General features: G+C 69.1%; 57 protein-coding genes (1 of these 57 cut by a window edge). 32 read left to right on the top strand and 25 right to left on the bottom strand.

Annotated elements, in window-relative coordinates; all coding sequences use genetic code 11:
• Positions 1-1,439 carry the 3' portion of an NAD(P)/FAD-dependent oxidoreductase gene (locus JF781_RS00285; protein WP_225326514.1) on the top strand. 115 nt of this gene lie to the left of the window's left edge, so the window shows 1,439 of its 1,554 coding nt (coding positions 116-1,554); its start codon lies beyond the left edge, outside the window; it ends in the stop codon at positions 1,437-1,439.
• A 52-nt stretch (positions 1,440-1,491) separates the two neighbouring features.
• On the top strand, positions 1,492-1,950 hold the full coding sequence (locus tag JF781_RS00280) for a universal stress protein (protein ID WP_225326515.1): 459 nt from the start codon (positions 1,492-1,494) through the stop codon (positions 1,948-1,950).
• A 12-nt stretch (positions 1,951-1,962) separates the two neighbouring features.
• Here JF781_RS00280 and JF781_RS00275 read toward each other — a convergent pair whose 3' ends face one another.
• Together JF781_RS00275 and JF781_RS00270 are read right to left on the bottom strand one after the other, a co-directional pair.
• The gene (locus JF781_RS00275) at positions 1,963-2,502 is read right to left on the bottom strand and encodes a TetR/AcrR family transcriptional regulator (RefSeq protein WP_225326516.1); all 540 of its coding nucleotides are present in this window, start codon (positions 2,500-2,502) and stop codon (positions 1,963-1,965) included.
• Positions 2,486-2,932, bottom strand: a complete 447-nt coding sequence (locus tag JF781_RS00270; protein ID WP_225326517.1) for an SRPBCC family protein — start codon at positions 2,930-2,932, stop codon at positions 2,486-2,488. The genes JF781_RS00275 and JF781_RS00270 overlap by 17 nt, the downstream gene beginning before the upstream one ends.
• 209 nt (positions 2,933-3,141) lie before the next feature.
• Between JF781_RS00270 and nrdF the strand changes: the two genes are divergently transcribed.
• Positions 3,142-4,116 carry a class 1b ribonucleoside-diphosphate reductase subunit beta gene (nrdF, locus tag JF781_RS00265; protein ID WP_225326518.1) on the top strand — a complete coding sequence of 325 codons (975 nt, stop codon included), beginning with the start codon at positions 3,142-3,144 and terminating at the stop codon, positions 4,114-4,116.
• Positions 4,117-4,248: 132 nt separating this feature from the next.
• On the top strand, positions 4,249-4,599 hold the full coding sequence (locus tag JF781_RS00260; RefSeq protein ID WP_225326589.1) for a DUF3349 domain-containing protein: 351 nt from the start codon (positions 4,249-4,251) through the stop codon (positions 4,597-4,599).
• Positions 4,600-4,603: 4 nt separating this feature from the next.
• On the opposite strand, the gene JF781_RS00255 is transcribed toward JF781_RS00260, so the two are convergent.
• Together JF781_RS00255 and JF781_RS00250 are read right to left on the bottom strand one after the other, a co-directional pair.
• Positions 4,604-5,644: an NAD(P)-dependent alcohol dehydrogenase gene (locus JF781_RS00255; protein ID WP_225326519.1), complete on the bottom strand. Its 1,041-nt coding sequence runs from the start codon at positions 5,642-5,644 to the stop codon at positions 4,604-4,606.
• Between the two features lie 106 nt (positions 5,645-5,750).
• Positions 5,751-6,869: an iron-siderophore ABC transporter substrate-binding protein gene (locus tag JF781_RS00250; protein WP_225326520.1), complete on the bottom strand. Its 1,119-nt coding sequence runs from the start codon at positions 6,867-6,869 to the stop codon at positions 5,751-5,753.
• A 230-nt stretch (positions 6,870-7,099) separates the two neighbouring features.
• Here JF781_RS00250 and ctaD point away from each other — a divergent pair, with 230 nt between their 5' ends.
• The 8 genes from ctaD to JF781_RS00210 all read left to right on the top strand — a co-directional run bounded on the left by ctaD (position 7,100) and on the right by JF781_RS00210 (position 15,535).
• Complete coding sequence (gene ctaD / locus JF781_RS00245; RefSeq protein WP_225326521.1) at positions 7,100-8,845, top strand: cytochrome c oxidase subunit I; 1,746 nt, start codon at positions 7,100-7,102, stop codon at positions 8,843-8,845.
• Between the two features lie 24 nt (positions 8,846-8,869).
• The gene (gene serB, locus JF781_RS00240; protein ID WP_225326522.1) at positions 8,870-10,108 is read left to right on the top strand and encodes a phosphoserine phosphatase SerB; all 1,239 of its coding nucleotides are present in this window, start codon (positions 8,870-8,872) and stop codon (positions 10,106-10,108) included.
• Positions 10,109-10,169: 61 nt separating this feature from the next.
• Positions 10,170-11,012: an ABC transporter ATP-binding protein gene (locus JF781_RS00235; protein ID WP_225326523.1), complete on the top strand. Its 843-nt coding sequence runs from the start codon at positions 10,170-10,172 to the stop codon at positions 11,010-11,012.
• Positions 11,009-11,839: an NUDIX hydrolase gene (locus JF781_RS00230; RefSeq protein ID WP_225326524.1), complete on the top strand. Its 831-nt coding sequence runs from the start codon at positions 11,009-11,011 to the stop codon at positions 11,837-11,839. The genes JF781_RS00235 and JF781_RS00230 overlap by 4 nt, the downstream gene beginning before the upstream one ends.
• Positions 11,836-12,600 carry an enoyl-CoA hydratase gene (locus tag JF781_RS00225; protein WP_225326525.1) on the top strand — a complete coding sequence of 255 codons (765 nt, stop codon included), beginning with the start codon at positions 11,836-11,838 and terminating at the stop codon, positions 12,598-12,600. The genes JF781_RS00230 and JF781_RS00225 overlap by 4 nt, the downstream gene beginning before the upstream one ends.
• Before the next feature lie 10 nt (positions 12,601-12,610).
• A complete protein-coding gene (locus JF781_RS00220) occupies positions 12,611-13,582 on the top strand; it encodes a class I SAM-dependent methyltransferase (RefSeq protein ID WP_225326526.1) in 972 nt (323 codons plus the stop codon).
• The gene (locus JF781_RS00215; RefSeq protein ID WP_225326590.1) at positions 13,540-14,778 is read left to right on the top strand and encodes a class I SAM-dependent methyltransferase; all 1,239 of its coding nucleotides are present in this window, start codon (positions 13,540-13,542) and stop codon (positions 14,776-14,778) included. Before JF781_RS00220 ends, JF781_RS00215 begins: the two co-directional genes overlap by 43 nt.
• A 73-nt stretch (positions 14,779-14,851) precedes the next feature.
• Positions 14,852-15,535, top strand: coding sequence for an esterase (locus JF781_RS00210; RefSeq protein ID WP_225326527.1), 684 nt, complete (start codon positions 14,852-14,854; stop codon positions 15,533-15,535).
• A 4-nt stretch (positions 15,536-15,539) separates the two neighbouring features.
• Here JF781_RS00210 and JF781_RS00205 read toward each other — a convergent pair whose 3' ends face one another.
• Together JF781_RS00205 and JF781_RS00200 are read right to left on the bottom strand one after the other, a co-directional pair.
• The gene (locus JF781_RS00205; protein ID WP_374109650.1) at positions 15,540-15,926 is read right to left on the bottom strand and encodes a hypothetical protein; all 387 of its coding nucleotides are present in this window, start codon (positions 15,924-15,926) and stop codon (positions 15,540-15,542) included.
• 18 nt (positions 15,927-15,944) lie between these two features.
• Entirely contained in the window at positions 15,945-17,279 is a 1,335-nt protein-coding gene (locus JF781_RS00200; protein WP_225326528.1) for a PQQ-binding-like beta-propeller repeat protein, read from the bottom strand.
• Between the two features lie 81 nt (positions 17,280-17,360).
• Between JF781_RS00200 and JF781_RS00195 the strand changes: the two genes are divergently transcribed.
• On the top strand, positions 17,361-18,098 hold the full coding sequence (locus JF781_RS00195) for an acyltransferase (protein WP_225326529.1): 738 nt from the start codon (positions 17,361-17,363) through the stop codon (positions 18,096-18,098).
• Here JF781_RS00195 and JF781_RS00190 read toward each other — a convergent pair.
• The 4 genes from JF781_RS00190 to JF781_RS00175 form a co-directional block, all read right to left on the bottom strand.
• Positions 18,095-18,643 (bottom strand): DUF4333 domain-containing protein, encoded by a 549-nt coding sequence (locus tag JF781_RS00190; protein ID WP_225326530.1) that lies wholly within the window; start codon positions 18,641-18,643, stop codon positions 18,095-18,097. The genes JF781_RS00195 and JF781_RS00190 overlap by 4 nt on opposite strands.
• 87 nt (positions 18,644-18,730) lie before the next feature.
• Complete coding sequence (locus JF781_RS00185) at positions 18,731-20,059, bottom strand: deoxyribodipyrimidine photo-lyase (protein WP_225326531.1); 1,329 nt, start codon at positions 20,057-20,059, stop codon at positions 18,731-18,733.
• An 11-nt stretch (positions 20,060-20,070) separates the two neighbouring features.
• Entirely contained in the window at positions 20,071-20,550 is a 480-nt protein-coding gene (locus JF781_RS00180) for a TspO/MBR family protein (RefSeq protein ID WP_225326532.1), read from the bottom strand.
• Positions 20,547-22,655 carry an MMPL family transporter gene (locus JF781_RS00175; RefSeq protein WP_225326533.1) on the bottom strand — a complete coding sequence of 703 codons (2,109 nt, stop codon included), beginning with the start codon at positions 22,653-22,655 and terminating at the stop codon, positions 20,547-20,549. The genes JF781_RS00180 and JF781_RS00175 overlap by 4 nt, the downstream gene beginning before the upstream one ends.
• Positions 22,656-22,777: 122 nt before the next feature.
• On the opposite strand from JF781_RS00175, the gene fni reads away from it, so the two are divergent.
• The gene (gene fni / locus JF781_RS00170; RefSeq protein ID WP_225326534.1) at positions 22,778-23,824 is read left to right on the top strand and encodes a type 2 isopentenyl-diphosphate Delta-isomerase; all 1,047 of its coding nucleotides are present in this window, start codon (positions 22,778-22,780) and stop codon (positions 23,822-23,824) included.
• A gap of 18 nt (positions 23,825-23,842) precedes the next feature.
• Here fni and JF781_RS00165 read toward each other — a convergent pair whose 3' ends face one another.
• Positions 23,843-24,427, bottom strand: a complete 585-nt coding sequence (locus JF781_RS00165; protein ID WP_225326535.1) for a MarR family winged helix-turn-helix transcriptional regulator — start codon at positions 24,425-24,427, stop codon at positions 23,843-23,845.
• A gap of 138 nt (positions 24,428-24,565) precedes the next feature.
• On the opposite strand from JF781_RS00165, the gene JF781_RS00160 reads away from it, so the two are divergent.
• Entirely contained in the window at positions 24,566-24,796 is a 231-nt protein-coding gene (locus JF781_RS00160; RefSeq protein ID WP_225326536.1) for a hypothetical protein, read from the top strand.
• Here JF781_RS00160 and JF781_RS00155 read toward each other — a convergent pair.
• The 9 genes from JF781_RS00155 to JF781_RS00115 form a co-directional block, all read right to left on the bottom strand.
• Positions 24,772-25,776: a DUF5914 domain-containing protein gene (locus JF781_RS00155; protein WP_225326537.1), complete on the bottom strand. Its 1,005-nt coding sequence runs from the start codon at positions 25,774-25,776 to the stop codon at positions 24,772-24,774. The genes JF781_RS00160 and JF781_RS00155 overlap by 25 nt on opposite strands.
• Positions 25,773-27,308 (bottom strand): FAD-dependent oxidoreductase, encoded by a 1,536-nt coding sequence (locus JF781_RS00150; RefSeq protein ID WP_225326538.1) that lies wholly within the window; start codon positions 27,306-27,308, stop codon positions 25,773-25,775. Before JF781_RS00150 ends, JF781_RS00155 begins: the two co-directional genes overlap by 4 nt.
• Positions 27,305-28,030 (bottom strand): class I SAM-dependent methyltransferase, encoded by a 726-nt coding sequence (locus JF781_RS00145; protein WP_225326539.1) that lies wholly within the window; start codon positions 28,028-28,030, stop codon positions 27,305-27,307. The genes JF781_RS00150 and JF781_RS00145 overlap by 4 nt, the downstream gene beginning before the upstream one ends.
• A complete protein-coding gene (locus JF781_RS00140; protein ID WP_225326540.1) occupies positions 28,017-28,328 on the bottom strand; it encodes a lycopene cyclase domain-containing protein in 312 nt (103 codons plus the stop codon). Before JF781_RS00140 ends, JF781_RS00145 begins: the two co-directional genes overlap by 14 nt.
• A complete protein-coding gene (locus JF781_RS00135; RefSeq protein ID WP_225326541.1) occupies positions 28,325-28,648 on the bottom strand; it encodes a lycopene cyclase domain-containing protein in 324 nt (107 codons plus the stop codon). Before JF781_RS00135 ends, JF781_RS00140 begins: the two co-directional genes overlap by 4 nt.
• Positions 28,645-29,598, bottom strand: coding sequence for a phytoene/squalene synthase family protein (locus JF781_RS00130; protein WP_225326542.1), 954 nt, complete (start codon positions 29,596-29,598; stop codon positions 28,645-28,647). The genes JF781_RS00135 and JF781_RS00130 overlap by 4 nt, the downstream gene beginning before the upstream one ends.
• Positions 29,595-31,115 carry a phytoene desaturase family protein gene (gene crtI, locus JF781_RS00125; protein ID WP_225326543.1) on the bottom strand — a complete coding sequence of 507 codons (1,521 nt, stop codon included), beginning with the start codon at positions 31,113-31,115 and terminating at the stop codon, positions 29,595-29,597. The genes JF781_RS00130 and crtI overlap by 4 nt, the downstream gene beginning before the upstream one ends.
• Before the next feature lie 28 nt (positions 31,116-31,143).
• Positions 31,144-32,268: a polyprenyl synthetase family protein gene (locus JF781_RS00120; RefSeq protein ID WP_225326544.1), complete on the bottom strand. Its 1,125-nt coding sequence runs from the start codon at positions 32,266-32,268 to the stop codon at positions 31,144-31,146.
• A gap of 297 nt (positions 32,269-32,565) precedes the next feature.
• Positions 32,566-32,997 (bottom strand): STAS domain-containing protein, encoded by a 432-nt coding sequence (locus JF781_RS00115; protein ID WP_225326545.1) that lies wholly within the window; start codon positions 32,995-32,997, stop codon positions 32,566-32,568.
• A 335-nt stretch (positions 32,998-33,332) separates the two neighbouring features.
• Here JF781_RS00115 and JF781_RS00110 point away from each other — a divergent pair, with 335 nt between their 5' ends.
• The 3 genes from JF781_RS00110 to JF781_RS00100 all read left to right on the top strand — a co-directional run bounded on the left by JF781_RS00110 (position 33,333) and on the right by JF781_RS00100 (position 35,943).
• Positions 33,333-34,073: a hypothetical protein gene (locus JF781_RS00110; RefSeq protein ID WP_225326546.1), complete on the top strand. Its 741-nt coding sequence runs from the start codon at positions 33,333-33,335 to the stop codon at positions 34,071-34,073.
• Positions 34,074-34,143: 70 nt separating this feature from the next.
• Positions 34,144-34,827 carry a phosphodiesterase gene (locus JF781_RS00105; RefSeq protein ID WP_225326547.1) on the top strand — a complete coding sequence of 228 codons (684 nt, stop codon included), beginning with the start codon at positions 34,144-34,146 and terminating at the stop codon, positions 34,825-34,827.
• 36 nt (positions 34,828-34,863) lie between these two features.
• Positions 34,864-35,943, top strand: coding sequence for an NAD-dependent epimerase/dehydratase family protein (locus tag JF781_RS00100; protein ID WP_225326548.1), 1,080 nt, complete (start codon positions 34,864-34,866; stop codon positions 35,941-35,943).
• Positions 35,944-35,963: 20 nt separating this feature from the next.
• On the opposite strand, the gene JF781_RS00095 is transcribed toward JF781_RS00100, so the two are convergent.
• Genes JF781_RS00095 through JF781_RS00085 form a run of 3 tightly spaced genes read right to left on the bottom strand, consistent with a single transcriptional unit; the run spans position 35,964 to position 39,623 of the window.
• Complete coding sequence (locus JF781_RS00095) at positions 35,964-37,208, bottom strand: glycosyltransferase family 4 protein (RefSeq protein ID WP_225326549.1); 1,245 nt, start codon at positions 37,206-37,208, stop codon at positions 35,964-35,966.
• A 13-nt stretch (positions 37,209-37,221) separates the two neighbouring features.
• Positions 37,222-38,802 (bottom strand): glycoside hydrolase family 57 protein, encoded by a 1,581-nt coding sequence (locus JF781_RS00090; RefSeq protein WP_225326550.1) that lies wholly within the window; start codon positions 38,800-38,802, stop codon positions 37,222-37,224.
• Entirely contained in the window at positions 38,799-39,623 is an 825-nt protein-coding gene (locus tag JF781_RS00085; protein ID WP_225326551.1) for a bifunctional 2-polyprenyl-6-hydroxyphenol methylase/3-demethylubiquinol 3-O-methyltransferase UbiG, read from the bottom strand. Before JF781_RS00085 ends, JF781_RS00090 begins: the two co-directional genes overlap by 4 nt.
• A gap of 286 nt (positions 39,624-39,909) precedes the next feature.
• Between JF781_RS00085 and JF781_RS00080 the strand changes: the two genes are divergently transcribed.
• The 6 genes from JF781_RS00080 (at position 39,910) to mnmA (ending at position 45,982) form a co-directional block, all read left to right on the top strand.
• The gene (locus JF781_RS00080) at positions 39,910-40,710 is read left to right on the top strand and encodes an electron transfer flavoprotein subunit beta/FixA family protein (protein ID WP_225326552.1); all 801 of its coding nucleotides are present in this window, start codon (positions 39,910-39,912) and stop codon (positions 40,708-40,710) included.
• Between the two features lie 50 nt (positions 40,711-40,760).
• Positions 40,761-41,717, top strand: a complete 957-nt coding sequence (locus JF781_RS00075) for an electron transfer flavoprotein subunit alpha/FixB family protein (protein ID WP_225326553.1) — start codon at positions 40,761-40,763, stop codon at positions 41,715-41,717.
• 234 nt (positions 41,718-41,951) lie between these two features.
• Complete coding sequence (locus JF781_RS00070; protein ID WP_225326554.1) at positions 41,952-42,812, top strand: GNAT family N-acetyltransferase; 861 nt, start codon at positions 41,952-41,954, stop codon at positions 42,810-42,812.
• Positions 42,809-43,693 carry a 1-acyl-sn-glycerol-3-phosphate acyltransferase gene (locus JF781_RS00065; protein ID WP_225326555.1) on the top strand — a complete coding sequence of 295 codons (885 nt, stop codon included), beginning with the start codon at positions 42,809-42,811 and terminating at the stop codon, positions 43,691-43,693. The genes JF781_RS00070 and JF781_RS00065 overlap by 4 nt, the downstream gene beginning before the upstream one ends.
• 33 nt (positions 43,694-43,726) lie before the next feature.
• A complete protein-coding gene (locus JF781_RS00060) occupies positions 43,727-44,905 on the top strand; it encodes a cysteine desulfurase family protein (protein WP_225326556.1) in 1,179 nt (392 codons plus the stop codon).
• Positions 44,906-45,982, top strand: a complete 1,077-nt coding sequence (mnmA, locus tag JF781_RS00055; RefSeq protein WP_225326557.1) for a tRNA 2-thiouridine(34) synthase MnmA — start codon at positions 44,906-44,908, stop codon at positions 45,980-45,982. It abuts the gene before it with no gap.
• 7 nt (positions 45,983-45,989) lie between these two features.
• Here the strand turns inward: mnmA and JF781_RS00050 are convergent, their stop codons facing one another.
• Positions 45,990-46,634, bottom strand: coding sequence for a sensor domain-containing protein (locus JF781_RS00050; RefSeq protein WP_225326558.1), 645 nt, complete (start codon positions 46,632-46,634; stop codon positions 45,990-45,992).
• 99 nt (positions 46,635-46,733) lie between these two features.
• On the opposite strand from JF781_RS00050, the gene JF781_RS00045 reads away from it, so the two are divergent.
• From JF781_RS00045 to JF781_RS00020, 6 genes are all read left to right on the top strand, one after another.
• Positions 46,734-47,750 (top strand): methionine synthase, encoded by a 1,017-nt coding sequence (locus JF781_RS00045; RefSeq protein WP_225326559.1) that lies wholly within the window; start codon positions 46,734-46,736, stop codon positions 47,748-47,750.
• Positions 47,751-47,814: 64 nt separating this feature from the next.
• The gene (locus JF781_RS00040) at positions 47,815-48,297 is read left to right on the top strand and encodes an SRPBCC family protein (RefSeq protein WP_225326560.1); all 483 of its coding nucleotides are present in this window, start codon (positions 47,815-47,817) and stop codon (positions 48,295-48,297) included.
• Positions 48,294-48,629: a helix-turn-helix transcriptional regulator gene (locus tag JF781_RS00035; RefSeq protein ID WP_225326561.1), complete on the top strand. Its 336-nt coding sequence runs from the start codon at positions 48,294-48,296 to the stop codon at positions 48,627-48,629. Before JF781_RS00040 ends, JF781_RS00035 begins: the two co-directional genes overlap by 4 nt.
• Before the next feature lie 48 nt (positions 48,630-48,677).
• The gene (gene ligA / locus JF781_RS00030) at positions 48,678-50,759 is read left to right on the top strand and encodes an NAD-dependent DNA ligase LigA (RefSeq protein WP_225326562.1); all 2,082 of its coding nucleotides are present in this window, start codon (positions 48,678-48,680) and stop codon (positions 50,757-50,759) included.
• 4 nt (positions 50,760-50,763) lie between these two features.
• A complete protein-coding gene (locus JF781_RS00025) occupies positions 50,764-51,870 on the top strand; it encodes a cystathionine gamma-lyase (RefSeq protein ID WP_225326563.1) in 1,107 nt (368 codons plus the stop codon).
• A 35-nt stretch (positions 51,871-51,905) separates the two neighbouring features.
• Positions 51,906-52,517, top strand: a complete 612-nt coding sequence (locus JF781_RS00020) for a TetR/AcrR family transcriptional regulator (RefSeq protein ID WP_225326592.1) — start codon at positions 51,906-51,908, stop codon at positions 52,515-52,517.
• On the opposite strand, the gene JF781_RS00015 is transcribed toward JF781_RS00020, so the two are convergent.
• Entirely contained in the window at positions 52,514-53,032 is a 519-nt protein-coding gene (locus JF781_RS00015; protein WP_225326564.1) for a pyridoxamine 5'-phosphate oxidase family protein, read from the bottom strand. The genes JF781_RS00020 and JF781_RS00015 overlap by 4 nt on opposite strands.
• 222 nt (positions 53,033-53,254) lie before the next feature.
• Here JF781_RS00015 and JF781_RS00010 point away from each other — a divergent pair, with 222 nt between their 5' ends.
• Together JF781_RS00010 and JF781_RS00005 are read left to right on the top strand one after the other, a co-directional pair.
• A complete protein-coding gene (locus JF781_RS00010; protein ID WP_225326565.1) occupies positions 53,255-53,686 on the top strand; it encodes an MmpS family protein in 432 nt (143 codons plus the stop codon).
• Positions 53,683-56,586, top strand: a complete 2,904-nt coding sequence (locus JF781_RS00005; protein WP_225326566.1) for an RND family transporter — start codon at positions 53,683-53,685, stop codon at positions 56,584-56,586. The genes JF781_RS00010 and JF781_RS00005 overlap by 4 nt, the downstream gene beginning before the upstream one ends.
• Positions 56,587-56,695: the final 109 nt, after the last annotated feature.

The raw sequence follows: 56,695 nt of genomic DNA, 5'->3' as shown, positions 1-56,695 counted from the left end.
CCATCGCGCTGCAGAAGCAGGGGGTGGGCTTCGTCATCCTGGAAAAGGCCGACGACATCGGCGGCACCTGGCGTGACAACAGCTATCCCGGGTGCGCCTGCGACATCCCGTCGCACCTGTATTCGTTTTCGTTCGAGCCCAAGCCGGACTGGAAGAACCCGTTCTCCTATCAGCCCGAGATCTGGGACTACCTCAAGGGGGTCACGGAGAAGTACGGGCTGCGCCGCTACATGGAGTTCAACTCGTTGGTGGACCGGGCGCACTGGGACGATGAGGAGCACCGCTGGCACGTGTTCACCGCCGACGGGCGTGAATACGTCGCGCAGTTCCTGATTTCGGGTGCCGGCGCGCTGCACATCCCGTCCATGCCCGACATCGAGGGTCGCGACCAATTCGCCGGTGCTGCTTTCCATTCCGCGGAGTGGGACCACAGCGTCGACCTGACCGGCAAGCGGGTGGCGGTGATCGGGACCGGCGCCAGCGCGATCCAGATCGTGCCGGAGATCGTCGGGCAGGTCGCCGAACTTCAGCTCTACCAACGCACCCCGCCGTGGGTGGTGCCGCGCTCCAACCCCGAGATCCCGCCGGCGGTGCGCCGCGCCATGGAGAACGTGCCCGGCCTGCGGGCGCTGGTGCGACTGGCCATCTACTGGGGCCAGGAGGCGCTGGCCTTCGGAATGACCAAGCGGCCCAACCTACTCAAGTTCATCGAGGCGTACTGCAAGTACAACATTCGTCGATCGGTCAAGGATCGGGAGTTGCGCCGCAAGCTGATTCCCAACTACCGCGTCGGGTGCAAGCGAATCCTGAACTCCTCCACCTATTACGGGGCGATGGCCGACCCGAAGACCGAACTGGTCACCGACCACATTTCGCGGATCACGTCCGACGGCATCGTCACCACTGACGGCACGCACCGGAAAGCCGATGTCATCGTGTACGCCACCGGTTTTCACGTCACCGACTCCTACACCTACGTCCAGATCAAGGGCCTGCACGGCGAGGATCTGGTGGACCGCTGGAATCGCGAGGGCATCGGCGCCCACCGCGGGATCACCGTCGCCGATGTGCCCAACCTGTTCTTTCTGCTGGGCCCCAACACCGGGCTGGGGCACAACTCGGTGGTGTTCATGATCGAGTCCCAAATCCGTTACGTCGCTGACGCGATCGCCACCTGCGACAAGCTGGGCGCGCAGGCGCTCGCCCCGACCCGGGCCGCCCAGGACGCGTTCAACGACGAGCTGCAGCGCAGGCTGGGCCCGTCGGTGTGGAACAGCGGCGGCTGCAGCAGCTGGTATCTGGACGAGCACGGCAAGAACACCGTGCTGTGGGGCGGCTACACCTGGGAGTACTGGCGGGCGACCCGCTCGGTCAAGCCCGCGGAATACCAGTTCTACGGCGTCAGCACGGGCAGGCACGCGGCCCCCGTGCGAAGTTGAACCACACCGTTTGGGTACTTTGGCCGCCGCCCGGCGTTACAGTTTCAGGGAAATGAGCGCCTATCAGACGGTCGTGGTCGGCACCGATGGCTCGGACTCGTCGCTGCGCGCGGTGGATCGCGCAGCGGCGATCGCCGCGGATCACGGCGCGAAACTGATCGTTGTGACGGCGCATCTCCCCGTCCCCCAGGAACGCGGCCGCTACGCCATCCCGCCGGGGAGCGACCACGGCCAGGACTATCGGACGGTTGGGGAGGCCCCGTACTACGCGATCCTGCAGAACGCCAAGGAACGGGCGCACCAAGCGGGGGCCAGGAACGTGGAGGAGCGGTCGATCGTGGGTGCCCCGATCAACGTGCTGGTGCAGCTGGCCGAGGAGGTCGGCGCCGACCTGATGGTGGTGGGCAACGTCGGGCTCAACAGCGTCGCCGGGCGGCTGCTGGGATCGGTCCCGTCCGAGGTCTCCCGCAGGGTCAAGACCGATGTCCTGATCGTCCACACCGCCAACTGAATCATCCGAAGGTCAGCGGGTGAGCAGCTCCTTGAAGGCGCGCGCGGCCGCGTCGACGCCGGCGGCGTCGTCGGTGGCCACGAGATCCAGTAGCAGGCCGCGGATTACGGCCAATCCCAACCTGGCCAGGGCGGGGTCGAACGCGGCGCCGGCGACGGTCGCGGCCTCTTCCAGCCACCCGTCGACGGCGCCGGGAACCATTGCGGCAAAAGGCTTTTCGCCCTGGGCGGCGCGGGCGTAACACTCGAAGAAGAGACGCTCGAACTGTCGCAGTTCGGGCCGACGGAGATCTGACCACATGGCGGCGAAGCTCTCGGCCGGGTCGGTGGGCAGTTCGGCCAGCAGCCCCATCTGGCGGCGCTCGACCTCCTCGACGATCGCCACAAGCATGTCTTCACGAGAACCGAAGTGGTGCAACAACATTCGGTGGCTCGTGCCGACCGCGTCGGCCACCGCGCGCAGCGACCGGTCGCCGATGCCACCGGCGCCGAACTCGGTGACGAGGGCATCGAGGAGTTGGCGGCGCCGCTCGGTGTCAGGGGTGCGTGCCATCGGCGCGGCTGAGTTGCTCGGAGCGGGCCTTGAGGCCTTCGGCCTCGAGTTTGAGGTATCGCTGGGTCATCGATCGCATGAGCCGTCCGACGAGGGCGCCGAGCACGCCGTTCTGGTCGATGCGCTGGCGCACCAGGGTGCCCCCGCCCGGCTGGGGGATCACGTCGTGGCGGGCGCTGGCCGTCGCGCCGGGAGCGCGCTGCACCCACGTCCAGGACGTCCCCGGGTCGAGTTCGGTGATCGTCCACACCAGCTTCGACATGCGTGGCTGTTTGATCGCGAACCGCTTGCCGACCGCGAGCCCGGGCCCGTCCACCGCGGCCAGCGACGTCACCGAGGCCGTCCATTCGGGCCAGCGCTCGACGTCGCTGAAGACCTTCCACACCAGGTGCGCCGGCGCGTCGATCTCGACGCTGTCTTCGGTAATCATGTACCAAATGGTACATACTGTGCCCGATTTTGCCCACGCCGCGCCGGCCGACGCGCGCATACTGGAGAAGGAAGTAAATCCGGCGGCCCGCGGGCGTCCGCGACACGCAAAAACACAACTTCTTGTGTTGCGCTCGGTTGTCGTACCCCAGGGGTAGTGTCTGGAGCCTGACGTCCCTCAGGCAAAACGGCGTGTGAAGCGGGGTTCTGGTGACCGAGAACATGAAGCTGATTGACCGCGTTTCGGCGATCAACTGGAACCGGCTGCAGGACGAAAAGGACGCGGAGGTGTGGGACCGGCTCACCGGCAACTTCTGGTTGCCCGAGAAGGTGCCGGTGTCCAACGACCTGCCGTCGTGGGGCACCCTGACCGCCCACGAAAAGCAGATGACCATGCGGGTGTTCACCGGCCTGACGTTGCTGGACACCATCCAGGGCACGGTCGGGGCGGTCAGCCTCATTCCCGACGCGCTGACCCCGCACGAGGAGGCCGTCTACACCAACATCGCCTTCATGGAGTCGGTGCACGCGCGCAGCTACAGCAACATCTTCTCCACGCTGTGCTCGACGGCCGAGATCGACGACGCGTTCCGCTGGTCGGAGGAGAACCCCAACCTGCAGCGCAAGGCCGAGATCGTCATGCAGTACTACAAGGGCGACGAACCGCTCAAGCGCAAGGTCGCCTCCACGCTGCTGGAGAGCTTCCTCTTCTACTCCGGCTTCTACCTGCCGATGTACTGGTCGAGCCGGGCCAAGCTGACCAACACCGCCGACATGATCCGGCTGATCATCCGCGACGAGGCCGTCCACGGCTACTACATCGGCTACAAGTACCAGCGCGGCCTGGCGCTGGTCGACGACGCACGCAAGCAGGAGCTCAAGGACTACACCTACGAATTGCTCTTCGAGCTCTACGACAACGAGGTGGAGTACACCCAGGACCTCTACGACGAGGTCGGGCTCACCGAGGACGTCAAGAAGTTCCTGCGCTACAACGCCAACAAGGCGCTGATGAACCTCGGCTACGAGGCGCTGTTCCCGCGCGACGAGACGGACGTGAACCCGGCGATCCTGTCGGCGCTCTCACCCAACGCCGACGAGAACCACGACTTCTTCTCCGGTTCGGGCTCGTCGTACGTGATCGGCAAGGCCGTCGTCACCGAGGACGAGGACTGGGACTTCTGAGCTGAGCGGTTTGTGAACGCCGCGTGAATTGTGGCCGGGGCGCGGCGGCCCGGTGGCGCCGTCGGCCCGGTAGCCGGGAGACTGGTGGGCGTGGCGATTACCCCATCCTCTACGGCCGCTTTTTTCCGTTCGGTGATCCAGTGGCTGCAATGCGGCTACCCCGACGGCGTTCCCGGACCCGATCGCGTCCCGCTGTTGGAGCTGCTGCGCAGCACGCCCCTGACCGAGGATCAGATCAAGGAAGTCGTCGACGCGATTGACGAGGAAACCAAGCCGGGCGACGAGATCAACCGCGACGTCATCGCCGATTTCATCTCCGACATGACCCACTACGACGCCGGTCCGGAGAACATCGCGCGGGTGGCGGCCCGGCTGGCCGCCGCGGGTTGGCCGCTGGCGGGCATCACGCACCCGACCGACGCGGCCGAGGACCCCGGCGCGGCCAACGGCAAGCCCGAACCGGCCCCCAACACGGTTTCCTGAGCCGCTACAGCTTCGAGATGTCGATGACGAAGCGGTAGCGGACGTCGCTGGCCAGGACGCGCTCGTACGCCTCGTTGATGTAGTCGGGGTCGATGACCTCGATTTCGGGCGTGACGTTGTGTTCGGCGCAGAAGTCCAGCATCTCCTGGGTCTCGGCGATCCCGCCGATGTTCGACCCGGACAGGCTGCGGCGCGCCAGCGCCAGCGGGAACGCCCCCACCTCCATGGGGTGCTCGGGGATGCCCAATTCGACGAGGGTGCCGTCGACGTCGAGCAGGCTCAGGTAGTCGTTGAGATTCAGGTTCGCCGAGACGGTGTTGAGCATCAGGTCGAAGCTGCTGCGCAACTTCTTGAAGGTCTCGCGGTCGGCGGTGGCGTAGTAATGCTTGGCGCCCAACCGCAGCCCGTCTTCCATCTTCTTCAGCGACTGCGACAGCACGGTGACCTCGGCGCCCATCGCCGCGCCCAGCTTGACGCCCATGTGCCCCAGACCGCCCAGGCCGATGATCGCCAGTCGCGTGGCGGGCCCGGCCTTCCAGTGCCGCAGCGGTGAGAACAGCGTGATGCCGGCGCACAGCAGCGGCGCCGCCTTGTCCAGCGGCAGCGAGTCGGGGATGCGCAAGACGAAGTTCTCGTCGACGACGACCGCCTGGCTGTAGCCGCCCTGTGTCGACGTGCCGTCCTTGTCGATCGAGTTGTAGGTGAAGGTCGCGCCGTTCTTGCAGTACTGCTCGAGCCCGGCGTCGCAGCTGCTGCACTGGCCGCAGGAGTTCACCATGCAACCCACGCCGACGTGGTCGCCCACCTTGAACTTGGTGACCTCGGCGCCGACCTCGGTCACGACGCCGGCGATCTCGTGGCCCACGACCACGGGGTAATTCGGTGTGCCCCATTCGCCTTTGGCCGTGTGGATGTCGGAGTGGCAGATGCCGGCGAACTTGATGTCGATGGCCACGTCGCGCGGGCCCGGGTCGCGCCGCTCGATGGTGGTCTTGGTCAGCGGTTCGGTCGCCGACGTGGCGGCGTATGCCGAAACAGTGCGCATGAATTTCCCTCTTCGGTCTGATGGCTTCGACCAAAATTTTAGCTAGGGTAACGTTCTTCCGCCAACTATCGGGGTGAACATCACGTTCCGACGACCGTGCCCGGCGTCAGTTGATGGGGGCGTTCATCAGGCGCAGGTCGTCGACGATGCCGCGGGCCGCGATCAACCCCTCGCCGGTTTGCCAGATCTCGTCGTTGACGACATAGACCCGGTTGTCGCGGTTGGCGGACAGCTTGCGCCACGGGCCGCTGTCGAGGACCGTGGCGGCCCGATCGGCGGCCGCCGGGGAGGCGCACGACAGGTACACCACGTCGGCGTCGGCGATCGACAGATCCTGGTCCTTCGCGAGATCCGCGTCGGTGGCGCCGATCTCGACGTAGGGCTTGTCGGTGAACCGCTGCGCGGCCGGCCGGTCCACGCCGACCGACCCGAGCACGCTGGCCGGGAAGTTGTTGCCGCCGTAGACCCGGATCGTCCCGGTGGTCAGCTGCACGATCGACGCCTGAAAGTGGGAGGCGTCATGCCGCGCGCCCACGTCGGTGGCCCGTTGCGCAAACCCGCTGAGCAACGCGTCCATCGCGGTGCCGCGCGCGGTGGCGGCGCCGACGGCGCGCAGGTTGTCCTCCCAGGCTGCGCCCGGTGCGCCGGTGAACACCGTGGGGGCGATCGCCGCCAGCTGCGGATACAACGTGGGCGTCAACCCCTGGGAGCCCAGGATCAGGTCGGGGTGGGCGGCCTCGATCGCCTTCACGTCCGGGTGCGACCGCGTCCCCGCGCCGGGCACACCGTGCACCGCACCACCCAAATACGGGGGCTGACCCGGCGAACCGTCCGGCAACGCGGCGGCGACCACCCGCGATTGCAGGCCCAGCGCGCACAACGCGTCGAGCTGGTCGCCGGAGAGCACCACGATGCGCCGCGGGTCGGCGGGCACCTGCACCACGTCCGGCTCGACCCCGGCGGCGTTGTGGACGCGCCGCTTCGCGGCGCCCGCGTCGGCCTCGGCGGCGTCGCGGGCGCACGAATCGTCAGGCCGGCGGTCGTTTCCCAGCACGCCGGCCCCCGCGATCTGCGTGGTGGGGGTGATCAGCGAACGGGCCGGCGGCGTGGCGGCGCGCTTGTCGGATCCGCAGCCGGCGCACGCCGCGACGACCGCCGCCGTCACCGCGGTGGCAACAGCTATCCGGGAGGCCAGCCGGGCGGGTCTGATCACGCCGAACAACACGCGTCAGACGCTAACATCCGGCCCGCGTGGCGATCGCGAGCGCGGCGGAGCCGGGCGAAGCGGGTCGCCACCATCGACCCCTGCCGGCGCCGCGCCGAAGGACACGCCGCACCGCCGACGCGTTTACGACAGTTTGTAGGACCAGCCCTGACGTCGCCATGATCGACGGCTAAGATTCCTCTCAATAGTGATGTTGGGCCAGTGTCCGATCCGGATGTTTGGAGAAGCTGTTGACAGCCGAAGCGCCCCCTTTGGGAGAACTCGAGGCCGTTCGTCCGTACCCGGACCGCATGGGCCCCAAAGGGAACCTCGTCTACAAACTGATCACGACCACCGATCACAAGCTGATCGGCGTGATGTACACCGTCACCTGCTTCGCCTTCTTCTTCATCGGCGGGCTGATGGCGTTGCTGATGCGCACCGAGCTGGCCGCTCCCGGGCTGCAGTTCCTGTCCAACGAGCAGTTCAACCAGCTGTTCACCATGCACGGCACGATCATGCTCCTGCTGTACGCCACCCCGGTGGTGTTCGGATTCGCCAACCTGGTGCTGCCGCTGCAGATCGGCGCGCCCGACGTGGCGTTCCCGCGGCTGAACGCCTTCTCGTACTGGTTGTTCCTGTTCGGCGGGCTGATCGCGGCGTCCGGCTTCATCGTCCCGGGCGGGGCCGCCGACTTCGGCTGGACCGCCTACACGCCGCTGTCTGACGCCGTCCACTCGCCCGGCGCCGGGGGAGACCTGTGGATCACCGGGCTGATCCTCGCCGGTCTGGGCACCATCCTGGGTGGGGTAAACATGATCACCACCGTGGTGTGCATGCGCGCGCCCGGCATGACGATGTTCCGGATGCCGATCTTCACCTGGAACATCCTGGTGACCTCGATCCTGATCCTGATCGCGTTCCCGATCCTGACCGCGGCGCTGTTCGGGCTGGCCGCCGACCGTCACCTGGGCGCTCATATCTACGACGCGTCCAACGGCGGAGTCCTGTTGTGGCAACACCTGTTCTGGTTCTTCGGCCATCCCGAGGTGTACATCATCGCCCTACCGTTCTTCGGGATCGTCACCGAGATCTTCCCGGTGTTCTCGCGCAAGCCGGTCTTCGGCTACACCACGCTGGTGTACGCGACCCTGTCGATCGCCGCCCTGTCGGTCGCGGTGTGGGCGCACCACATGTTCGCCACCGGAGCCGTTCTGCTGCCGTTCTTTTCGTTCATGACGTACCTGATCGCGGTGCCCACCGGGATCAAGTTCTTCAACTGGATCGGCACGATGTGGAAGGGGCAGTTGACCTTTGAGACGCCGATGCTGTTTTCGATCGGCTTCCTACTCACCTTCCTGCTCGGTGGCCTGACCGGCGTGCTGCTGGCCAGCCCGCCGCTGGACTTCCACGTCACCGACAGCTACTTCGTCGTCGCCCACTTCCACTACGTGCTGTTCGGCACCATCGTGTTCGCGACGTATGCGGGCATCTATTTCTGGTTCCCGAAGATGACCGGCCGGCTGCTCGACGAGCGGCTGGGCAAGCTGCACTTCTGGTTGACGTTCATCGGGTTCCACACCACGTTCCTGGTGCAGCACTGGCTGGGTGACCTGGGCATGCCCCGCCGCTACGCCGACTACCTGCCCAGCGACGGCTTCCAGCCCTACAACATCGCCTCGACGGTGGGCGCCTTCATCCTGGGCGCCTCGATGTTCCCGTTCGTCTGGAACGTCTTCAAGAGCTGGCGCTACGGCGAGGTCGTCACCGTCGATGACCCATGGGGCTACGGCAACTCCCTGGAATGGGCGACCAGCTGCCCGCCGCCCCGGCACAACTTCACCGAGCTGCCCCGAATCCGTTCGGAGCGCCCGGCATTCGAGTTGCACTACCCGCACATGGTGGAGCGGCTGCGCGCCGAGGCGCATGTGGGCCGGGCGCACGGGCCCGCGGACAAGGACGTCACCAGGCTGGACGACGTCCAGGTTCGCAGCTGATGGCCTGACGGGCGGCTGTTGGGAGTGAACTCACCACCCAAGGTGTCGGTGCTGATCACCGTCACCGGCGTGGACCAACCGGGCGTGACCGCGTCCCTCTTCGAGGCGCTGTCGCGGCACGGGGTCGAGCTGCTCAATGTCGAACAGGTGGTGATCCGGCACCGCCTGACGCTCGGCGTGCTGGTGTGCTGCCCGGCGGCCGTCGCCGACGGCGCCGAACTGCGTCACGATGTCGAGTCGGCCATCCACAAGGTGGGCCTGGACGTCAGCATCGAGCGCAGCGACGACGTGCCGATCATCCGGGACCCCTCGACGCACACCATTTTCGTGCTGGGCCGGCCCATCACGGCCGGGGCGTTCGGCGCGGTGGCCCGCGAGGTGGCCGCGCTGGGCGTCAACATCGACCTGATTCGCGGCGTCTCGGATTATCCGGTGACCGGCTTGGAGTTGCGGGTCTCGGTGCCGCCCGGTGCCGACGGCCGGCTGCGGACCGCGCTGAACCGGGTGTCCAGCGAGGAGCACGTCGACGTCGCCGTCGAGGACTTCACGCTGGAACGGCGGGCCAAGCGGCTCATCGTGTTCGACGTGGACTCGACGCTGGTGCAGGGCGAGGTCATCGAGATGCTGGCGGCGAGGGCGGGTGCCGAGGGCAAGGTCGCCGCGATCACCGACGCCGCGATGCGCGGCGAGCTGGACTTCGCCCAGTCGCTCGAGCAGCGGGTCGCGACGCTGGCGGGCTTGCCCGCGACGGTGATCGACGAGGTCGCCGACCAGCTGGAGCTGATGCCGGGGGCGCGGACCACGCTGCGGACGCTGCGGCGGTTGGGTTACGCGTGCGGCGTGGTGTCCGGGGGTTTCCGCCGGATCATCGAGCCGCTGGCCGAGGAGCTGATGCTGGACTACGTCGCCGCCAACGAGCTGGAGATCGTCGACGGCACCCTCACCGGCCGCGTGATCGGTCCCATCGTCGACCGGGCCGGAAAGGCCACGGCGCTAAGGGAATTCGCGCAGCATGCCGGGGTCCCGATGGCGCAGACCGTCGCCGTGGGCGACGGCGCCAACGACATCGACATGCTGGCCGCCGCCGGGCTGGGGATCGCGTTCAACGCCAAGCCGGCGCTGCGTGAAGTGGCCGACGCGTCGTTGAGCCACCCCTACCTGGACACGGTGCTGTTCCTGCTGGGCATCACCCGGGGCGAAATCGAGGCCGCCGATGCGGTCGACGGCGAGGTGCGCCGGGTGGAAATCCCGCCCGAGTCGTAGCGGCGGCGGGAGCCGGCGACCCGGCAGGGATTCGGGCGTCGCGGTACGGCACGATGGTCGGGTGCCCGAAAACGGAAGCGAGGCAGCCGACCCCGATCTGCTGATCGAGTTGCGCGAGGTGTCGCTCCAGCGCGGCGGCAACGTCCTGGTCGGGCCGCTGGATTGGGCGGTCGAACTCGACGAGCGCTGGGTCATCGTCGGGCCCAACGGGGCGGGCAAGACGTCGCTGCTGCGGATCGCCGCGGCGGCCGAACATCCCTCGTCCGGCGTGGCTTTCGTGCTCGGTGAGCGGCTGGGCCGGGTCGACGTGACGGAGTTGCGTTCCCGCATCGGCCTCAGTTCCTCGGCGCTGGCGCAGCGCGTGCCCGGCGACGAGGTGGTGCGCGATCTCGTCGTCTCCGCCGGCTACGCGGTGCTGGGCAGGTGGCGCGAGCGCTACGAAGACGTCGACTACCGCCGGGCGATCGACATGCTGGAGAGCCTCGGCGCCGAGCATCTGGCGGACCGCACCTACGGCACGCTGTCGGAAGGCGAACGCAAGCGGGTGCTGATCGCCCGCGCGCTGATGACCGACCCCGAACTGCTGCTGCTCGACGAGCCCGCCGCCGGCCTGGACCTGGGCGGGCGCGAGGAGCTGGTGGCGCGCCTGGCCGACCTGGCCGCCGACCCGGACGCGCCCGCGCTGGTGCTGGTCACCCATCACGTCGAGGAGATCCCGCCCGGGTTCAGTCACTGCATGCTGCTCGCCGAAGGCGAGGTGGTGGCCGCGGGACTGCTCACCGACGTGCTGACCGCGGAGAATCTGTCCACCGCTTTCGGCCAAGCGATCGCCCTCGACGTCGTCGACGGGCGCTACTTCGCGCGGCGAGTCCGCACCCGCGCAGCCCACCGGAGGCAGCTATGACGTCACCCGAGGAAACCCCGCTCGTCCCCAGGCCGGCGGCGACCGTGATGCTGGTCCGCGACACGGGCCCCGGACTGGGCGTCTTCCTGATGCGCCGGCACGCCAAGATGGAGTTCGCCGCGGGGACGATGGTGTTCCCCGGCGGCGGCGTCGACGACCGCGACCGCAACGCCGATATCGCATGGGCCGGACCGGCGCCGGAGTGGTGGGCGCAGCGCTTCGGCATCGAACCCGACCTGGCCGAGGCGCTGGTCTGCGCCGCGGCCCGCGAGACCTTCGAGGAATCCGGGGTGCTGTTTGCCGGCCCGGCGGGCCAGGGCCGTGCGGCGCCGGACAGTATCGTCGGTGACGCGTCGGTGTACGGCGACGCCCGCCGGGCCCTGGCCGACGGGACGTTGTCGTTCGCGGACTTCTTGCGGCGCGAGAAGCTGGAGCTGCGCTCGGACCTGTTGCGGCCGTGGGCCAACTGGGTCACCCCGGAGGCCGAGCGCACCCGCCGCTACGACACCTATTTCTTCGTGGGGGCCCTGCCGGAGGGGCAGCTCGCCGACGGTGAGAACACCGAATCCGACCGCGCGGGCTGGACGACGCCGGAGGCGGCCATCGCCGACTTCTCGGCCGGTCGCAGCTTCCTGCTGCCGCCAACGTGGACGCAGCTGGACTCGCTGGCCGGGCGGACCGTCGCCGAGGTGCTGGCCGTGGAACGCCAGATCGTCCCGGTGCAGCCGCACCTCGAGATCCAGGGCGACAACTGGGTTTTCGAGTTCTTCGATTCCGACCGCTACCACCAGGCGCGGGAAGCGGGCGGGCTGGGGTGGCGGCATTGAGCGAGTTCGTCAGCGTCGTGGTCAGCGACGGCTCGCAGGACGCCGGGCTGGCCATGCTGCTGCTGTCGCGGCCCCCGACCAACGCGATGACCCGCCAGGTCTACCGCGAGGTCGTCGCGGCGGCCGAGGAATTGGGGCGGCGCGACGATGTCGCGGCCGTCATCCTGTTCGGCGGCCACGAGATTTTCTCCGCCGGCGACGACATGCCCGAACTGCGCACGCTGCGGGGTGCCGAAGCCGAGACCGCGGCCCGGGTCCGGCAGGAGGCCATCGACGCGGTCGCAGCCATCCCCAAGCCGACCGTGGCGGCCATCACCGGCTACGCGTTGGGCGCCGGGCTCACGCTGGCGCTGGCCGCCGATTGGCGCATCAGCGGTGACAACGTGAAGTTCGGCGCGACCGAAATCCTGGCCGGGCTGGTGCCCGGCGGCGACGCGATGGCCCGCCTGACCCGGGCCGCCGGGGCCAGCAAGGCCAAGGAGCTGGTGTTCAGCGGGCGATTCTTCGACGCCGAAGAGGCCCTGGCGTTGAACCTCATCGACGAAATGGTGGCCCCCGATGACGTGTACGACGCCGCCGCGGGATGGGCGCGCCGTTTCCTCGAGGGTCCGCGGCACGCGCTGGCCGCCGCCAAGGCCGGAATCAACGACGTGTTCGACCTGGGGCGCCCCGAGCGCCTCGCCGCCGAACGCCGCCGCTACGCCGAGGTGTTCTCCGCTGGTCAGGGCGGTGGCGATCGGGCGGATCCCGGCGGCCGTTAGGCTGCCCTGCATGACGAGTTCGACCGACGCCGTGCCGACGCCTCACGCCACCGCCGAACAGGTGGAGGCCGCCCGGCACGACAGCAAGCTGGCCCAGGTCCTCTACCACGACTGGGAGGCCGAAACCTATGACGAGAAGTGGTCGATCTCCTATGACCAGCGCTGCATCGACTACGCGCGCGGCCGTTTCGACGCCATCGTGCCCGACGAGGTGCTCCGTGACCTGCCGTACGACCGGGCCCTCGAATTGGGCTGTGGCACAGGCTTTTTCCTGCTGAACCTGATCCAGTCCGGGGTCGCGCGCCGCGGGTCGGTGACCGACCTGTCGCCGGGCATGGTCAAGGTCGCCACCCGCAACGGGCAGTCCCTGGGCCTGGACATCGACGGCCGGGTCGCCGACGCCGAGGGCATCCCGTATGAAGACAACACCTTCGACCTGGTCGTCGGGCACGCCGTGCTGCACCACATTCCCGACGTCGAGCTGTCGCTGCGCGAGGTGATCCGGGTGCTGCGCCCGGGCGGACGGTTCGTCTTTGCCGGCGAACCGACCAGCGCCGGCGACGTCTACGCCCGCGAGCTGTCCACGCTGACCTGGCGGATCGCCACCAACGTCACCAAGCTGCCCGGCCTGGGCAGCTGGCGGCGCCCGCAGGCCGAGCTCGATGAATCCTCCCGGGCCGCGGCGCTGGAGGCCATCGTCGACCTGCACACCTTCACGCCCGGTGACCTGGAGCGGATGGCCGCCAACGCCGGCGCCACCGAGGTGCGGACCGTCAGCGAGGAGTTCACCGCCGCGATGTTCGGTTGGCCGGTGCGCACCTTCGAGGCGTCGGTGCCGGCCGGGCGGCTGGGGTGGGGCTGGGCGAAATTCGCCTTCAACGGCTGGAAAGCCCTGAGCTGGGCGGACGCCAACGTGTGGCGGCGCGTGGTGCCGAAGGGCTGGTTCTACAACGTGATGGTGACCGGGGTCAAACCCTCCTGAGCGGTGGGCTGCGGTTCAGCGCCGACGATGTCGGCTACCTGCGGTCGCAAGCCGGCGCCGCGGCGCTGGCGACCGTCGCCGAACTCGAGCTGACGGACGCCACCCGGGTCGCCGACGTCGCCGCGGCCCGCGCCCACTTCGGCGACCGGGCGGCGGTGCTGGTGGAGACGGTCCTGTTGCGCCGCCGCGCCGTGGAGAAACTGAGCGGGCCGGGCTTCGCGGTGTCGGACTGGCTGTTCACCGACGAGGCGCTGCAGCAAGCCACCGCCGCGCCGGTGGCGCTGCACCGGGCCGGGCGGCTGGCCGAGGGCGGACCGGACGTCGTGGTGCACGACGCGACCTGTTCGATCGGCACCGAGCTGGCCGCGCTGCGCGGCCGCGGGATCACGGCGGTGGGCAGCGATCTCGACTCCGTGCGGCTGGCCATGGCCCGCCACAACCTGGGGCCGGTGGGGCTCTGCCGCGCCGACGCGCTGCACCCGGTCACCCGCGACGCCGTGCTCGTCGTCGATCCTTCGCGACGTGCGCAGGGGCGGCGGCGCCTGCGCATCGACGACTATCAGCCCGGGCTGGCCGCGTTGCTCGACGCCTACCGTGATCGGGATTTCGCCGTAAAGTGCGCTCCGGGAATCGATTTCGACGAGGTTCGTCGCCTCGGGTTCGACGGAGAGATCGAGGTGACGTCCTATCGCGGCTCGGTGCGGGAAGCGTGTCTGTGGTCGGCGGGGCTGGCGCGGCCCGGCGTCACCCGGCGGGCGAGCGTCCTCGACCGCGACGAGCAGCTCACCGACGCCGACCCCGATGACTGCCCGGTGCGGCCGGTCGGGCGGTGGATCGTCGACCCGGACGGCGCGGTGGTCCGGGCCGGGCTGGTGCGCCACTACGGCGCGCGGCACGGGCTGTGGCAGCTCGATCCCGACATCGCCTATCTCTCGGGCGATCGGCTGCCGGCCGCGGTGCGAGGCTTCGAGGTGATCGAGCAGCTGGTCTTCGACGAACGACGGCTCCGGCAGGCGTTGTCGGCGCTGGACTGCGGGTCGTTGGAGGTATTGGTCCGCGGGGTGCGGGTGGACCCTGACGCGTTGCGCAAACGGATGCGGCTGCGCGGCGACCGACCGCTGTCGGTGGTCATCACCCGCATCGGTGCACGCGCCTCCGGTCGCGCGATGGCGTTCGTTTGCCGGGCGTCCCGGTAGCGCCGGGTACGCTGGCGGCGGTTACTTTTCCGGTCACACCCCGCCCTGGCTAGTTTGCGAGGACAATTCCACGATGCGTTATCTGATAGCCGCTGCGCTGCTCGCGCCGGCGGTCTTGGTGGGCTGGCCGGCCGCCGCCGCGCCGCCGTCCTGCGCGAGCCTGGGCGGCACCGTCGAGGCCGACCAGATGTGTCGTGTGCACGCCACCGGCGCCAACTACATGCTCACCATGACGTTTCCCACCGACTACCCGGACCAACAGGCGCTGACCGACTACATCACCCAAAACCGGGACGGCTTCGTCAACGTCGCGCAGAGTTCCGGGGGTCGTGACCAGCCCTACCAGCTGGAGGCCACCACCGACCAGCGCAGCGCCGGCCAGCCGCCGCACAACACCCGCAGCGTGGTGCTCAAGTTCTTTCAGGACGTCGGGGGAACGCGTTCATCGACCTGGTACAAGGCGTTCAACTACAACCTCGGCACGAAGCAGCCCATCACGTTCGACAACCTGTTTCCCCCGGGCGCGACGCCGCTGGACGCCATCTTCCCGATCGTCCAGCGCGACTTGGAACGTCAAACCCCTTTGGGCGCTGCGATTTTGCCGTCGACGGGGCATGACCCGTCGCACTATCAGAACTTCGCCATCACCGACGATCAGCTGATCTTCTACTTCGCCCCCGGCGAGATGCTGCCGGCGTTCGGCGGGCCCGCCCAGGCCCAGGTGCCCCGCAGCGCCATCCCGCCGCTGGCCATCTGAGCGCTCAAACGGGTCCGGCCCGCAATTCCATCGCCACGGCCAGGGCCGCCAATGCCACCTGCGCGACGCAACCGATGATCGGCACGAAGAACGCCCTTCTCCGGCACACCAGCAGGTACACGGCGACCACGACGTCGGCGATCAAGAGGGCGGCCCCGCCCCAGGTGCCCAGGTTCATGGCCCGGTCGATCCAGGCGGGATCGCCGCACTTCTGATAGCCGCACGGGTCCGTGCTCATCACCAGCAGGCCCAGCACCACAAAGCTCGCTCCGTAGAGGGCCCCATGGATGACCAGCAAGACGAGCGTCGCCACGATATCCGGCGTGCTGACCTGCCGGCCCTCCGCTGTGGTGGTCGCGGCGTCCGCTGCTGTGGGGTCGTCGATCGGCACTCCAGGAGTATGTCCCGGTCAGGCCGGCGCGAAACCGTAGACCTGACCGTCGCTGGTGGCGGCCACCACCCGCCGGTCGGTGCCGACGGCAACCCCCAGCGGATACCCGGTGGCCGCCGGCAGCGGATAGCTGTTCAGCGTGTGGCCGTCACCCGGATCGAAGACCAACACCGACATCCCGGGCGCGCCGTTGGCGGGCGGCCCGCTGACCACCGTGTAGCCGACCCCGGCCCCCGCCAGGCTCGACGACGACAGGGGGACGGCGTCGTCGCGGCGCCACACCTGATCGGCGTGATCGCCCGCGTCCTTGAACGCGACCAGCCGCGTGTCGGGCCCACCGCCGGAGACGATCAGCCCCTGCGGAGTGATCGCCGGGGGAGTCTGCGCCAGAAATCCCAGCGGCACCGACCACTTCACCTTCGCGTCCGCGGTGCGCAGCGCCCACAGGCGCTGGTCGCGGCCGTTGACGTAGACGGTCGACCCGTCGGCCGAGAGCACCGGGCTGGCGATCGCGCCCGCGCCCACGGCGTCGCTCGTCCACTCCTTGGTCAGCAGCGGGGTCTGCCCCGGGTGGTACTTCAGGCCCACCAGAACCGCGGCCGGCGCGCCCGGCTGCCAGACGCCGAGCACCGCCATCCCGTTGGCCGCCGAGAAGGCGGGGGCCGCGGCCACCGGGCAGCCCTGGCGGGCCGGTGCGCAATCGGCGAGCCCGCGCGTCGCATCGGTGGGATCGATACCGTCCACCAGATCGAGCGGGCTGCTCACCACCTGGCCGCGATGGGCGTCGAACACCAGCACCTGCCCCAGGTGCGTGGCGACGAGCAACTCGCCGTTGCCCAGGAACCGCGGCGTCGTGGGCATGCCGATCACCGGCTGGCGCCACCGCGTCCACTGGGTCACCGGGAAAGACAGGAACGCTCCGGGCTGGCCGACGTACACGTTGTCGAACCCGTCGAGCAGCGGGCCGCCGAAGCCGCCGCCCTGGAACAACCGCACACACCAGCGCTGCCGCCCGTTGTGGTTGTTCTCCCACTCCATCAGCGAGCACCCCGCCGAGGTCTGGGCGTTCAGTGCCAGATAGCCGCGCGCGCTGAGCGCCGGTCCGGCCGCCAGGCTGCCCTTGACCGAGCGGGTCCACTGCAACGACAGCTTGGTGGCCCCGCCGGTGGCGGTGTAGCTGCTATTGGCGGCGTCGGCGTATTGCGCCGGCCAACCCTGCGCGGCCGACGCGTCCACCCAGGAGTCGGTGTTGCCGCAGCCGCTGGCCACGGCCGTGAGCGCCGCCGCCAGCAGCGCGGATGAGCAACGCCGAAGCCCACTGACGAGTTGTCGCGCAAGCACGTCGGTTTCCAAGTCCTTCCCAGGGCGGGCGCAGGTGCGGCGATCGAGTACACGTGAGGGTATCGCTTGGCCCCTCGACTAGGCTTTCCGGCCATGACGAGCATGTGGGGCGCTCCGGTCCATCGCCGCTGGCGTGGATCGAACCTGCGCGACCCGCGCCAGGCCAAGTTCCTCACGTTGGCCTCGCTGAGGTGGGTGCTGCGCAACCGCGCATACACCCCGTGGTACCTGGTGCGCTACTGGCGATTGCTGAAGTTCAAGCTGGCCAACCCGCACATCATCACCCGCGGCATGGTGTTTCTCGGCAAGGGCGTGGAAATCCATGCCACGCCCGAGCTCGCGCAGCTCGAGATCGGCCGCTGGGTCCACATCGGTGACAAGAACACCATCCGCGCACACGAGGGCTCGCTGCGCTTCGGCGACAAAGTGGTGCTGGGCCGCGACAACGTCATCAACGCCTACCTCGACATCGAGCTCGGGGATTCGGTGTTGATGGCCGATTGGTGCTACGTCTGCGACTTCGACCACCGCATGGACAACATTGACCTGCCGATCAAAGATCAGGGCATCGTCAAGTCGCCGGTGCGGATCGGCCCGGACACCTGGGTGGGGGTCAAGGTGTCGGTGCTGCGGGGCACGTCCGTCGGGCGCGGCTGCGTGCTGGGATCTCACGCGGTGGTGCGCGGTGTGATTCCGGACTACTCGATTGCGGTCGGCGCGCCGGCCAAGGTGGTCAAGAACCGCCAGCTCGCCTGGGAGAGCTCGGCCGCGCAGCGTGCCGAGCTGGCCGCCGCCCTGGCCGACATCGAACGGAAAAAGGCCTCCCGCTAGCTATTTGGTTGGGGCCGGTCGTCGACCTTGAAATGGAAATTGACGTCGCCCGCATCGACGTTCGTGACGGTCACCAGCACGCCGTACTTTGCGCCGCGGTCGGTGAGCTGACACCGAAGCGTCGCGCCCGCAACACCTTTCAAGTTCTCGGGGCAGGTCACCGAGTCCGGTTTTCTGCCCACCCGCTGGCCGAGCTGGGCGCTGATCGCGGCGGCGATCTGGTTCTTGTCGACCATCTCCACCATGTCGAACTTGACGTCGCTGCCGTCGACGCGGGTGACCGTGACGCTGACACCGAACGGCCGGTTCTTCACCGTCATTTCGCAGTTCACCTGCGCGCCGACTTTGGCGGGCAGGTCGTTCGGGCAGTTCACCGACTCGGGCTTGTTGCCGGCGGCGTCGGTCATCTTGGCGGTGATTTGGCCGGCGACATCGCTCCTGCTCACCGCGTGCGACGAACCGATCGAGCAGGAACAGCCCGTGATCACCGCGGTAAGGCCGGCGGCGGCGCCCGAGATCAGCACGCGGATGAGGGAGATGGTCATTGTCGGCTCCCGATGGCTTGACCGAATCGTCCGATCATGGCACGCCAACCGGCTCCGGGTGCACGCTCGGGCTAACGAACACCGAGTTCAGATGCGCTGATAACGCCGCAGCGCTTCGGCCCGTTCGGCGGCGTGGTCGACGATGGGCTGCGGGTAACCGTCCGGCCGCTCGCCCTTGCGCAAGTGCGCGTCATGCGCCGAGCGCAGCTCGGTCACCCAACGGCGAATGTAATCGCCTGTGGGATCGAACTTTTCGCCCTGCATCGTCGGGTTGAACACCCGGAAGTAGGGCGCGGCATCGGTGCCGCAGCCCGCGCACCACTGCCAACCATGCTGGTTGTTCGCCATGTCGCCGTCCACGAGCTGGTCCAGAAACCATTCGGCGCCCCACTGCCATGGCAGGTGCAGGTCCTTGACCAGAAACGACGCGACGATCATCCGCACCCGGTTGTGCATGAACCCGGTCTCCCGCAGCTGACGCATCCCGGCGTCGACGAAGGGAAAACCGGTTTCGCCGGCCTTCCACGCCGCGAAGCGGCGCTTCGCCTCGGCGCCGGCGTCGGTCTTGATGCCGTCGAAAGCGCCGTTCCAGTTGCGCCACGCGCTCGCCGGCCAGTGGTGCAGCACATCGGCGTAGAAATCGCGAAAAGCCAACTCCCGCAGGTACGCTTGCGCCCCGCCGCTGCGCGTGTCCAGGTCGGCAACCAGAGTGCGGGGATGGACGGTGCCGAATTTCAGGTGCGCCGACATCCGGCTGGTGCCTGCCAGATCGGGCCGGTCACGGTCGGCGCTGTAGGTTCTCAATCCGTTGCCGACGAAGGACTCCCACTGGGTGCGCGCCGCCGCCTCGCCGGCGGCGACATCGAGCCGGACGCCGGGGTCAGGGATTTCGCAGCGCTCTATCCCCAGGCGCCGCGGATCCAGCCAGCGCGCGGACGTGGCGCTCGATTTCGCCGGCGCCCGCCAGCCGGTTTCGTGCCACCGCCGCAAAAACGGGGTGAACACCCGGTAGGGCGAACCGTCCGGCTTGGTGACGCGTCCGGGCGACACGAGATACGGTGACCCCGTCGCCACCAGCGGGACCGCGCCCAATGCGGCCCGCACCCGTTCGTCGCGGCGCGTTCCGAACGGCGCGAAGTCTTCCGAGATGTGCACCGACGACGCGCCGAACTCCTTGGCAATGCGGGGAATCCGTGTCTCGGGCCGCCCGCGGGTTACGAGCAGGCGCCCATCCAGGTCGTCGCGCAGCCGCCGCAGCGAGTCACCCAGGAACTGCAGCCGGCGCTGTCCCGACGAGCCTTCCAGGCGCGGATCGAGCACAAAACAGGCGAGCACCTCGTCGCTCTCGGCCGCGGCGAGGAGCGCCGGATGATCACGCAGCCGCAGATCGCGGCGAAACCACAACAGCGCGGGCATGATTCGGCTCCCTAACGGTTGAGCCGCCAGATGTGGGTGGACAGAACGGTCGCGAAGCCGCACCACAGCGGATAGGGCAGCAGCGCCAGCGCGCCCCGCGGGGTGGCTTCGGCCGTGCGCCTGACCAGGTCGGCACTGCTGGCCGTCAGCGCCGCGGCACCGACCGCGGCCGCGCCGAGCTTGTGGTACCGGAAGAACAGCCAACTCCACCCGGCGTTGAGCAGCAGATTCACCACGAGCGTCGCGGCGTAGCGACGCGCCTTGCCGTGCTGCCCGGTTGCGCGAAACCGGTCGATGGCCACCGCCGACGTGGCCGCGATGTCCCCGTAAAGCGTGGTCCATACCGTGGGGAAGGCGGCGCGGGGCGGCTGGTAGGCGGGCTTGTGAAGCCGCGAATACCACGGCGAGGCGGCGTCGGCGCTGGCGACGCTGCCGGCGCCGGCGGCTGCGGCGACGCCCAGGGATGTCGCGCCCAAGATCGATTTGTTCACGGGGTGCTCCGTTCGCGTTGGGCCCGATCCGCTTGCTGCTCAACGGGTTCGGTGTGGGTAGGGCTGTTGGGCCACCAGATCCGGTCGCCGATGAGGGTGAACAGCGCCGGGATGACCAGCGTGCGCACCACGAAGGTGTCGAGCAGGATGCCCAGGCCGACGATGATCCCCAACTGCGTCAGGACGATCAACGGCAACACTCCGAGCACGCAGAATACGGCGGCCAAAACGATTCCCGCGCTGGTGATTACGCCGCCGGTGGCCGACACCGCGCGGACCATCCCGTCGCGCGCGCCGTGCTGCGCGGCTTCCTCGCGGGCCCGGGTGACCAGAAAGATGGTGTAGTCCACGCCGAGGGCGGCCAGGAACAGGAAGGCGAACAGCGGGGTGGTGTTGTCCAGCGCCGGAAAGCCGAAGACGTGGATGCTCGCCCAGCCGCCCATGCCCAACGCGGCCAGGGCGCCCAGGATGGTCGCGGCCAGCAGGGTCGGCGGGGCGAGGGCCGATCGCAGCAACACATACAGGACCACCAGGATGACGGCCAGGATCGCCGGGATCAGCAGCACGCGATCATGCGTGGCCGCATCCCGGATGTCGAGGGCCTGCGCGTCGGCGCCGCCCACCAGCGCACCGGGGTCGGCGGCCCGGGTCGAATTCCGCAGGGCGGCAACGATGCCGAATGCCTGGTTGGATGACGGCGGTGCGTCGATCACCACCGACCATTTCGTCAACCCGGTTTCCGAGCGGCCGGACTCGGTCACCGAGACCGCCCCGGGCGTGGTCCCGATGGCCTGCCGAACGGACGACGCGTGGGCGGTGGGGGCGACGACCAGCGTGGGGTTGGCCAGGCCGGCCGGGAAGTGTTCAGCCACAACGGTGTAACCGGACACCGAATCCGCATGCACCCGGAACTGTTCGGTCTGCGACAGCCCGATCCGGGTTCCCCACAAGCCCGTGCCCAGGGCGGCCAGGGCCGCGATCGCGATCACCGCAACCAGTGCGGGACGACGGGCCACCCCTTCCGCGATGCGGCGCCACGCACCGGAATCCCGGGCCGCGTCGTCCCCGGCGTGCGGGATGAACGGCCAGAACAATCGGCGGCCGCAGAGGGCGAGGATCGGCGGCAGGATGACGAGCACAGACACCGCGGCGACCACCAGGCCGCACGCCCCCAACGCGCCCAGGCTGCGCGTGCTCGGGGTGGCGGCGAACAGCAGCGTGAGCAGGGCCAGCACCACGGTGGCATTGCTGGCCACGATGGTCGGGCCCGACCGGCGCACGGCGTGGCGCAAGGCGGCACGGTGCCCGGACTGGCGCCGAAGCTCTTGGCGATACCGGGAGATCAACAGCAGCGCGTAATTGGTGCCCGCCCCGAACACCAGCACGCTGGTGATGCCCGACGTGGCGCCGTCGAAGCTCAACCCGGTCGCCGACGCCACCGCGGTGCCGACCGCGGCGGCGACCCGATCGGCGAATCCGACGACCAGCAGGGGGACCACCCATAGCGCCGGGGACCGATAGGTGGCGATCAGCAGCAGCGCCACCACCGACGTCGTCACGGCGAGCAGGGTGATGTTGGCGTTGGTGAAGGCGCCGGCAATGTCGGCGCCGAACGCCGGGCCGCCGGTGATGTGAACCCGCAGATCCGCGGGCAGGCCCGTCGCCGCGGCCGTGCGCAGCGCGGTCACGGTGTCGCCGAGGGCGAGACCCGACAGGCCTGCGCTGATCGGCACGATGCCCAGGACGGCCTTGCCGTCGTTCGACGGCAGCGCGGGCGCCGCGCCGTCGGCCCCGCCCGGTTGCGCGGCGGCGTGGGCGCGATCGCGGGCCGCTCGGGCGGCGGAGATGTCGGAGGGGCTCAGCACCGCACCGTCGGTGCGGCTGACGACCACGATCAGGGGCGCGCGGTCGCCGCCGGGAAACTGCCGGGACAGCGCGTCCACTTCGGCGGAGGCCGAGTCGTCGGGAAGCGATTTCGGCGACTGGCCCGCCGCCGCGTTCCCGCCGATGAGCACCATGAAGCCGACGCCCAGCAGCGCCGCCACCAGCGCGAGCAGCCACGAGCGTCGACCCGTCACGGCGGCGGCCAAGGGTTCCCACACCACGAACACAAGCCTTTCAGTTTGTTAAACATTAATCAACTGAAATGATGCATCGCCACGGCACACCAAAGGCGGTGTGCACCAGGGGGCACTATGGACATTATGGACGCAGCGGGTTGCCGGCGATGACCCTCGACCGTGGCGCGATGAAGAATCGCAAGCGGCGCCACATCGATGTGTGCCTGGGCGAACCGGTCGGCTATGACGGGGTCACCACCGGCCTGGACCGGTATCGCTTGCCGTATAACGCCCTCACGCAGACCAGCCTGGGCGACATCGACGTGTCCACCAACTTTTTCGGTGTCAACCTGCGGTCTCCGATCCTCATCGGCGCGATGACCGGGGGCGCCGAGCTGTCCGGGACGATCAACCGGAACCTGGCCGCGGCCGCCCAACAGCTGGGCGTCGGCATGATGCTCGGCTCGCAGCGCATCATGCTGGACAGCGCGCTGGGGGAGCGCGCCGCGGACAGCTTCGCGGTTCGCGACGTCGCCCCAGATGTGTTGCTGTTCGGCAATATCGGTCTATCTCAACTGGCGGGCGCGGCGGTGCCGGACCTGGCGAAGGCACTCGATCGGGTGGGCGCGGACGCGCTGGCCGTGCATACCAATCCGTTGCAGGAAGCGATGCAACACAACGGCGACACCGACTTTTCCGGCTCGGTGGATCGGCTGCGAGAAGTGGCCGGCGCCCTCGGCCACCCGGTGTTGCTCAAGGAGGTCGGCCACGGGATCGGCGGCGCCGCGGTGGCGGAACTTCTTGGGGCCGAAGGCAACGTCCCGGTTGCCGGGATCGACGTGGCGGGCGCCGGTGGCACGTCGTGGTCGCGCGTGGAGCAGTTCGTGCGTTACGGCGAACTGCGCTATCCGGAGTTGGCCGACTGGGGCATCCCCACCGCGCGGGCGATCCTGGAGGTGCGCGAGGTGCTGCCGGAGATCCCGTTGGTGGCTTCCGGGGGCATCCGGACCGGGATGGACGCGGCCAAGGCGATCGCATTGGGCGCCGACGTCGTGGCGGTGGCCCGGCCGCTGCTGGGAGCCGCGATCGAATCCGCCGCCGCCGTGGTGGATTGGCTGCAGCCGTTCATCGACGAGCTTCGGGTTTGCCTGCACGGCTGCGGAGTCGCGAACCTTGCCGGCCTGCGCGAGGTCGATCTCGTCGCGCTGCCGTAGCTTCGCGCGACGTGGCCGTCAGCCGGGCGTGCGGCTCGCCGTTGCCGCGCTGCGTCGGCCTTTTGGCGCGGCGCTCTTACTGTCGGTGGCGGTCGACTTCTTGGGAGTTGGTGCGGTGAGCCGGGATTCGAAGGTGGACATCGCCTCGATCATCGCCGCGAAGACACGATGGGCCGCCGTCAGGTCGCGGTCGGGCAGGTCGGACAGGGCGGTACGCAGCTCGGCGCCAAGGGGAGTGAAAAAAGAACGAGCCAGCGCCATCCCCGATTTCTCGTAGCGAAGCAGCGTCTTGCGGCGATCCTCCGGGTCGGGCTCGCGCCGGACATGGCCCGCCTCGATCATGCGGTCCACCAGATAGGTGATGGCGGCCGGTGAAACGTCCATGCGCCGGCGCAATTGCGCCGCGGTCAACGGCGTCCCGGCGGTTTCGGCGACCATGATGTGCAGTAACGCGTGAAAGTCGGTGCCGCTGACGTCGTTTTGGCGAGCGAAGTGCCGGCCGATGCGGTCGGATTGCGCGGTGATCGCACGCATGTCGGCCGACACCAACTTCTCGAGTTCGGCTCGATCTACTCGCCGATCAGCGGCGGCGCGCTTGGTCACTTACCCGCATCCTTCTTGCAAGATACGCCGACCAGCGTTTCCGGTCCGGTCAGTGGCCATCAGCCTACGGCACCCTGGTCACGGTGCTGTGGTCACCGCGCCGGTTTGAACGGGTGCGCCCCGGGTATGTGATGCGCAATGACTTTGATCGAGACATCGCAACGCCTGCGCCGAGCGGGGCGCAAAGTGCTGCGCCTGCAACGACGGTTGTGGCTTGCCCAGCTGGCCGTGTGGCCCACGGTGATCGTGCTGGCGGTCCTGCTGGTGGGGGCGCTGTGGATGGTGTGGAAGCGGACGGCCGGTCGCAGGGGCGGGCCGGAATCGGCGGCGCACGCTGCGCCCCGCTATCCGGCACCGCCGCGGACCTGATAGCGGCGCTCGGCGTAGGCGAGGTCGTCGCGCCAGAGCCTGCTGGACGCGAAGCGCATCAGCGGTGTGATCAGCGGCGCCACCCGAGATGCCCGCTTGAACCCGGGCCGCCCCGAATGCGCGATGGTGGCTTCCAGGACGGCGGTGCGGGGACGGCCGTCGGGTCCCAAACCGATTGGGGTGGCATGGGTTTCGACGACGCTGCCCGTCCCTTCCCCATCCACGATGCGCATGACGATGGTGCGGGCCTCCGGGCAGCTGAACTCCGCGACGACGGGTACCCCCAGGCGTCCCATCCGGAAGGTCACGGCCACCAAGAAGCGGTCGGCGTGTTCGGTCGGCGTGCTGAGCACCTCGAGCCGGGTGAACGAGTACGGGTGAAACCATGCGCCATGCCACGGATCGAGCCGGTTGGCGATGATGTCGATGGGTTCGCAGACGCCCTCCATGCGGGCGACGGCGGCCAGGGTGTCGCCGGTCGGCCGGTCCGCAATCACCGGAAGCTCCAGTGGCGTCTCGCGTCCGACCGCATCGAGCCGCACCCAGACCAGGGTGCCGTCGTCGTGACCGGGCAGTGGGCTCCAACCGAATTCGCGGGCGCGGCCGTCCAGGGTCAGTCCGTGCCACCGGCACACCAGCGTGCCCCGATGCACCGTCCCGGTGGCGAGGTCGGCCCCCAGGTGCGGGCAGCTGCGCGGCCCCACGCACAGTCGGTGCCGTTCGTCGCGCCAGGCGACGACCTCGACGCCGGCGACGCGCGCGCCGAACGGTCGCCCGCCGACCACCTGCCGGCTGGCGGCGAACGCGTACCAGTTGCCGGTGGCCCGGTGCTGGGAGCGCCGCAGCGCGGCCTCGATGAGGGCGGGTTGTGCGTCGCGATAGGTCGGGCGCTGATCGGCCCACGGCACACGCGGGATCACCTGCAGGGGCCAATCTTTGGAGCGCTCTCGCAGGGTTTGCAGCCGGTCGCGGATGTTCATCGCCGGGCGACTCTCTGGCGGGTGGCAAGCCATCGCAGCAGTGGTGACCGGCCCTCGGTGGGTACCGTGGCCAACGGGTGCCCGGCCAGTCCCCACCGTGTCAGCAGTTGGTTCGCGGCGCACCAGCCGGTGGTGGCGGCGCGCTCCATCAGCGCCACCGGCAGGTCGATTCGGATGGCGTCGCCGGCCAACACCAGGCCCGGCGTCGGGGTGGTCACCGCGGGGCGGTCCGGATAGGAGCCCGGCGAGAACAGGGGGCAGTCGCTGCGATGCAGCAGCCTCTCGTGAACGATCTGTGCCGCAGCCGTTTCCGGGTAGACCGTGTGCAGCTGGCGTAGTGCGGCCGCGCGCGACGGCGCCGAATCCAGGGCGTAGGAATGCAATTCGACGACGGAGCCGCGCTGTGTGCGCGCCCACGTGCGGGCCTCGCGTTCGTAGCGTTCCAACACGCTGATGTTGTCCAGTGGCTTGTGCCCGGCCGTGCCAAGGAATGCCGGCCGCCGCGCCGAGACGGGGCGGTCGAGCCAGAACCGATGCACGGCGAACGGCGGCGCGGTGCGCAGCCGCGAGATCTGGGCCCGCCAGTCATCGGTGCCCAGGCCGCTCGATGCCGCAACGATTCGCTGCAGACCCGCGACGTCGGTGGCCAGCACCACGGCGTCGACGTCGAGAGGTTCGTCGGAATCGGTGTGTACCCGAAAGTGTCCCGCCGGCCCGGTGTCGATGCTCTGGGCGTCGGTGCCGAGTCGAAACCGCACCCCGCGCCCTTCGAGGTAGCCGCTCAAGGGTTGCCACAACGCGCTGTCGTAGTTCGCGCACGGAACGTCGAAGATCAACCCTTCGGCCGATCCCAGGAAGTAGATGTGGAACATCGTCGCCAACTCGGCCGCGGACAGCTTGGTGGGGTCGGCGAAGAAGCTGCGGGAGAACACCTCGAACGCCAGATGCCGTGCGGCCTCCGGGAATCGGATGTTTTCGAGGAACGCCGCGGCGTCGATGTCGTCGAGGCGCTCGTAGGTGTCCGGCACCGACACCGCGGCCAGGGGCGCGGCGGCGCGGGCGTCGATGCGGGTGAAGTCACGAAGCCGAAACGTCGGACTGCGCGCGGCGAAGACGACGGCGTTCCAGGGAGGGGTGCGCGGCAGCCCGCGGAAGCTGTCGCGCCGCCCCGACCCGTCGATGAGCGGGTAGTCGTCGACGGGGGTGAGCATCCGCAATTCCGGATCGATCCGCGTCAGCAGGGCGCGCAGGTTGTAGTACTGCCGGAAGAAGGCGTGGAAGCCCCGGTTCATCGCGAGGTCGGCGCCGCCGTCGTGTTCGGTCCAGCCGCCGACCCGACCGCCGAGGTAATGCTCGCGTTCGATGACGTCGACGGCGACGCCGCGCTCGGCGAGCCCGGTGGCGGCGGTCAGGCCGGCGATCCCGCCGCCGACGACGGCGATGCGGGGGCGTGACGGCAGCGCGCCGGCGTCCGGCAATCCCGTTGGTGCGGGCAAGGTTCGGCGTCGACGATCGGTGGCGTGCGCGGTCATGACGGCGCATCCGCCAGGAAAGTGTGCACGATGTTGGCTTCCCAGCCGGGCATCGTCTCGCTGTGCACGGCGGTGAAGCCGGCGTCGGCGAGGCGGGCCCGGAACCGCGCGGCCCCGTCGAACGCCAGCACGCTACGCCACAGGTAGCGATACAGCGTACTGTCCCGGGTGCGCCACCAGCCGGACGGGATGATGATGCCCCAACAGACGGCGTGCCAGACGCGGGTGGCGGCGGGGGAGTCGCGCACCGAATACTCGTGCACCGCCAGAGTGCCGCCCGGCCGCAACAGCGCGCGGAACTTCCGCAGTTGGTCGTCGCGGTTGGCGACGTTGCGGATCAGGTACGCGGCCAGGATGCCGTCGAACGGCCCGGTGATCCCCTGCTCCGCCAGCCGTTCGACGGGGGTGTGGACGAACCGCACCGTGGCGGGCCAGTCCTTCGCGCGCGCCTCGTCGAGCATGCCGCGCGATGCGTCCACGGCGACGATGTCGGCTTCGGGCGCGACGGCGAGCAGGGCGGCCGTCGAAGCACCCGTCCCGCAGCCGGCGTCGAGCAACCGTAAGCCCTTGCCGCGGGCCGGAATCCGCATCCGCCTGGCCGACAAAAGCAGCTGCGCGTGGTAACCCGGGCTGGCGCCGACCAGCCGATCGTAGGCCGCGGCGCCCGCGTCGAACGCGGCTGCCAGGTCGCCGGGGGCGGGCCCCGCATCACCGACGCGCACGTTGCCGTTCCCACAGCAGCAGCACCGCGGTGACCAGCGCGAAGCCGAACAGAAAGTCCTCGACCGGGATGTCGAAGGGGAAGCGCACCCCGCTCAGCTGCCGATCGTCGTAAATGACGATGGGCGAGCTCAGCTTGGTCAGCCATCCGTCGACCGGGATCTGGAAACCGAGGACGATCAGCATCGACAGCCAGTAGGCCGGCCGGCGGAAGAGTCCGGTTCGCAGCACCGCCAATTCCAGTGCGCAGACGGCGAATACGGCCAGCGTGGCGGGCAGGGTGTAGCCGAGGCCGGTCATCGCCGGTGGACCTTTGCCAGGATGGCGTTCACGGCGTTGTAGGTCAGCAGCCCGCATGCCGGAATGACGAGAAAGAACAACACCTCTTCGATCGGCACCCGAAACGGGATGCTCACGCCGGTGAGGTACGCGCCGTCATAGGTCCACACGTGCGCGGCGACGGCGATCTCGTCCCAGATCAGGAACACCGCCGCGACGGGCAGCACCGCCTTGATGAGACGTCGCCACTGTCGGTAGACGCCGGGGCCCAACGTCTCCAGCGGCGCGGTGATCGCCAGGCATGTGGCCAGGACAACGAGGTATTGCCACCGATCGCTCATGCGGCCCCCGCGTTGAGATCGTCCCGCTCGCCATTTCGCGCCCGCCACGACCGTATCAGTCCCGCACCGGCCACCCGAAGCCGTCGAGCCCTGCCCACGGTGGCCCGGTGGTCGAACACCGCGAACTCGCTTCTTTCGATGCAGTCCAGGATTTCTGCGTACAGGGCGGCCGCCGTTGCCACGCACGGTCGTGAGCGACGCGCGAGCGTGGCGATTCCCGCCGCGGCGAATCGATAAGTCTGCCAGGCGATTTCGTGTTGCGCGGCCAGGGCGCGGCGCACCCGGGGGTCGGTACGGCGGTGCGTGTGACACCATCCCAACAGCTCTCGATCGACTCCGTCGGCGGCGAGTTCGTCGGCGGGCAGGTAGACCCTGCCCCGCACCAGATCTTCGTCGACATCGCGCAGGAAGTTGGTGAGCTGGAAGGCCCGGCCCAGCGCCGCCGCGTAGGGCGCGGCCTCCTCGGCCGGCGTCACCGTGCCCAGGATCGGGAGTACCTGCAGCCCAATCGCTTCCGCGGAGCCCCGCATGTAGCGGTTGAGCGCTTGGCGGTCGGGATAGTCGGTCACCGTGAGATCCATTCGCATCGAGGTCAGGAAGTCCTCGAACAGCGCGGCGCTGATCCGGTAGCGCCGCGCGGTGTGGGTAACCGCCGCCACCAGCGGATCGTCGAGGTGGGCGCCGTCGGAGAAGAAGCGCTCGGACAGTTGCTGCAGCCGCCTGGCGCGAGCGGAGGCGTCCAGCCGCGGATCGAGGTCGTCGAGGATGTCGTCGGCGTAGCGGGCGAAGCCGTACAGCGCGTGCACGGGTGGCCGTTGGTCGGGCGCGAGCAGCCGGGTGGCCAGGAAGAAGGTGCGGCCATGGGAGGCATTGAGTTCCCGGCACCGGCGATATCCGTCGCGCAGCCGCGGATCGTCGATTCCGGCGGCGGCCAATTCGCTGCGCATCATGGCAAACCGGCTTTCATGTCGAGGTTGGCGGTCGACCGCTCGGCGGCCCCGGTGATGCGGTCCGCGGCGAGTCGCCCGGAGATCAGGGTGGTCGGCACGCCGACGCCCGGCACCGTGGAGGAGCCGGCGAGCACCGCGTTGTCGATGCCGCGGACCAGGTTGGCCGGGCGGAACGGGCCCGTCTGGCCGAAGGTGTGGGCGAGCGCGAACGGGCTGCCGGCCGCCATGCCCTGACGGGCCCAGTCGGCGGGCGTGACGACGTCGAGAACCGTTGCGTCTCGCTGCAATCCGGGTAGCAGTCGGTCGGCGACGTGTGCGACGAGGCTTTCGGCGTAGGCGCCGCCGGTCCGCGACCAATCGATGGCGCCCCGCTGCAGGTTCGGCGCCGGGGCCAGGACGTAGAGCAGATCGCGTCCCTCGGGGGCCAGGGCCGGGTCGCCGGCCGTCGGGCGGGTCACCAGTAACGACGGGTCGGCCATGAGCCGACCGTCGCGGATGATGTCGGTGAAGGTCCGGTCCCACGCCTCGCCGAACAGGATCGTGTGGTGGGCCGTCTCGGGGGCGACCGCGGGACAACCCAGGTGAACCACCACCGCCGACGGTGAGGCGCGCAGCCGCACGGCGCGACGCGGCGTGCGGCCCAGCAGCGCGTAGGTCTGGGGCAGTTCGGTGGTCAGCACCACCGCGTCGCAGGCGATGCGCCCGGTCCGTTCGGCGAGTACGGCCGTGACCCGTCCGCCGGAGCGTTCGAGCGCGGTAACGGTTGCGTCGTAACAGAATCGGACACCCGCATCGGCGGCCGCGGCGGCCAAGGCGTCCGGCAGCGCGCGCACGCCGCCTCGCGGAAACACCACACCGGAGATGGTGTCCATGTAGGCGATGACCGCGTAGACCGCCAGGGCGTCGCGCGGCGCCACCCCGGCATACAGCGACTGGAAGGTGAAGATCCGCTGCAGCCGTGGATCGCTGATGTGCCGCTTGACCATCCGGTCCCACTTGCGGAAGCCGCCGATCGCCGTCAGCTGCGCCAGCTGCGGCGTGACCAGCGAGAGCGGGGAATCGAAATTGGCGCCGATGAATCCGTCGAATTCGGTGCGGTACAACCTGGTCAGCCACTGGCGCAGCCGCCGGTAGCCCGCCGCCTGCCCGGCCCCGGCGAACTCGGCGATGGCGCCAACCATCCGGTCCGCATCGCTGTGCACATCAAGCGCGCTGCCGTCGGCGAACACGGCGCGGTAGGCGGGATCAACCGTCAACAGCTCCAGCCGGTCGGACCGGGTCTCGCCGACGGCCGCGAATGTCTGGTCGATAATGTCGGGCATCGTGAGAACCGTTGGCCCGGTGTCGATCCGGTACCCGTCGATGTCGAGGCGTCCGGCCCGCCCGCCCGGCCACGGCTCGCGCTCCACCACCGTGACCGCGCGCCCCCGTCCGGCCAGGTGCAGGGCCGCGGAGAGCCCGGCCAGGCCGGCGCCGATCACCACGACGTGATCGGTGCGTCCTTCGATTCTCCGCATGGTCAGCGTGCTCCCGGGTCGGTATTGCTCATGCGCCGCGATCCGTACAGGCCGCCGCCATTTCGGCCAGCGCGATGCGAACGGGTTCCTCGATCGACACGTCGGCGAGGTGGGCGCGCGCGGACGCGACGCGGTCGCCGATCATCCGTTCGATCAACCCCAGGGCCCCGGTCTCGATGATCAGCGCCTTCCACCTGTCGATCGCGTCGTCCTCGAGGGCTTCACGATTCGCCAGCTCGGTGAGTTCACGGCGCGTCGACGGATCGGCCAGCTGGTGGGCGGCCGCCACGACGCTGGTTGCCTTGCGCTCGAGCAGATCTCCCGCGCCGGGCTTACCCGTCACCGCGGGGGATCCGAAGACGCCGAGCACGTCGTCGCGCAGCTGAAACGCCTCGCCGAGGGCGCGGCCGTAGCAACCCAGCTGGGACAACGTGCGAGCGTCGCAGCCGGCCATGGCCGCCCCGATCTCCAGGGGCCGGCGCACCGTGTAGTTGCCCGATTTGCGCCGTGCCACGTCGAGCACGAATTCCAGCCCGGGCGCCTGCCGCGCGTCGTTCGTCAAGTCGGCGAACTGTCCCACCGCGAGCTCGGTGCGCATCGCGTCATAGCGCGGCCACACCCGTTGCAGCCGCCGGGGGTCGACGCCGCTGTCCCGCAGCATCTGTTCGGCCCAGATCAGGCACAGATCTCCGAGCAGGATGGCGGCCGACTCGCCGAATCGTCGTGAGGTGCCGGGCAATCCGCGCTCCCGGTGCCACCGCCCCAACTGCAGATGCGCCGACGGACGGCCGCGCCGCACGTCCGAACCGTCCATGACGTCGTCTTGCAGCAGCGCGAACGCGTGCACCAACTCAAAGCTTGCCGCGGCCCGCAACGCGGCCGGGTCGGGCGGCGCACCGCACAGCCACCCCAGGTACATGAACGTCGACCGCAGGCACTTACCGCCGGAGGCGAAGTCGGCCAGGATGTCGCCTGCCGCTTCGATACCCGCCCCGTCCAGTTCGGCGGCCCGTCGCTCGGCGACGAAGTCGGCGACGTGGACCAAAACCATCCGCCGCAGGTTCGACCGCCACTCGCCGAAGTCGGTCCGGCCGAACCACGCCGTCGCCACCGGCGGTGCTGCGGTGGGCGGCGAAAACGACAAAGCTCCCATGTTGCCCAAGCGCTCCCTCCCGAACGGCCTGGAATGCCCGGGCCTGCGCGGCCCCGGCACACGCGGTCATACCCACCGACGAGGCGGACAAACCACTGCGCGAGCCGCCTGGTTTCCGCCCCGCGCCGCCCGGGAGGACATACCACCTCGTTCAATAACTTAAACATTCATTCGATGAAATTCACCCGGGCCGCGCCGGCCTGGAGCGACGACGTCCGACCTCGCCGCGTCACCCTCGAGAGAACTAAGGCATCGAACCGAAACACGAACTCGTGCAGCGGTTTAACGGCGGTGAGGTCACGACGCGGCGCCGCGGCTGACCTGGCTCCGCGGCTGTCGGGGACGAGGCAGGTCGGACATGAATCTGAGGCGGGCCCGCAGGATGTCTTCGATGGTTTGAAAGGCTTCCGGTACCGAGTCGGTGGTCGCCAGCCCGTTGTCGTGCACGATGCGCAGCAGTGGCCGCATCGCCGTGCCGGTGACCACGCTGCAGTGCACGCGGGCTTTGCGGAATTCGTCGTTGAGCACCAGCAGCGCCCGAAAGCTCTCGACGCTGACGAAGCGCAGCCGGCTCACATCGAGGACCACGGGGGTCTTGAGCCGGGCGAAGCCGCGGATGGCGTCGGTGAGATCGTGCGCATTCGCGGCATCGACCTCGCCGTCGACGCGCACCACCGTGGCGAGGCAGCGCGCATAAACGTATACGTGTGCCCTGGCGAATTGGGCCATGTGGCGGCAGTGTGCGGGATCATGGTGGTCCGCCGAATGCGCGGAGTGAAGAGCAGCCATTGAAGCGCCTATCGATGGTGGTGAGGAGGGAGTGACCAGTGTTTTACACACCGCTCCCGTTAGAGACGCAGCTGTGAACTCAACCTGACAGCAGCCTAGCGCCGAACGTCCTCGCTCAGGAGCAACGTTTCGTTTTCCGGCCGGTGGGCAACCGCGTCTGGCCGCTGGTGAATCCGGTGGTGAAAGCGCGTTTGGCCGTCCGGCCGCGGGGTATACGCGGGCCAAGTAACAAACGCGTCGAATCCCTTGACGGACGCGAGGGGTGGTGCGGCCCAATGGAAAAGCAAGGCCGCCGCTGGTGCCGGTTAGCGGTTGCGCCCGCTGCCGCGATGATGCTCATCGGCGCGCCGGGATGGGCCACCGCCGACCCCGGCGTCACCGTGTTTCCGGGAATGGAGATTCGTCAGGGCAACACAGTGTGCATGGTCGGAATGGTCGAGCCGCGGCTGCGGGTCGCGCTCACCAGCGGGCAATGTGACGGTGGGCAGTCGATGGTGACCGACCGAGACCGCAACCCGATCGGCGACGTGGTCCTCGGCCGTCGCCAGGTCGACACGGACTCGGCCGCGGACACCTCGATGCTGCCGGTGGAATACGAAGTCATCGCTCTCGCAGGCAATGTCACGGCCTCGGACCTGTTGCCCACGGGACGCCGGCTGCGGTCGACGCCCGGCCTGAGTGCGCAGCCGGGCCTGCCCGTGTGTCAGCTGCGCCGCTCGACGGGCCAACGATGCGGCTCCGTCGGCACGGTCACCAACGGCCGCTTCGCCATCGCCGACATGGTCGTGGACGGTCGTGACTTCGGCGGCCCGGTCTACGCCCTGACCGACGACAACAACGCCGTCATCGTTGGGCTTTACGAGGGCATGTGGAGGTCTGCGCCGCAGTTCGAGACGTGGCAGGCGGTCATGGCCCAGGTCTACATCGACAGCCACTCCTCCGGCGGGCATCAACAACTCCCCGCTCTACGCATGATCAACTGGCACACCACCCCTCGCGTATTTGCGGCACCGTAACTTCCCCGTCGTCACGCGACCCGGGCCGCACCGCGTGTTTCCCCCGACACAGAACGGGAATCCGCCGCCGGTGAACGTTTTAGAACTCGTGGCGGTGCCCTTCCAATGGGGCTCCGCGATCCGGGGCAAGCGGCTCTTTCATCCGACCGGAGTGTTGGCGAGGGGCTTCGTCGAACGCGTCGCCCCGGCGGGTCAGGGCCTGCCGATCCCGTCGTCGGAGATCGTTGCCCGGGTATCCAAGGCCAGCGGCACACCCGGCGCGCTGCCCGACTTCGTCGGCCTGGCCTTCCGGTTGCCGCCCCCGGGGCCGGCGGGAAAGCCCTGGGACATCTTGCTGGTGTCCGCGGGGTCGGGGGTGCTGTCCCGGGCGGTGGCGTTGCGGCCGACCGTGTCGTGGAACGGCCGGACCCTGACCACCCTGATGCCGTTGCATTATCAGAACAACAATTGGTGGCTTCGGGCCCGCACCCCGGGCGACATCGACGGCCTCGGCCTGTCGCTGGACACCTTCCGCAACCGTCTCGAACGCGGAAATATTGAGATCACACTCGACCAAGCCTGCGGCAGAGGGCATTTCACACCATTGGGTCGTTTGACGCTGACCACCGTCGTCGACGACGAAGCCCATCACGACGTGTCGTTCGATCCCGTCGTCAACACCGCGCCCGGCCTGAACCTGCACCCGCGCTGGCTCGCCGATCTGCGTGCCCGCGCATATCGGAACAGCCGTGACGGCAGGGACGCCGATGCGTAGCCACGCGAGCGAGAGCGCGTGGGAAGGAGGTAACCGGTGTCCAAGCGCATCGTGATCACCGGCGCCAGCGGCAATGTCGGCACCGCGCTGCTGCGCCGGCTCGCCGAGGACGGCTCCGACTACGAGATCGTCGGAATCACCCGCAGGCGACCGCCGCCGGACGACGTGTACCGGTTCGTCCGCTGGCATGAGCTGGACCTGGCCGACCCGGGCGTGGAGATTCAGTTGCTCAACGTCTTTCGCGGAGCCGACTGCGTGGTTCATCTGGCGTGGGGATTTCAGCCCACCCGCAACAGGCGGTACCTAGACGCCGTCGCCGTCGACGGCAGCACGGCGGTATTGAGCGCGGCACACAACGCCAAAGTGCCTCACCTGCTGCACATGTCGTCGGTGGGGACCTACGCCGCCGGGCGATATGGACAGAAGGTCGATGAGACTTTCTCGACCGCGGGCATCCGTTCCTCCGCCTACAGCAGGGCGAAGTCCGCGGTGGAACACATGCTCGACGGCTACGAGCGGCACAACCCCGACGGGGTCGGAATCACCCGGATGAGGCCCGGATTCATCATGCAGCGCGACGCCGCGCCGGGCCTGCGCCGCTATACCCTGCCCGCGTACGTGGACCCGCATTGGCTGCGCTGGCTGCCGTTGCTACCGCTGGATCGCTCGCTGAGCGTGTCGATCGTGCACGCGGAAGACGTCGCCGACGCGTGCGTCAAGGCGATCGAGGGTTGCGCGCTGGGGGCGTTCAACTTGGCCGCCGAGCCGCCGGTCGGGCGCGACGACATCGCGCGGGCGGTGCGGGCACGCCCCGTGCACGTGCCGTCGGCGCTGCTCGGCTTGCTGGTGGAGGCGTCGTGGCGGGCGAGGTTGCAGCCCCTGGACCGCGGCTGGCTGGATATGGCGTTTTCGTTGCCGCTGTTGGCCACCGGCCGCGCGCGCACCGTGCTGGGATGGTCGCCGCGCTGGGATGCGGTGGCGGCGCTGGCCGACCTCATCGACGGCTTCCTTCATGAATCGGGGACCCACAGCCCGGTCCTGCATTCGCGGTCGTTCGCCGAGGCCATCGCGCGCTACGTCCACGAAGGCCCGCTCACGGTCCGGCAAGTGCCCTAGGGGCCCCGCCGTCAAAACCGCTACCGGTCCGGCAAGGCGTGTTCGACGATGGGGAGCCGTGCGTGCGGCTGCCGCTCGCCGCGCTTGGCCGACAGATACACCTGTGCGGTCTTGTCGGCCACCGTGTGCCAATCGAAGTCGGACGTGAGGCGTTCGCGGGCGGCATGGGCGCGTTGTTGCGCGGCGCGCGGATCGTCGAGCACCGTGCGGATCGCCGCGGCCAGCCGGGTCACGTCGCGGGGTGGACACGATACGCCGGTCTGACCGTCGATCACCGCCTCGCCCAGACCGCCGATGTTCGACGTCACCAGGGGGGTGCCGGCCGCGGCCGCCTCCAGCGCCACGATGCCGAACGGCTCGTAGTGACTGGGCAGAACCGCGGCGTCGGCGCGATGCAATACGGCCAGCAGCTCGGCGTGTTCGAGGTGGCCGACGAAGCGAATCGCCTTGAGCACCCGGTGTTTACGGGCTTGCTCGATGAGCCAGCCCTGCTGGGTGCCCTCGCCGGCGATGGTCAGTGTGGTTCCCGGGTGGGTGCGCCTGATCCGAGGGAGCGCGGCGATGACGTCGTGCACACCCTTCTCGTACTCGAGCCGCCCCAGGTAGAGCAGTTCGGCGGGCCCGGTGCGCGGCCGGCGCGCCGCGAACGGCCACCGCGCCGTTTCAATGCCGTTGCAGATCACGGTGATCTCGGCCAGCCCGGGGCCGAACAGTTCGGTGATCTCGTCGGCCATCGACCCCGAACACGTGATCAGCGAATCGGATTCACGCACCAGCCAGGACTCGACCGCGTGCACCTGACGGCTGAGCGCACCGCTGACCCAGCCGGAATGCCGACCGGCCTCGGTCGCGTGGATCGTGGAAACCATTGGCACGTCATAGAATTGGGCCAACGCGATCGCCGGATGGGCCACCAGCCAGTCGTGGGCGTGCACGACGTCGGGCCGCCACGCGTGGTTGCGGCCCGGTTGCTTGACGGTCAGCCCGGCGCGGACCATGGAATGGCCCATGGCGAGCGTCCAGGCCATCATGTCGGTGCCGAAGGCGAATTCGTGCGGATCCTGCGCGGCCGCGATCACCCGGACGCCCTCGCTGACGTGGTCGGACGACGGATGGCTCCGGGGATCGGTTCCGGTGGGTCGGCGCGACAGCACCACCACGTCGTGGCCTGCGGCCGCCAGCGCGGTGGACAGGTGATGCACGTGCCGGCCGAGCCCGCCGACGACCACCGGCGGGTACTCCCAGGACACCATCAGGATTTTCACGTCGTGACCCACCTCATCGGGGCAGCCGGCGCGCGTCGAGGGAGCCGAAGAGTCCGTCGGCTCGGTTCCACCCCTGCGCCAGGCGCTGCGCGGTGTCGCGCCGCCCGGACGCCAGCGCCCCCGCGATCTCACGGGCGGCGTGCGCGTGCAGGTGGGCGCGGTAGCGGGCGTAGTCGGCGGCCGAGTCCTTGCTCACCATGAACGGCCAGTCACTGGAGACGGTGAGCAAGGTTTCGCGCAGGATCTGATCGGCGACGTGGTCGCGGGGGATCGGCCCGTCCAGCGTCGCGGTTTGGGACAGCGCCTTGTCGACGGTGCTCAGCGCGGTGTCGACCACTTCGTTGTTGAGCTGCACCAGGTCGGCGACCTGGTCGCCCGCCCACACCTGCCAGTCCTTGCCCGAACCCCACGAGCTGGGCGGCAGGGCCACCGGCTGACCGACGAAGCCGTCGGCGAGCGCGTCGTTCAGGGTGCCCACCCGCACACCGGCCTCGGGCAAGGCGCGCAGCACCCGCTCCAGCCAGGTCGGGCCCTCGTACCACCAGTGGCCGAACAGTTCGGTGTCGAAGGCGGCGATCACGTGCGCGGGTCGCCCGATGCGCGCGGACTCCGAGAGCAGGCGGTTGCGGACCGTCTCGACGAAGTCGGCGACGTGTACGTCGACCGCGTGGTCGGCGCGCTCGGGATCGTAGGGCGCCTTGGCGTCCGAGGACACGTTGCGGCCGGTGACCCTGGCCGGCTTCAGGCCTGTGAGGTGGTCATAGGTGTGGAAATCGCGGTAGGCGGCATGCCCGGGGTAGCCCGACTTCGGCGACCACACCCGATAGCTGACCTGCAGGTCGCGGCCGAACGCCACCACGTCGGTGTCGCCGACGGGCCGGCCCAGGGCGGTGTCACCGTGCAGCGACGGGCCGTCGACCATGAAATGCGTGACGCCGGCCGCGGAGTAGTCGTGTTCCAGCCCGGGCGCATACGCGCATTCGGGCGCCCAGATGCCGCTGGGGGTGTGCGCCAGCCGCTGTCCGGCGTCGGCCAGCCCCTCGCGCAGGGCGAACTCGCGCAGCCGGGGCGCGAGCAGCGGTTGGAACGGGTGGGCCAGCGGCCCGCCGAGCAGCTCCACCGTGCCGGCGTCGAGCAGGCCGCGCAGCAGCGGGCTACCGCCGTGCCGCCACAGGGTGGCGAAGTCCTCAAGGGCGCTGTGGGCCTCCGCTTCCTCGCGAATTCCCAAGGCGCGCAACGCTTCCGGTGTGCAGGACTGATAGCCGGCCGACTTCGACCGGGGAATCGACCGCACGCTGGCCGCCTCGGTCGCGCGCAGCCGCCAGTTCGCCAGCCAATGATGCATGCCGCCAAGGCAATACGGGTCGTCGAGTTGGGCGTTCACCACCGGTGTGACGCCGAGCGTGATCAGCCCCCGGCGATCCTCGCCCGCCAGCGTGTTCAGCACGCGCATCAGCGGCAGGTAGGCCGCCGCCCAAGATTGATAAAGCCATTCCTCACCGACCGGCCAGCGGCCGTGGTGGGCCAGCCAGGGGAGGTGGGTGTGCAAAACCAGGGTAAACAGGCCGGGGACCCGGTCTTGCGTTGAGGTCACGGCGCTACCGCGATCGCGATCAGGTCGAGACTGTCGTCGATGTGCCGGCCGGTCGCCGCCCCGGATCCGCTCTCTATCAGCTCGAAGTCATCCGTGGTGACCGCGGCGACGTCCGCCGCCAGGTCGGGTGGCCACGGCGCGTCGGTTACCGCGCGCGCGATTTGCGCGTCGATGATCGAGCCGCCGTGCCGGGCATCCATCTCCCGCAGCCGCGGACCGTGGAACAGGCCGCTGATCGACACGTCGGAGAAACCCCCGCCGACGAGGAGCTCGGCCAGCTCGCCGGCGTTGAGTTCGCGGGTGTGGAACGGGTTGATCGGGGTGTCGCGCCCGGGTGAGAACGTGATCCGGTTCGGCGTGGACATCATCAGCAGCCCCGACGGGCGCAGCACCCGCGCGCACTCGACGACGAATTGTGTTTGGTCCCACAGATGCTCGATCACCTGGAAGTTGACCACAATGTCGACCGAGGAATCGGGCAGCGGCAGCTGCGCGAGGTTCGCCTGCATGACGTCCACCCGTGGGTAGCGGGAGCGGACGTGGGCCACGGCGGACTCGTCGTAGTCCACGGCGATGACGCGGCGGGCGACACCGGCGATCAGGTCGGCGCCGTATCCCTCGCCGCAGCCGGCCTCGAGCACCTCGCGGCCCACGCAACGCTCGGCCAGCCGCTGATAGACGACCTCGTGGCGGCGGAACCAGTAGTTTTCGATGTCCAGCCCCGGGATGGTGCGCTCGCCCGTCAGCGTCAACATCGCGTCGCCCGCCGACGCGGAATCGCCGGGGGCGCGCGGGGGGACGTCAGGGACCAGTGCGCTCATTGCATAGGCAGGCTAACGCGAAGTGTCGGATTCGCGAACCACGAAAGTGGGTAGCCCCGCTTCTCAGGCGGCGGACGGGCTGCACGAACGTGCCGCCCGGCGACGATCCCGTCCGGGACAGCGGACGGGGGAGGAGCGGGCAATATGGCCTGAGCCACCAGCTATGGTGTGAAGGCATACCGCACAAAGTTACCGGGTAGTAACACGGCTGTGCGTTGCGAAAAACGCGTACCGAGGTCTCGCAGTCGATCGCTGCGGACCCCTTCGAGGAGGACGAACCACACTCATGACGAACATCGTGGTCCTGATTAAGCAGGTCCCAGACACCTGGTCAGAGCGCAAGCTGACAGACGGCGATTACACGCTGGACCGCGAGGCTGCCGACGCCGTGCTCGATGAGATCAACGAGCGCGCGGTAGAAGAGGCCCTGCAGATCCGGGAGAAGGAAGCCGCCGACGGCGTCGAGGGATCGGTCACCGTGCTGACCGCGGGTCCCGAGCGCGCCACCGAAGCGATCCGCAAGGCGCTGTCGATGGGCGCCGACAAAGCCGTCCACCTCAAGGACGACGGCCTGCACGGCTCCGACGTGGTGCAGACGGGGTGGGCCCTGGCCCGCGCGCTGGGCACCATCGAGGGCACCGAACTGGTGATCGCCGGCAACGAGGCCACCGACGGCACCGGCGGGGCGGTCCCGGCCATCATCGCCGAGTACCTGGGCCTGCCGCAGCTCACCCACCTGCGCAAGCTGTCCATCGAGGGCGGCAAGGTCACCGGTGAGCGCGAGACCGACGACGGCGTCTTCAACCTCGAGGCCACGCTGCCTGCCGTGGTCAGCGTCACGGAGAAGATCAACGAGCCGCGCTTCCCGTCGTTCAAGGGCATCATGGCCGCCAAGAAGAAAGAGGTCACGGTGCTGACCCTGGCCGAGATCGGTGTCGAGAGCGACGAGGTCGGGCTGGCCAACGCCGGATCCACCGTGCTGTCGTCGACGCCGAAGCCGCCGAAGACCGCGGGTGAGAAGGTCACCGACGAGGGCGAGGGCGGCAACCAGGTCGCGCAGTACCTGGTCGGCCAGAAGATCATCTAGTCGAGCACCCCATCGAAGACCATTCCTGAGACGAGAAGAGCGATATAACCATGGCTGAAGTATTGGTGCTCGTGGAGCACGCGGAAGGTGCGCTGAAGAAGGTCACCTCCGAATTGATCACCGCCGCCCGCGCGCTGGGCGAGCCCTCCGCCGTCGTGGTCGGGGCGCCGGGAACGGCCGCCCCGCTGGCCGACGGGCTGAAGGAGGCCGGCGCCGCCAAGATCTACGTCGCCGAGTCCGACGACGCGGACAACTACCTGATCACCCCGGTGGTCGACGTGCTGGCCGCGCTCGCCGAATCGAACGCGCCCGCGGCGGTGCTGCTGGCCGCCAGCGCCGACGGCAAGGAGATCGCCGGCCGGCTCGCCGCCCGGATCGGATCCGGTCTGCTGGTCGACGTGGTCGAGGTCAAGGAAGGCCCCAAGGCCGTCCACTCCATCTTCGGTGGCGCGTTCACCGTCGAGGCGCAGGCCAACGGCGACACCCCGGTGATCACCCTGCGCGCCGGCGCCGTCGACGCCGAGCCGTCCGCCGGTGCGGGCGAGCAGGTCACCGTCGAGGTCCCGGCACCCGCCGAGAACGCCACCAAGATCACCGCCCGCGAGCCCGCGGTCGCCGGTGACCGCCCGGAGTTGTCCGAGGCCACCATCGTGGTGTCCGGCGGTCGCGGCGTGGGCAGCGCCGAGAACTTCAGCGTGGTCGAGGCCCTGGCCGACTCGCTGGGTGCGGCCGTCGGCGCGTCGCGTGCCGCCGTCGACTCCGGCTACTACCCGGGCCAGTTCCAGGTGGGCCAGACGGGCAAGACGGTCTCGCCCCAGCTCTACATCGCGCTGGGCATCTCCGGCGCCATCCAGCACCGCGCGGGGATGCAGACCTCCAAGACCATCGTCGCGGTCAACAAGGACGAAGAGGCGCCCATCTTCGAGATCGCCGACTACGGCGTGGTGGGCGACCTGTTCAAGGTCGCTCCGCAGCTGACCGACGCGATCAAGGCACGCAAGGGCTGAGTTTCTCGGCCTCGAAGAGCCCCCGGCGCCGCGGTGCCGGGGGCTTTTTCGGCCCACCCGCAAACCCCGTGCGTCACAAGGGCCCACCAGTCCCCAGCGGAGGGATGGGCCGTCGTGCCCACCTCCGAGCCAACAGCCGCAGACGGGCCTCGGTCTCATTTCGTCATCTGACGTGCACCGACACGTCACAGCGTCGATGCCGACCAGCTCACCGGCTACGCCACGTTGTGTCTCATGAGCATCGCTTCCGTCCTCATCCCCGCCGACAAGCCGGGTAGCGCGGCCACCGCACCGCGCTACTCCCTGTTGCTGTCCACCGACCCCGACATGATCGAGGCGGCGCAGCGACTCCGGTACGACGTCTTCACCAGCACACCGGGCTTCGCCCTGCCGCCGGGCGACGGCCACGGCTCGGACCGGCGCGACGAGGACCGCTTCGACGAGTTCTGCGACCACCTGCTGGTCCGCGACGACAACACCGGCGAGCTGGTGGGTTGCTACCGCATGCTGGCGCCGGCGGGCGCCATCGCGGCCGGCGGCCTGTACACCGCCACCGAATTCGACATCCGGGCCTTCGACCCGCTGCGGCCGTCCCTGGTGGAGATGGGACGCGCCGTGGTGCGCGACGGGCACCGCAACGGCGGCGTGGTGCTGCTCATGTGGGCCGGCATCCTGGCGTACCTGGACCGCTACGGCTACGACCACGTCACCGGATGCGTGTCGGTGCCCATCGGCGGCGAGCCCGACGACCAGCCCCCGGGCAGCCGGCTGCGCGGCGTCCGCGACGTCATCCTGGCCCGCCACGGGGCGCCGCCGCCGTACCGGGTGCGGCCACACCGTCCCGTCGTCGTCGACGGGACGACCCTCGACGACATCCCACCGCCCGCGCGGCCGTCGGTCCCGGCGCTACTGCGGGGTTACCTGCGGCTGGGCGCCCATGTGTGTGGGGAACCCGCGCACGACCCGGATTTCGGTGTCGGCGATTTCTGCGTGCTGCTGGGCAAACAGCACGCAGACATCCGATACCTGAAGCGACTCCGATCGGTGTCGGCCGCCTCCGGGCTGACCAGCACAGCGGGGGCCGGGCACCAATGAGCGCCGGCGCCGGGCATGCCTGGCTGCCGCGCGCGTCGTGCGACGCCGGCTGCGTGGGTGCCGGCGACGCGGTGGGCGCAAGGCCGCTGCGGGTGGCGCTTCGCGTTCTGCTGGCGCTCCTGCTGGCGCCGGGGCTGCCGCTGCTGGCCGTGCCGCTGCCGGGTCGCACCCGCGTGCAGCGCCTCTATTGCCGGTCGGTGCTGCGCTGCTTCGGTGTCCGGATAGCGGTGTCGGGCAACCCGATTCGTAACCTGCGCGGCGTGCTCGTGGTCAGCCCACACATGTCGTGGCTCGACGTCTTCGCCATCGGCTCGGTGTTGCCCGGGTCGTTCGTCGCCCGCGCCGACATGTTCAGCGGGCCGGCGACCGGGATCGTGGCGCGCATGTGCCAGGTCATCCCGATCGAGCGGTCCAGTTTGCGGCGGCTGCCCGGTGTGGTGGACGCCGTCGCCCGCCGGTTGCGCGCCGGCCAGACGGTCGTGGCGTTTCCGGAGGGCACCACCTGGTGTGGTTCGTCCGGCGACGATGGCGGCCGGAAAGCGGTCGGAGGAGAAGTCGGACCCTCCCACCGAGGCCGGGGGTCCTTCTACCCGGCCATGTTCCAGGCCGCGATCGATGCGGGCCGGCCGGTGCAGCCCGTGCGGCTGACCTACCACCACGTCGACGGGACCCCGTCGACGGTGCCGGCCTTCGTCGGCGACGAGACGCTGCCGGGCTCGATTCGCCGGCTGCTCGCCCAGCGCCGAACGCTGGCGCAGGTGCACGTCGAGTCGCTGCAGCTCCCGGGGACCGATCGGCGCGCGCTGGCGGGCCGCTGCCAGTCGGCGGTGGGCGCCGGGACGGCCCGGTGCGCTGGTCACGGGCACGTGCTGGTGGCCTGAGCCCACCGGCGGGCCGGTATCGTGGGTCGCGTCATGGTCTATTTGGATCACGCCGCCACCACCCCGATGCACCCCGCCGCCGTCGAGGCGATGACGGCTGTGCTGGGCACGGTGGGCAACGCCTCCTCGCTGCACACCAGCGGCCGGGCGGCGCGGCGCCGCATCGAGGAATCCCGTGAACTGATCGCCGACAGGCTGGGGGCCCGTCCCTCGGAGGTCATCTTCACCGCGGGCGGCACCGAGAGCGACAACCTGGCCGTCAAGGGCATCTACTGGGCCCGGCGCGACGCCGAGCCGCGGCACCGGCGCATCGTCACCAGTGAGGTCGAACACCACGCCGTGCTGGACTCGGTCAATTGGCTCGTCGAGCACGAAGGCGCCGAGGTGACGTGGCTGCCCACCACGGCCGACGGCTCGGTGTCGGCGGCGGCGCTGCGCGAGGTGCTCACCCGCCACGACGATGTCGCGCTGGTCTCCGTCATGTGGGCCAACAACGAGGTCGGCACGGTGCTGCCCACTGCCGAACTCGCCGCCGTCGCAGCCGAATTCGACGTGCCCATGCACAGCGACGCCATCCAGGCGGTGGGGCAGCTGCCCGTCGACTTCGCCGCGAGCGGGTTGTCGGCGATGAGCGTGACCGCGCACAAGTTCGGCGGTCCCGCCGCCGTGGGCGCGCTGCTGCTGCGCCGCGACGTCGCGTGCGTGCCGCTCGCACACGGCGGCGGCCAGGAGCGCGACATCCGTTCGGGGACGGCCGATGTGGCTGGCGCGGTCGGAATGGCCGCGGCGGCCAAGGTCTCGGTCGACGGGCTCGAGGTCAACAGCGCCCGGCTGCGGGCGCTGCGGGACCGGCTGATCGACGGCGTGCTGGGCGGCATCGAGGACGTCACCCTCAACGGCGCCCGCGACCCGCTGCGCCTCCCCGGCAACGCGCACTTCACGTTCCGCGGTTGCGAGGGCGATGCGCTGTTGATGCTCCTGGACGCCAACGGAATCGAATGCTCGACCGGTTCGGCGTGCACCGCCGGCGTCGCGCAGCCGTCGCATGTGCTGATCGCCATGGGCGCCGACCCGGCCAGCGCCCGCGGATCGCTGCGACTCTCCTTGGGACACACCAGCGTTGACGCCGACGTCGATGCGGTGCTGCGGGTGCTGCCCGGGGCGGTGGACCGCGCGCGGCGGGCGGCGCTGGCCGCCGCGGGGGCGTCCTAAGTGAAAGTGCTGGCCGCCATGAGCGGTGGCGTCGACTCGTCGGTCGCCGCCGCCCGGATGGTCGACGCCGGGCACGAGGTGGTGGGCGTGCACCTGGCGCTGTCGTCCTCGCCCGGCACGCTGCGCACCGGCTCGCGGGGCTGCTGCTCGAAGGAGGACGCCTCGGATGCGCGCCGGGTCGCCGACGTGCTCGGAATACCGTTCTACGTCTGGGATTTCGCGGAGAAATTCCAGGAGGATGTCATCGACGAATTCGTGTCGTCCTATGCCCGCGGCGAGACCCCCAACCCCTGCGTGGTGTGCAATCAGAAGATCAAATTCTCGGCGCTGTCGGCGAAAGCCGTAGCGCTCGGGTTCGACACGGTGGTCACCGGCCACTACGCTCGGCTTTCCGGCGGGCGGCTGCGCCGCGCCGTGGACCACGACAAGGACCAGTCGTATGTGCTGGCCGTGCTGAGCGCCGAGCAGCTGCGCCACGCGGCGTTCCCGATCGGGGACACCCCCAAGCCGCAGATCCGCGCCGAAGCCGCGCGGCGCGGGCTGGCCGTCGCCGAAAAGCCGGACAGTCACGACATCTGCTTCATCCCGTCGGGCGACACCCGGGCCTTTCTGGGCGCGCGCATCGGGGTTCGCCCCGGCGCCGTGGTCAACGCGGAGGGAACGGTGCTCGCCGAGCACGACGGGGTGCACGGTTTCACCATCGGCCAGCGCAAAGGGCTGGGCATCGCCGGGCCCGGCCCCGACGGTCGACCCCGCTACGTGACGGGAATCGACGCCGAGACCGCGACCGTGCGGGTGGGGGAGGCGGCCGATCTCGACGTTCGCGAATTGGTCGGGCGCGCACCGGTATTCACCTCGGGTGTGGCGCCGTCGGGCCCTGTCGAGTGCGCGGTTCAGGTGCGGGCGCACGGTGAAACGGCCGACGCCGTGGCCGAACTCGTCGGCGACGAACTCGTCGTGCGGTTGCGCGTCACGCTGCGCGGCGTCGCGCCGGGCCAGACTCTGGTGCTGTACCGGCCCGACCCCGACGGGGACGAGGTGCTCGGCAGCGCCGTCATCGCCGCAACGTCGCGCTGATCGACGGCTAACGCGGGACGTTCGCGGCGATGTTCGTCATCACGATGTCGGACACCGATTGCGCGAAGCCGCAGAAGGTGACTTCCAGCATGGCCACCGACAGGATCCGATAGTCGCGGCCGCAGCCACCGGGCCGCAGGTGCAGCGAGGTGCCGTCGGCGTTCCAGTCGCCGACATAGAGCTGCCCGCCCGAGCCGTTCGCGCAGTCCCCGACGGTGCCCACCAGGGCGTTGAAGGCGCTGCGCGCGGTGTCGGCATCGCGATAGGCCGCGGCGCCCTCCGAGATCAACGCGCCGTCGGGCGGGTCCTGAAAGGTCGTCTTGTGAAACGCCGCGAGGTCGTGCCCGAAGGTCGCCGTCTCGTCGTAGATGAACCGGCACTCCCGCGGCGCGGTCTCGGCCAGCGCGTCGATGTTCACCGGGCTGGTGCCGTCCATCGAGGGAATGATGGTCAAATGCTCACCGGCGCCGGTGATCGCACGCATCCGCGACTGGTCCAGCAGGATCGTGTCGACGTTGACCCCCTGCACCACCCTGCGGCTGGCGTCGGGCCCCGCCAGGGCGGCGCCGTCCACAACCCGGGTGCACGACACCGCCAGCAGCGCCGCCCCGCACCACAGCGGTAGCCTCGCCCACTTCGTCTTCTGCGACACCGTTTTTGCACCCCTCTGGCGTTGAACCTACCCGCGCCGCCGCTCGGCACACAGCCCCTGCCGACGGGTGGCCCAGGTGACGTCGAATACGGTTGGCCGGTGAGTGTTTTCGCGGGGCCCAGCGGTGTCGGTTCCTGGCCCGGCATCGCCGCGCGCGAGGCCGCCGCCGTGGTCGTCGGCGAATTGGCCGGCGCGCTGTCCCACATCGTCGAGCTGCCCGCCCGCGGCGTGGGCGCCGACATGCTGGGCCGGGCCGGCGCGCTGCTGGTCGACGTCGCCATCGACACGGCGCCGCGCGGCTACCGCCTTACCGCCCGGCCGGGCGCGGCGACCCGCCGCGCCATCAGCCTTCTCGACGAGGACATGGACGCGTTGGAGGAGGCGTGGGAGACCGCCGGCCTGCGCAACGCCGGCCACGTGGTCAAGGTGCAGGCGCCGGGCCCCATCACGCTGGCCGCCGAGGTCGAGCTGGCCAACGGCCACCGCGCGATCACCGACCCCGGGGCGCTGCGCGACCTGACGGTGTCGCTGGCCGAAGGCGTGGCCGCGCATCGTGCGCAGCTGTCCCGGCGTCTCGAGACGCCGGTGGTGGTTCAGTTCGACGAGCCGTCGCTGCCACCAGCGCTGGGCGGAGGGCTGAGAGGGGTGACCGCGCTCAGCCCGGTGGCCCCGCTCGACGAGGCGGTGGCCGGCGGCCTGCTCGACGCCTGCGCCGAGACGGTGGGCGGCGAGGTGCTGCTGCACTGCTGCGCACCCGGCCTGCCCTGGGAGCTGTTGCAGCGCAGCATGTTCGGCGCGATATCGGTCGACGCGGGCACGTTGAGCGCGGCGGACCTCGACGGCATCGCCGCGTTCGTCGAGTCGGACCGCGCCGTCATGTTGGGCGTCGTCGCGACCAGGACCCCGCCGCGGCGGCCGTCGGCGGAGGAGGTCGCCGCCGCGGTGGTCGCGGTGACCGATCGCCTCGGCTTCGCCCGCTCGGCGTTGCGCGAACGCATCGGCGTCACCCCGGCCTGTGGTCTGGCCGGCGCCACGCCCGAATGGGCCCGCACCGCGATCGAGCTCGCCCGCAAGGCCGCCCGGATGTTCGCCGAGGATCCCGACGCCATCAAATAGGCAACCGAGGGGTTGCGCTTCTTATCGCGTCGTGCTGAACTAATAGGCAACCAGGAGGTTGCATATGAAGATCGAGAAGCAGGTGGTGCTGCGCGCGCCGCTGGAGCGGGTGTGGCGGGCCATCAGCGACGCCGAGGAATTCGGCCGCTGGTTCGGGGTGCGCTTCGACGGGCCGTTCGTCGCCGGGACATCGGTGACCGCGGCGATCAGCCCGACCACCGTCGACGGCGAGGTCGCCAAGCGCCAACAGTCGCACGCGGGCGTGACGAGCACCTGGCAGATCGTCGCCGTCGAGCCGCGGCGGCGGTTCGCCTACCGCTGGCATCCCTTCGCCATCGACCCGCAGGTCGACTATGAGGGCGAGCCGACCACGCTGGTCGAGTTCACCCTCGCCGAGCGGTCCGACGGCGTGCTGCTGACCATCACCGAATCCGGTTTCGAGGCCATTCCGGAGGCCCGCCGCGGCGCGTCGTTCGAGGCGAACGGCGAAGGCTGGGCGATCCAGACCACGCTGGTGCGCAAGTACATCGAGGGCGTTCGGGTATGAGCGGACGAGTCGCCGTCGGCGCCCCGATCTTCGGTGCGCTCGGTGACCCGAACCGGCTGAGCATCATCGTGCGGCTCTGCGATCAGGGCCCGAGCTCGACGTCGCAGGTCACCAGCGTCGTCCCGGTCACCCGGCAGGCGGCGAGCAAGCACCTGCAGCTGTTGGAGTCGGTCGGGCTGGTCACCAGCAGCCGGCGGGGGCGCGAGCGCGTGTGGACGGTGCAGACCGCGCCGTTGGCGTCGGCCAGCGACTACCTCGACCAGTTGTCCCGCCGGTGGGATGCGGCCCTGGAGCGGTTGCGGTCCTTCGTGGAAGACGGAGTGGAGGATTGAGTCGAGCGCGCCGGGTTTTGCGTCGGTGTCCTCGGATAGCCTGCCAAGGTGAGCTCAGCAGAAGCTGATTCGGTAGCGCCCGAGGTTCGGCGGCAGTGGCAGGACCTGGCCGAATCGGTCCGTGAACACCAGTTCCGCTACTACATCAAGGACGCGCCGATCATCTCGGACGCCGAATTCGACACGATGTTCAACGAGCTCCTCGCGCTGGAGGAGCGCCACCCGGAGCTGCGGGTCGCCGATTCGCCGACGCAGCTGGTCGGCGGGGCGGGCTTCGCCACCGACTTCGCCGAGGCGCAGCACCTGGAACGGATGCTGAGCCTCGACGACGTCTTCGACCGCGACGAGCTGGTGGCCTGGAGCAATCGCGTCGAGAACGAGGTCGGCAAGGAACCGCATTACCTGTGCGAACTCAAGATCGACGGGGTGGCGCTGTCGCTGGTGTACCGCGACGGCCGGTTGGAACGCGCCGCGACCCGCGGCGACGGCCGGGTCGGCGAGGACGTGACGCTCAACGCGCGCACCATCGACGACGTGCCCGAGCGGCTGTCCGCCGACAAGGACTTCCCGACGCCGGCCCTGCTGGAGGTGCGCGGTGAGGTGTTCTTCCTGCTCGCCGATTTCGAGGCGCTCAACGCCAGCCTGGTCGAGGACGGTAAGGCGCCGTTTGCCAACCCGCGCAACAGCGCCGCCGGGTCGCTGCGCCAGAAGAATCCCGCCGTCACCGCCCGGCGCAAGCTGCGGATGATCTGCCACGGCATCGGCCGCACCGAAGGGTTCGCCCCGAAGACCCAGCACGAGGCCTACGCCGCGCTGAAGGCGTGGGGGCTGCCGGTGGCCGAGCAAACGGCACGCGTGCGCGGCCTGGCCGCGGTGGAGGAGCGGATCGGCTACTGGGGTGAGCACCGCTACGAGCTCGAGCACGAGATCGACGGCGTGGTGGTCAAAGTCGACGATGTCGCGTTGCAGCGCCGGCTCGGGACCACGTCGCGCGCGCCGCGCTGGGCCGTCGCCTACAAGTACCCGCCCCAGGAGGCGCAGACCAAGCTGCTCGACATCCGTGTCAACGTCGGGCGCACCGGGCGCGTCACGCCGTTCGCGTTCATGACGCCGGTGAAGGTGGCGGGGTCGACGGTCGGGCTGGCCACCCTGCACAACGCCGCCGAGGTCAAGCGCAAGGGGGTGCTGATCGGCGACACCGTGATGATCCGCAAAGCCGGCGACGTGATCCCGGAGGTGTTGGGGCCCGTCGTCGACCTGCGCGACGGCTCCGAACGCGAATTCGATATGCCCACAACGTGTCCCGAGTGTGGCACCCCGCTGGCGCCGGCCAAGGAGGGCGACGCCGACATCCGCTGCCCCAATGCCCGGTCCTGTCCGGCGCAACTGCGGGAGCGGGTCTTTCACGTCGCGGGTCGCGGGGCGTTCGACATCGAGGGGCTCGGCTACGAGGCCGCCGTCGCGCTGCTGAAGGCAGACGTGATCGCCGACGAGGGCGACCTGTTCACGCTGACCGAGGACGACCTGTTGCGCACCGAGCTGTTCCGGACGAAGGCGGGCGCCCTGTCCGCCAACGGCAGACGGCTGCTCGACAACCTCGGCAAGGCCAAAAAGGTTGCGCTGTGGCGGGTTTTGGTGGCGTTGTCGATCCGGCATGTCGGGCCGACGGCGGCGCGCGCCCTGGCGACCGAGTTCGGCGATCTGGACGCCATCATGTCGGCCTCCACCGAGCGGCTCGCGGCGGTTGAGGGGGTGGGCCCGACGATCGCCGCGGCACTCACCGAATGGTTCACCGTCGACTGGCACCGCGCGATCGTCGACAAGTGGCGTGCCGCCGGCGTGCGGATGGCCGACGAACGCGACACCAGCGTGCCCCGCACCCTGGAGGGGCTGACGGTGGTGGTCACCGGGTCGCTCGCCGGTTTTTCACGCGACGACGCCAAGGAGGCGATTCTGGCGCGCGGGGGCAAGGCCTCCGGGTCGGTGTCGAAGAAGACCGACTACGTCGTGGCCGGCGATTCGCCGGGTTCGAAGTACGACAAGGCCGTTGAGCTGGGGGTGCCCGTCCTCGACGAGGACGGCTTCCGGCAGCTGCTGGCCGACGGTCCGCCGGAAACGCCGGCGGAATAAGCCGATGAGCGGTCGGTACGGCGATTCCACCCGCAGCCTCAAAGCCGTGAATTCTCAAGCGGTTTCGGGTCAGCCGGTCGCACCGCAGCCGGTGTTCGCCGCCACCTATCACCTTTCGGGCGACGAAACCCTGGACAGCTACGGTCGCAGCTCCAATCCGACGTGGCGGCAACTGGAGTCGGCGCTCGCCGAGCTGGAGGGCGCGGCGGGCGCTCGGGTGTTCGGCTCGGGGATGGCGGCCATCAGTGCGGTGCTGCGGGCCTTGGCGCCGCCGGGGTCGACGGTGGTGGTGCCGGCCGACGGCTATTACCAGGTGCGCCGCCACGCCACCGAGGATCTGGCGCCCGCGGGGGTGACCGTCATCGCCGCGTCCAGCTCGCAGATCTATGACGCCGCCGCCGAAGCCGACGTGGTGCTGGCCGAGACCCCCACCAATCCGGCCCTCGACGTGATCGACCTGCACCGGCTGGCCACCATCTGCCACGGTCACGGCGCACGCCTGGTCGTCGACAACACCACCGCCACGCCTTTGGGTCAGCAGCCGCTGTCGTTGGGTGCCGACGCGGTGGTGGCCAGCGCCACCAAGGCCCTGTCCGGTCACAGCGACCTGCTGGCCGGCTATGTCGCGACCAGTCAGCCCGAGTTACTCGCCGCCGCCGAGCGCCAACGACTGCTCGCCGGCGCCGTCCTGGGCGGGTTCGAAGCGTGGCTTCTGTTGCGCAGCCTGGAAACTGCGGGACTGCGCTTCGAGCGCCAGTGCCAGAACGCCCGGGCGGTGGCGACGATGCTGGCCCGCCACCCGGCGGCGCGCGCCGTGCGCTATCCGGGGTTGGCGGAGGATCCGGCGCATCATGTCGCTATGGCGCAGATGCGCCGATTCGGGGGCTTGCTCACGGTCGAATTGGCCGACGCCGCCGCGGTCCACGCACTCGTCGACGCCAGCGAGCTGCTGATCGCCGCCACCAGCTTCGGGGGCCTGCACACGTCGGTGGATCGGCGGGCTCGGTGGGGCGACCCGGTCGCGGACGGATTCGCGCGCATTTCGTTGGGCATCGAGGACACCGACGACCTTGTCGCCGACATCGAACGCGCGCTCATGAGCTCCCGATAACGGACATATACATGCCGCACCGCGCGGGCGGCTCTATCGTGGGTTCTATGACCCAGACGGCCGAGGAGTGCGAGCAGGCATCGCCGTGGTCGCCGCGCGAGGCCGAGATCCTGGCGGTGACCCTGCGGCTGCTGCAGGAACACGGCTATGACCAGCTGGCGGTGGAAGCGGTGGCCAACGCCGCCCGCGCCAGCAAGGCCACGGTCTACCGGCGCTGGCCGTCCAAAGCCGAGCTGGTGCTGGCCGCCTTCATCGAAGGGGTCCGCCAGGTGGCCGTCCCGCCGAATACGGGCACGTTGCGCGGCGACCTGCTGAGCCTGGGGGAGACCATCGCCGTGGAATGCGGGCAGCACGCCAGCACCATCCGTGCGGTAATGGTCGAGGTGTCGCGCCACCCCGCGCTCAATGACGCCCTGCAGCATCAATTCCTCGACCAGCGCAAAGCGATGATTCAGCACGTGCTGCGTCAGGCCGTCAACCGGGGTGAGATCACTGCAGACGTCATCACCGACGAACTCTGGGACTTGTTGCCCGGCTACCTCATCTTCCGGTCGATCATCCCCGGTCGGCCGCCCACCCGTCACACCGTCCAGGCGTTTGTGGACGGGTTCCTGATCCCGGGCCTGACCACGCAGCCCCGCGCCTAGGGCGCGAACCGCCAACGCGTCGCCCCGTGGGGCTCGGCGGTCGCGACACCGACAGCGCCCCGGGCCACGAATCGGTACAAATACCACGGCGGCGGCCCTGCGCTCTGGGCGCTGTACGGGGCGGTGACGGCGTCGCCGTTGCGTTCGCAGGGCCAGCCGGAGTCGCGATACAGCGCCGTGACCTCGTCGAGTTCGCGCCCGTCGGTGGTCCGGTGGGCTGCGCCGTCGAGCACCAGGTCGACTCCGGGAAGTCGGAACGACAGGGTGCAGGCCGGATTGGCGGCCAGGTTGCGGGATTTCAGCGTCGCGGGGCCGCTGGTGAAATAGAGGTGGCCGCCGTGTTCGATCGAGCCGATACCCGCCGAGTGCGGGCTGCCGTCCGGCCGGACCGTCCCCAGAAATTGTGGCGTCTCCTCGGACGGCAGGGCCTTCATCGCGTCAAGGGCCCTGGCCCACGGCAGCTCGGCGTCGCCGTAGATGTTCAGGTCGGTTGCCGAAATCGGTTCGGGCAGCATTGTTACTCCTCGCACTTGGATTGCTCGTACGGACACTGACCGGTGACGGCACCGGAATTCATCGCCCGGCATGACCAAGGGGAAAGTTCCTCTTGTAGAGTACGGTCCCGTACCGTACTGTCATAGCTGTCGATCACGCTTATGGACGTTGGCAGCCGCGCCCGGCTTGGGCGCGACCCTGTCACCCGATATTCGAAAGGCTAACGGGTGAAAGGCTTTTCGATGACATCCCTGGTCAAGCGAGGTTGGATGGTGATCGTCTCCGTGCTCGTCGTCGCCCTCGCGGGATTCGGGATCTATCGGCTGCACGGCATCTTCGGCTCGCACAACACCACGTCGGCCAACAGCGGCCTGGCGGGCGAGATCGTCCCGTTCAACCCCAAGCAGGTGGTCCTCGAAGTCTTCGGTGCCCCGGGCGCGGTGGCCACCATCAACTACCTGGACGTCAACGCCCAGCCGCAACAAGTCAAAGACGCCCCGTTGCCGTGGTCGTTCACCATCACCACCACGGAGCCCGCCGTGATCGGCAACGTCGTGGCGCAGGGCAACGGGGACACCCTCGGCTGCCGCATCACCGTCAACGGTGAAGTGAAAGACCAACGCACAGTTCACAAAGTCGACGCCTACACCTTCTGTCTGGACAAATCTGGATGAGCAACGATCAACAGCCGCGGTCCAATGTGCCGCGCACCATCCGCCGGCTCGCGCTGCCGATCCTGCTGTTCTGGGTGGGATTGGCCGCCCTCACGAACATCGCGGTGCCGCAACTGGAAGACGTGGGGAAAACCCACAATGTGGCGCTGAACTCGCCCGACGCCCCGTCGCTCAAGGCGATCAAGCGCATCGGTGAAAAATTCCACGAGTTCGACACCGACAGCTCGGCCATGATCGTGCTGGAAGGTGACAAGCCGCTCGGCGCGGACGCGCACCGCTTTTACGACGAGATGATCCGCAGGATCGAGCGGGACAAGAAACACGTCCAACATGTCCAGGATTACTGGGGCGACACTCTCACCGCTGCGGGATCGCAGAGTAGCGACGGTAAGGCCGCTTATGTTCAGGTGAACCTTGCCGGCAACCAAGGCTCGGCGTTGGCCAACGAGGGCGTCGGCGCCATCCGCGACATCGTCGAGCACATGAAGCCGCCTCCCGGCGTCAAGACCTACGTGACGGGCGCGGCGCCGCTGATCTCCGATCAGTTCGACGTCGGTAGCAAGGGGACCGCCAAGGTCACCGGGATCACCGTCGGGGTGATCGCAGTGATGTTGTTCTTCGTCTACCGCTCGGTGCTCACCACGTTGTTGGTGCTCGCCACCGTCCTGATCGAAATGTCAGCCGCCCGAGGCCTTGTCGCGTTCCTGGGGAACGCCGGGGTCATCGGGTTGTCGACCTATGCGACGAACCTGCTGACACTCTTGGTGATCGCCGCCGGCACCGACTACGCGATATTTTTCGTGGGCCGCTATCAAGAAGCGCGCGGATCCGGTGAGGATCGCGAAACCGCCTTCTACACGATGTATCACGGCACGACGCATATCGTGTTGGGTTCGGGGCTGACCGTTGCCGGAGCGGTGGCCTGCCTGAGCTTCACCCGGCTGCCCTACTTCCAAAGCCTCGGTATCCCAGCCGCATTGGGCATCCTCGTCGCGCTGTTCGCCGCGCTCACCCTGGGCCCGGCCATCCTCACCCTGGGCGCCAAGGTGGGAATTTTCGACCCCAAACGGGCGATACGGACGCGCGGATGGCGGCGCATCGGCACCGCCATTGTTCGGTGGCCCGGCGCGGTTCTGGCGTCGGCGTGCGCGCTGGCCCTGGTCGGGCTGATCGCCCTGCCCGGGTACAAGACGAGTTACGACACCCGGCCGTATATGCCCGCGAGCGCACCGGCCAACATCGGTTACACGGCCGCCGAGAAGCATTTCTCGCGGGCCCGGCTGGAGCCCGAATTGCTGATGGTCGAAACGGATCACGACATGCGTAATCCGGAGAGCATGCTCATCCTGGACAAGGTGGCCAAGGCGGTGTTCCACGTTCCTGGCGTCGCCCAGGTGCAGTCCATCACCAGGCCGTTGGGAACCCCGCTGGTCCACAGCTCGCTGGCCTTCGTGGTCAGCAATCAAAGCGCGGCGCAGCAACAAAATTTGACCTACCAACGCGATCGGGCCGACGACGCCCTCAAGCAGGCCAATGAACTGTCCAAGACCATCGACATCTTGAAGCAGCAGTACGTATTGCAGCAGCAACTCGCCGGCACCACCCACGAAGAAACCGAAAGTTTCCGCGACACGCTCGTCACGATCCGCGACCTGCGCGACAAGGTCGCGAACTTCGACGATTTCTTCCGCCCCGTGCGCAGTTATTTCTATTGGGAAAAGCATTGTTTCGACATCCCCGCCTGCTTCGCGTTCAGATCCCTCTTCGACGCGCTCGACGGCATCGACCAGCTCACGGAAAAGTTCGAAAACCTCACGGCTTCCCTCGACAAACTCGACGCGCTGCAACCGAAACTGGTCGCGCTGATCCCGCCGCAGATCGACAGTCAGCAGACCAATCGCGATCTGACGTTGGCCAATTACGCGACGCTGTCGGGCATTTACGCGCAGACGGCGGCGGCGATCGACAACGCGACGGCGCTGGGGCGAGCCTTCGACGCGGCCAAGAACGACGACACTTTCTACCTGCCGCCCGAGGTGTTCAACAACCCCGACTTCAAGCGCGGCTTGAAGCTGTTCCTGTCACCGGACGGCAAGGCCGCCCGCATGATCGTCACGCATGAGGGTGATCCCGCTACACCAGAAGGCATTTCGCACATCGACCCGATGGCCAAGGCCGCGCACGAGGCCCTGAAGGGCACGCCGATGGCCGGCGCGGGAATCTATCTCGGCGGCACCGCCGCGACGTACAAAGACATTCAGGACGGCGCGAAATACGATCTGATGATCGTGGCGTTCGCGGCGCTGAGCCTCATCCTGCTGATCATGATGATCATCACGCGCAGCCTGATCGCCGCGCTCGTCATCGTGGGTACGGTGGCGCTGTCGCTGGGAGCCTCGTTCGGGCTGTCGGTTCTGGTCTGGCAGTATCTCTTCGGCATTCAGCTCTACTGGGTGGTGCTCGCGCTGGCGGTGATCCTGCTGCTCGCAGTCGGATCCGACTACAACCTGCTGTTGATCTCGCGATTCAAGGAAGAGATTCATGCGGGCCTGAATACCGGCATCATCCGGGCGATGGCCGGCTCCGGCTCGGTGGTCACCTCGGCCGGAATCGTTTTCGCCGTCACCATGTGCGCGTTCGTGTTCAGCGGCTTTCAGGTCCTCGGCCAGATCGGCACGACCATCGGCCTCGGCCTGTTGTTCGACACGCTGATCGTGCGGTCATTCATGACGCCTTCTGTCGCAAGGCTCCTCGGGCGCTGGTTCTGGTGGCCGCAGCGGGTGCGGCCACGACCGGCCAGCACCATGCTGCGCCCCTACGGCTCGCGCCCGGCGGTTCGTCAGCTGCTCCTGTGGGAGGACGACGACCCGGTGGCGATGTCCGGATCGAAAGCGCGCTGATGTGGTTGCGTCGGGCCGCGTCCTCCTAGCGCGACCTGACTTGGCCCGAACTTGTCGGTGGTGGCTGTGATGATGTGGTCATGTTGTCGACCGCATGCGCTGAGGCTGT

Origin of the sequence: Mycobacterium sp. WUMAC-067 (genome assembly GCF_020217485.1) — a bacterium.
In the GTDB taxonomy this organism is placed as follows: domain Bacteria; phylum Actinomycetota; class Actinomycetes; order Mycobacteriales; family Mycobacteriaceae; genus Mycobacterium.
Note: the sequence above shows the minus strand (reverse complement) of the source record. Positions and strands in the feature narration are given on the sequence as shown.

Coding starts and splice junctions, on each gene's coding strand:
- JF781_RS00280 (WP_225326515.1), top strand. CDS start 1,492: ATGAGCGCCTATCAGACGGTCGTGGTCGGCACCGATGGCTCGGACTCG.
- JF781_RS00275 (WP_225326516.1), bottom strand. CDS start 2,502: ATGGCACGCACCCCTGACACCGAGCGGCGCCGCCAACTCCTCGATGCC.
- JF781_RS00270 (WP_225326517.1), bottom strand. CDS start 2,932: ATGATTACCGAAGACAGCGTCGAGATCGACGCGCCGGCGCACCTGGTG.
- JF781_RS00255 (WP_225326519.1), bottom strand. CDS start 5,644: ATGCGCACTGTTTCGGCATACGCCGCCACGTCGGCGACCGAACCGCTG.
- JF781_RS00230 (WP_225326524.1), top strand. CDS start 11,009: ATGACGTCACCCGAGGAAACCCCGCTCGTCCCCAGGCCGGCGGCGACC.
- JF781_RS00220 (WP_225326526.1), top strand. CDS start 12,611: ATGACGAGTTCGACCGACGCCGTGCCGACGCCTCACGCCACCGCCGAA.
- JF781_RS00210 (WP_225326527.1), top strand. CDS start 14,852: ATGCGTTATCTGATAGCCGCTGCGCTGCTCGCGCCGGCGGTCTTGGTG.
- JF781_RS00195 (WP_225326529.1), top strand. CDS start 17,361: ATGACGAGCATGTGGGGCGCTCCGGTCCATCGCCGCTGGCGTGGATCG.
- JF781_RS00190 (WP_225326530.1), bottom strand. CDS start 18,643: ATGACCATCTCCCTCATCCGCGTGCTGATCTCGGGCGCCGCCGCCGGC.
- JF781_RS00185 (WP_225326531.1), bottom strand. CDS start 20,059: ATGCCCGCGCTGTTGTGGTTTCGCCGCGATCTGCGGCTGCGTGATCAT.
- fni (WP_225326534.1), top strand. CDS start 22,778: ATGACCCTCGACCGTGGCGCGATGAAGAATCGCAAGCGGCGCCACATC.
- JF781_RS00160 (WP_225326536.1), top strand. CDS start 24,566: ATGACTTTGATCGAGACATCGCAACGCCTGCGCCGAGCGGGGCGCAAA.
- JF781_RS00155 (WP_225326537.1), bottom strand. CDS start 25,776: ATGAACATCCGCGACCGGCTGCAAACCCTGCGAGAGCGCTCCAAAGAT.
- JF781_RS00150 (WP_225326538.1), bottom strand. CDS start 27,308: ATGACCGCGCACGCCACCGATCGTCGACGCCGAACCTTGCCCGCACCA.
- JF781_RS00140 (WP_225326540.1), bottom strand. CDS start 28,328: ATGACCGGCCTCGGCTACACCCTGCCCGCCACGCTGGCCGTATTCGCC.
- JF781_RS00135 (WP_225326541.1), bottom strand. CDS start 28,648: ATGAGCGATCGGTGGCAATACCTCGTTGTCCTGGCCACATGCCTGGCG.
- JF781_RS00130 (WP_225326542.1), bottom strand. CDS start 29,598: ATGATGCGCAGCGAATTGGCCGCCGCCGGAATCGACGATCCGCGGCTG.
- crtI (WP_225326543.1), bottom strand. CDS start 31,115: ATGCGGAGAATCGAAGGACGCACCGATCACGTCGTGGTGATCGGCGCC.
- JF781_RS00120 (WP_225326544.1), bottom strand. CDS start 32,268: ATGGGAGCTTTGTCGTTTTCGCCGCCCACCGCAGCACCGCCGGTGGCG.
- JF781_RS00115 (WP_225326545.1), bottom strand. CDS start 32,997: ATGGCCCAATTCGCCAGGGCACACGTATACGTTTATGCGCGCTGCCTC.
- JF781_RS00110 (WP_225326546.1), top strand. CDS start 33,333: ATGGAAAAGCAAGGCCGCCGCTGGTGCCGGTTAGCGGTTGCGCCCGCT.
- JF781_RS00085 (WP_225326551.1), bottom strand. CDS start 39,623: ATGAGCGCACTGGTCCCTGACGTCCCCCCGCGCGCCCCCGGCGATTCC.
- JF781_RS00080 (WP_225326552.1), top strand. CDS start 39,910: ATGACGAACATCGTGGTCCTGATTAAGCAGGTCCCAGACACCTGGTCA.
- JF781_RS00075 (WP_225326553.1), top strand. CDS start 40,761: ATGGCTGAAGTATTGGTGCTCGTGGAGCACGCGGAAGGTGCGCTGAAG.
- JF781_RS00070 (WP_225326554.1), top strand. CDS start 41,952: ATGAGCATCGCTTCCGTCCTCATCCCCGCCGACAAGCCGGGTAGCGCG.
- JF781_RS00065 (WP_225326555.1), top strand. CDS start 42,809: ATGAGCGCCGGCGCCGGGCATGCCTGGCTGCCGCGCGCGTCGTGCGAC.
- JF781_RS00060 (WP_225326556.1), top strand. CDS start 43,727: ATGGTCTATTTGGATCACGCCGCCACCACCCCGATGCACCCCGCCGCC.
- JF781_RS00040 (WP_225326560.1), top strand. CDS start 47,815: ATGAAGATCGAGAAGCAGGTGGTGCTGCGCGCGCCGCTGGAGCGGGTG.
- JF781_RS00035 (WP_225326561.1), top strand. CDS start 48,294: ATGAGCGGACGAGTCGCCGTCGGCGCCCCGATCTTCGGTGCGCTCGGT.
- JF781_RS00025 (WP_225326563.1), top strand. CDS start 50,764: ATGAGCGGTCGGTACGGCGATTCCACCCGCAGCCTCAAAGCCGTGAAT.
- JF781_RS00015 (WP_225326564.1), bottom strand. CDS start 53,032: ATGCTGCCCGAACCGATTTCGGCAACCGACCTGAACATCTACGGCGAC.
- JF781_RS00010 (WP_225326565.1), top strand. CDS start 53,255: ATGACATCCCTGGTCAAGCGAGGTTGGATGGTGATCGTCTCCGTGCTC.
- JF781_RS00005 (WP_225326566.1), top strand. CDS start 53,683: ATGAGCAACGATCAACAGCCGCGGTCCAATGTGCCGCGCACCATCCGC.